The 52,907-nt window shown below is 64.3% G+C and carries 66 protein-coding genes, 7 tRNA genes and 1 riboswitch (2 of these 74 running past the window's edge); of the genes, 35 read left to right on the forward strand and 38 right to left on the reverse strand.

From position 1 onward, the window contains the following. On the reverse strand, positions 1–486 hold the 5' portion of the coding sequence (locus NNX37_RS10015) for a hemerythrin domain-containing protein (RefSeq protein WP_255792390.1). It extends 240 nt beyond the left edge of the window; the window shows 486 of its 726 coding nt (coding positions 1–486); it begins with the start codon at positions 484–486; its stop codon lies off the left edge, out of view. Between the two features lie 140 nt (positions 487–626). On the opposite strand from NNX37_RS10015, the gene NNX37_RS10020 reads away from it, so the two are divergent. Together NNX37_RS10020 and NNX37_RS10025 are read left to right on the forward strand one after the other, a co-directional pair. Further along, positions 627–1,052 (forward strand): hypothetical protein, encoded by a 426-nt coding sequence (locus NNX37_RS10020; RefSeq protein WP_255792391.1) that lies wholly within the window; start codon positions 627–629, stop codon positions 1,050–1,052. A gap of 115 nt (positions 1,053–1,167) precedes the next feature. Next, positions 1,168–1,746, forward strand: a complete 579-nt coding sequence (locus NNX37_RS10025) for a hypothetical protein (RefSeq protein WP_255792392.1) — start codon at positions 1,168–1,170, stop codon at positions 1,744–1,746. A 4-nt stretch (positions 1,747–1,750) separates the two neighbouring features. Here NNX37_RS10025 and NNX37_RS10030 read toward each other — a convergent pair whose 3' ends face one another. The 5 genes from NNX37_RS10030 to NNX37_RS10050 all read right to left on the reverse strand — a co-directional run bounded on the left by NNX37_RS10030 (position 1,751) and on the right by NNX37_RS10050 (position 4,156). Further along, on the reverse strand, positions 1,751–1,930 hold the full coding sequence (locus NNX37_RS10030) for a hypothetical protein (protein ID WP_255792393.1): 180 nt from the start codon (positions 1,928–1,930) through the stop codon (positions 1,751–1,753). 225 nt (positions 1,931–2,155) lie between these two features. Beyond that, complete coding sequence (locus NNX37_RS10035; protein WP_255792394.1) at positions 2,156–2,572, reverse strand: hypothetical protein; 417 nt, start codon at positions 2,570–2,572, stop codon at positions 2,156–2,158. Between the two features lie 110 nt (positions 2,573–2,682). Beyond that, complete coding sequence (locus tag NNX37_RS10040) at positions 2,683–2,910, reverse strand: helix-turn-helix domain-containing protein (RefSeq protein WP_255792397.1); 228 nt, start codon at positions 2,908–2,910, stop codon at positions 2,683–2,685. Further along, entirely contained in the window at positions 2,910–3,545 is a 636-nt protein-coding gene (locus NNX37_RS10045; protein WP_255792398.1) for a hypothetical protein, read from the reverse strand. The genes NNX37_RS10040 and NNX37_RS10045 overlap by 1 nt, the downstream gene beginning before the upstream one ends. Positions 3,546–3,700: 155 nt before the next feature. Beyond that, the gene (locus NNX37_RS10050; protein WP_255792400.1) at positions 3,701–4,156 is read right to left on the reverse strand and encodes a hypothetical protein; all 456 of its coding nucleotides are present in this window, start codon (positions 4,154–4,156) and stop codon (positions 3,701–3,703) included. Positions 4,157–4,272: 116 nt separating this feature from the next. Between NNX37_RS10050 and NNX37_RS10055 the strand changes: the two genes are divergently transcribed. Beyond that, entirely contained in the window at positions 4,273–5,097 is an 825-nt protein-coding gene (locus NNX37_RS10055; RefSeq protein ID WP_255792402.1) for a hypothetical protein, read from the forward strand. 82 nt (positions 5,098–5,179) lie between these two features. Here NNX37_RS10055 and NNX37_RS10060 read toward each other — a convergent pair whose 3' ends face one another. From NNX37_RS10060 to NNX37_RS10070, 3 genes are all read right to left on the reverse strand, one after another. Further along, the gene (locus NNX37_RS10060) at positions 5,180–5,485 is read right to left on the reverse strand and encodes an EthD family reductase (RefSeq protein WP_255792404.1); all 306 of its coding nucleotides are present in this window, start codon (positions 5,483–5,485) and stop codon (positions 5,180–5,182) included. A gap of 189 nt (positions 5,486–5,674) precedes the next feature. Continuing rightward, positions 5,675–6,829 (reverse strand): alpha-hydroxy acid oxidase, encoded by a 1,155-nt coding sequence (locus tag NNX37_RS10065; RefSeq protein WP_255792407.1) that lies wholly within the window; start codon positions 6,827–6,829, stop codon positions 5,675–5,677. A gap of 11 nt (positions 6,830–6,840) precedes the next feature. After that, the gene (locus NNX37_RS10070; RefSeq protein ID WP_255792410.1) at positions 6,841–7,854 is read right to left on the reverse strand and encodes an NAD-dependent epimerase/dehydratase family protein; all 1,014 of its coding nucleotides are present in this window, start codon (positions 7,852–7,854) and stop codon (positions 6,841–6,843) included. A 144-nt stretch (positions 7,855–7,998) separates the two neighbouring features. On the opposite strand from NNX37_RS10070, the gene NNX37_RS10075 reads away from it, so the two are divergent. Next, positions 7,999–8,847 carry a phosphotransferase family protein gene (locus tag NNX37_RS10075; protein WP_255792413.1) on the forward strand — a complete coding sequence of 283 codons (849 nt, stop codon included), beginning with the start codon at positions 7,999–8,001 and terminating at the stop codon, positions 8,845–8,847. A gap of 64 nt (positions 8,848–8,911) precedes the next feature. After that, positions 8,912–9,448, forward strand: coding sequence for a GNAT family N-acetyltransferase (locus tag NNX37_RS10080; RefSeq protein WP_255792415.1), 537 nt, complete (start codon positions 8,912–8,914; stop codon positions 9,446–9,448). On the opposite strand, the gene NNX37_RS10085 is transcribed toward NNX37_RS10080, so the two are convergent. Further along, positions 9,426–9,923 (reverse strand): GNAT family N-acetyltransferase, encoded by a 498-nt coding sequence (locus tag NNX37_RS10085; RefSeq protein ID WP_255792418.1) that lies wholly within the window; start codon positions 9,921–9,923, stop codon positions 9,426–9,428. The two genes, NNX37_RS10080 and NNX37_RS10085, sit on opposite strands and share 23 nt — an antisense overlap. Positions 9,924–9,967: 44 nt before the next feature. After that, on the reverse strand, positions 9,968–10,552 hold the full coding sequence (locus NNX37_RS10090) for a DUF1349 domain-containing protein (RefSeq protein WP_255792421.1): 585 nt from the start codon (positions 10,550–10,552) through the stop codon (positions 9,968–9,970). A 275-nt stretch (positions 10,553–10,827) separates the two neighbouring features. On the opposite strand from NNX37_RS10090, the gene NNX37_RS10095 reads away from it, so the two are divergent. The 3 genes from NNX37_RS10095 (at position 10,828) to NNX37_RS10105 (ending at position 11,952) form a co-directional block, all read left to right on the forward strand. Beyond that, positions 10,828–11,217 carry a hypothetical protein gene (locus NNX37_RS10095; RefSeq protein WP_255792424.1) on the forward strand — a complete coding sequence of 130 codons (390 nt, stop codon included), beginning with the start codon at positions 10,828–10,830 and terminating at the stop codon, positions 11,215–11,217. Positions 11,218–11,282: 65 nt separating this feature from the next. Then, complete coding sequence (locus NNX37_RS10100) at positions 11,283–11,750, forward strand: hypothetical protein (RefSeq protein ID WP_255792426.1); 468 nt, start codon at positions 11,283–11,285, stop codon at positions 11,748–11,750. Position 11,751: 1 nt separating this feature from the next. Continuing rightward, positions 11,752–11,952: a helix-turn-helix transcriptional regulator gene (locus tag NNX37_RS10105; RefSeq protein WP_255792428.1), complete on the forward strand. Its 201-nt coding sequence runs from the start codon at positions 11,752–11,754 to the stop codon at positions 11,950–11,952. A 783-nt stretch (positions 11,953–12,735) separates the two neighbouring features. On the opposite strand, the gene NNX37_RS16630 is transcribed toward NNX37_RS10105, so the two are convergent. The 4 genes from NNX37_RS16630 to NNX37_RS10120 all read right to left on the reverse strand — a co-directional run bounded on the left by NNX37_RS16630 (position 12,736) and on the right by NNX37_RS10120 (position 15,895). Further along, positions 12,736–13,281: a glycosyl-4,4'-diaponeurosporenoate acyltransferase CrtO family protein gene (locus NNX37_RS16630; protein WP_407079942.1), complete on the reverse strand. Its 546-nt coding sequence runs from the start codon at positions 13,279–13,281 to the stop codon at positions 12,736–12,738. Positions 13,282–13,466: 185 nt separating this feature from the next. After that, on the reverse strand, positions 13,467–14,216 hold the full coding sequence (locus tag NNX37_RS10110) for a phosphotransferase (protein ID WP_255792431.1): 750 nt from the start codon (positions 14,214–14,216) through the stop codon (positions 13,467–13,469). 159 nt (positions 14,217–14,375) lie between these two features. Beyond that, on the reverse strand, positions 14,376–14,951 hold the full coding sequence (locus tag NNX37_RS10115) for a GNAT family N-acetyltransferase (protein WP_255792433.1): 576 nt from the start codon (positions 14,949–14,951) through the stop codon (positions 14,376–14,378). Positions 14,952–15,283: 332 nt separating this feature from the next. Then, on the reverse strand, positions 15,284–15,895 hold the full coding sequence (locus NNX37_RS10120; protein ID WP_255792436.1) for a TetR family transcriptional regulator: 612 nt from the start codon (positions 15,893–15,895) through the stop codon (positions 15,284–15,286). 111 nt (positions 15,896–16,006) lie between these two features. Between NNX37_RS10120 and NNX37_RS10125 the strand changes: the two genes are divergently transcribed. Continuing rightward, complete coding sequence (locus tag NNX37_RS10125; RefSeq protein ID WP_255792439.1) at positions 16,007–16,972, forward strand: aldo/keto reductase; 966 nt, start codon at positions 16,007–16,009, stop codon at positions 16,970–16,972. Between the two features lie 319 nt (positions 16,973–17,291). Continuing rightward, a complete protein-coding gene (locus NNX37_RS10130) occupies positions 17,292–17,759 on the forward strand; it encodes a hypothetical protein (protein ID WP_255792442.1) in 468 nt (155 codons plus the stop codon). Positions 17,760–17,943: 184 nt separating this feature from the next. On the opposite strand, the gene NNX37_RS10135 is transcribed toward NNX37_RS10130, so the two are convergent. Then, the gene (locus tag NNX37_RS10135; protein WP_255792445.1) at positions 17,944–18,330 is read right to left on the reverse strand and encodes an SDR family NAD(P)-dependent oxidoreductase; all 387 of its coding nucleotides are present in this window, start codon (positions 18,328–18,330) and stop codon (positions 17,944–17,946) included. A 29-nt stretch (positions 18,331–18,359) separates the two neighbouring features. Between NNX37_RS10135 and NNX37_RS10140 the strand changes: the two genes are divergently transcribed. Then, a complete protein-coding gene (locus NNX37_RS10140) occupies positions 18,360–18,953 on the forward strand; it encodes a DUF3592 domain-containing protein (RefSeq protein ID WP_255792447.1) in 594 nt (197 codons plus the stop codon). 45 nt (positions 18,954–18,998) lie between these two features. Here NNX37_RS10140 and NNX37_RS10145 read toward each other — a convergent pair whose 3' ends face one another. Genes NNX37_RS10145 through arsB form a run of 3 tightly spaced genes read right to left on the reverse strand, consistent with a single transcriptional unit; the run spans position 18,999 to position 22,099 of the window. Further along, complete coding sequence (locus NNX37_RS10145; protein ID WP_255792450.1) at positions 18,999–20,504, reverse strand: FAD-dependent oxidoreductase; 1,506 nt, start codon at positions 20,502–20,504, stop codon at positions 18,999–19,001. Between the two features lie 30 nt (positions 20,505–20,534). Further along, positions 20,535–20,957, reverse strand: coding sequence for an arsenate reductase ArsC (locus NNX37_RS10150; protein WP_255792451.1), 423 nt, complete (start codon positions 20,955–20,957; stop codon positions 20,535–20,537). Further along, positions 20,954–22,099, reverse strand: coding sequence for an ACR3 family arsenite efflux transporter (gene arsB / locus NNX37_RS10155; RefSeq protein ID WP_407079943.1), 1,146 nt, complete (start codon positions 22,097–22,099; stop codon positions 20,954–20,956). Before arsB ends, NNX37_RS10150 begins: the two co-directional genes overlap by 4 nt. 94 nt (positions 22,100–22,193) lie before the next feature. Between arsB and NNX37_RS10160 the strand changes: the two genes are divergently transcribed. The 6 genes from NNX37_RS10160 (at position 22,194) to NNX37_RS10185 (ending at position 25,767) form a co-directional block, all read left to right on the forward strand. Continuing rightward, on the forward strand, positions 22,194–22,544 hold the full coding sequence (locus NNX37_RS10160; protein WP_255792453.1) for an ArsR/SmtB family transcription factor: 351 nt from the start codon (positions 22,194–22,196) through the stop codon (positions 22,542–22,544). Positions 22,545–22,579: 35 nt separating this feature from the next. Beyond that, the gene (locus NNX37_RS10165) at positions 22,580–22,969 is read left to right on the forward strand and encodes a MerR family transcriptional regulator (RefSeq protein ID WP_230024331.1); all 390 of its coding nucleotides are present in this window, start codon (positions 22,580–22,582) and stop codon (positions 22,967–22,969) included. Between the two features lie 66 nt (positions 22,970–23,035). Continuing rightward, positions 23,036–23,563 (forward strand): flavin reductase family protein, encoded by a 528-nt coding sequence (locus NNX37_RS10170; RefSeq protein ID WP_255792455.1) that lies wholly within the window; start codon positions 23,036–23,038, stop codon positions 23,561–23,563. Between the two features lie 60 nt (positions 23,564–23,623). Then, positions 23,624–24,946: an NtaA/DmoA family FMN-dependent monooxygenase gene (locus tag NNX37_RS10175; protein WP_255792457.1), complete on the forward strand. Its 1,323-nt coding sequence runs from the start codon at positions 23,624–23,626 to the stop codon at positions 24,944–24,946. Positions 24,947–25,128: 182 nt separating this feature from the next. After that, the gene (locus NNX37_RS10180; RefSeq protein ID WP_255792853.1) at positions 25,129–25,335 is read left to right on the forward strand and encodes a GNAT family N-acetyltransferase; all 207 of its coding nucleotides are present in this window, start codon (positions 25,129–25,131) and stop codon (positions 25,333–25,335) included. Positions 25,336–25,344: 9 nt separating this feature from the next. Then, the gene (locus NNX37_RS10185; protein ID WP_255792459.1) at positions 25,345–25,767 is read left to right on the forward strand and encodes a RidA family protein; all 423 of its coding nucleotides are present in this window, start codon (positions 25,345–25,347) and stop codon (positions 25,765–25,767) included. A 56-nt stretch (positions 25,768–25,823) separates the two neighbouring features. Here the strand turns inward: NNX37_RS10185 and NNX37_RS10190 are convergent, their stop codons facing one another. From NNX37_RS10190 to NNX37_RS10240, 11 genes are all read right to left on the reverse strand, one after another. Next, positions 25,824–26,639 (reverse strand): CPBP family intramembrane glutamic endopeptidase, encoded by an 816-nt coding sequence (locus NNX37_RS10190; RefSeq protein WP_255792460.1) that lies wholly within the window; start codon positions 26,637–26,639, stop codon positions 25,824–25,826. A gap of 35 nt (positions 26,640–26,674) precedes the next feature. Then, the gene (locus NNX37_RS10195) at positions 26,675–27,769 is read right to left on the reverse strand and encodes a DNA alkylation repair protein (RefSeq protein ID WP_255792461.1); all 1,095 of its coding nucleotides are present in this window, start codon (positions 27,767–27,769) and stop codon (positions 26,675–26,677) included. 129 nt (positions 27,770–27,898) lie between these two features. Next, a complete protein-coding gene (locus tag NNX37_RS10200) occupies positions 27,899–28,330 on the reverse strand; it encodes a DUF1801 domain-containing protein (RefSeq protein ID WP_255792462.1) in 432 nt (143 codons plus the stop codon). Between the two features lie 38 nt (positions 28,331–28,368). After that, on the reverse strand, positions 28,369–29,052 hold the full coding sequence (gene pnuC / locus NNX37_RS10205; protein WP_255792463.1) for a nicotinamide riboside transporter PnuC: 684 nt from the start codon (positions 29,050–29,052) through the stop codon (positions 28,369–28,371). 131 nt (positions 29,053–29,183) lie between these two features. Next, positions 29,184–29,329: riboswitch (FMN riboswitch) on the reverse strand. A gap of 13 nt (positions 29,330–29,342) precedes the next feature. Continuing rightward, complete coding sequence (gene rpe / locus NNX37_RS10210) at positions 29,343–30,005, reverse strand: ribulose-phosphate 3-epimerase (protein ID WP_255792465.1); 663 nt, start codon at positions 30,003–30,005, stop codon at positions 29,343–29,345. Positions 30,006–30,015: 10 nt separating this feature from the next. Beyond that, entirely contained in the window at positions 30,016–31,518 is a 1,503-nt protein-coding gene (locus tag NNX37_RS10215) for an RsmB/NOP family class I SAM-dependent RNA methyltransferase (RefSeq protein ID WP_255792467.1), read from the reverse strand. Next, positions 31,515–32,444 (reverse strand): methionyl-tRNA formyltransferase, encoded by a 930-nt coding sequence (fmt, locus tag NNX37_RS10220; protein ID WP_255792837.1) that lies wholly within the window; start codon positions 32,442–32,444, stop codon positions 31,515–31,517. The genes NNX37_RS10215 and fmt overlap by 4 nt, the downstream gene beginning before the upstream one ends. Positions 32,445–32,456: 12 nt before the next feature. Continuing rightward, positions 32,457–33,059 carry a peptide deformylase gene (gene def / locus NNX37_RS10225; RefSeq protein ID WP_255792469.1) on the reverse strand — a complete coding sequence of 201 codons (603 nt, stop codon included), beginning with the start codon at positions 33,057–33,059 and terminating at the stop codon, positions 32,457–32,459. Between the two features lie 74 nt (positions 33,060–33,133). Beyond that, positions 33,134–34,063 (reverse strand): PD-(D/E)XK nuclease family protein, encoded by a 930-nt coding sequence (locus NNX37_RS10230; RefSeq protein ID WP_255792471.1) that lies wholly within the window; start codon positions 34,061–34,063, stop codon positions 33,134–33,136. A 54-nt stretch (positions 34,064–34,117) separates the two neighbouring features. After that, complete coding sequence (locus tag NNX37_RS10235) at positions 34,118–34,783, reverse strand: MBL fold metallo-hydrolase (RefSeq protein WP_255792474.1); 666 nt, start codon at positions 34,781–34,783, stop codon at positions 34,118–34,120. Between the two features lie 127 nt (positions 34,784–34,910). After that, positions 34,911–34,982, reverse strand: a tRNA-Val gene (locus NNX37_RS10240). 211 nt (positions 34,983–35,193) lie between these two features. On the opposite strand from NNX37_RS10240, the gene NNX37_RS10245 reads away from it, so the two are divergent. The 8 genes from NNX37_RS10245 to NNX37_RS10280 all read left to right on the forward strand — a co-directional run bounded on the left by NNX37_RS10245 (position 35,194) and on the right by NNX37_RS10280 (position 37,427). Beyond that, positions 35,194–35,267: transfer RNA gene (locus NNX37_RS10245), tRNA-Gly, on the forward strand. 71 nt (positions 35,268–35,338) lie between these two features. Next, positions 35,339–35,412, forward strand: a tRNA-Cys gene (locus tag NNX37_RS10250). A 28-nt stretch (positions 35,413–35,440) separates the two neighbouring features. Then, positions 35,441–35,512, forward strand: a tRNA-Val gene (locus NNX37_RS10255). Between the two features lie 28 nt (positions 35,513–35,540). Next, positions 35,541–35,614 (forward strand) — tRNA-Gly (locus NNX37_RS10260). Between the two features lie 56 nt (positions 35,615–35,670). After that, positions 35,671–35,742: transfer RNA gene (locus NNX37_RS10265), tRNA-Val, on the forward strand. 25 nt (positions 35,743–35,767) lie between these two features. Continuing rightward, positions 35,768–35,841, forward strand: a tRNA-Gly gene (locus NNX37_RS10270). Positions 35,842–36,070: 229 nt separating this feature from the next. Beyond that, the gene (locus NNX37_RS10275; protein ID WP_255792477.1) at positions 36,071–36,355 is read left to right on the forward strand and encodes a hypothetical protein; all 285 of its coding nucleotides are present in this window, start codon (positions 36,071–36,073) and stop codon (positions 36,353–36,355) included. Positions 36,356–36,449: 94 nt separating this feature from the next. After that, positions 36,450–37,427, forward strand: coding sequence for a GNAT family N-acetyltransferase (locus tag NNX37_RS10280; protein ID WP_255792479.1), 978 nt, complete (start codon positions 36,450–36,452; stop codon positions 37,425–37,427). On the opposite strand, the gene NNX37_RS10285 is transcribed toward NNX37_RS10280, so the two are convergent. Further along, positions 37,417–37,914, reverse strand: coding sequence for an SRPBCC domain-containing protein (locus NNX37_RS10285; RefSeq protein ID WP_255792482.1), 498 nt, complete (start codon positions 37,912–37,914; stop codon positions 37,417–37,419). The genes NNX37_RS10280 and NNX37_RS10285 overlap by 11 nt on opposite strands. A gap of 37 nt (positions 37,915–37,951) precedes the next feature. Further along, positions 37,952–38,434 carry a hypothetical protein gene (locus NNX37_RS10290; RefSeq protein ID WP_255792485.1) on the reverse strand — a complete coding sequence of 161 codons (483 nt, stop codon included), beginning with the start codon at positions 38,432–38,434 and terminating at the stop codon, positions 37,952–37,954. 160 nt (positions 38,435–38,594) lie between these two features. On the opposite strand from NNX37_RS10290, the gene NNX37_RS10295 reads away from it, so the two are divergent. After that, positions 38,595–39,452 (forward strand): SDR family oxidoreductase, encoded by an 858-nt coding sequence (locus NNX37_RS10295; RefSeq protein WP_255792488.1) that lies wholly within the window; start codon positions 38,595–38,597, stop codon positions 39,450–39,452. An 8-nt stretch (positions 39,453–39,460) separates the two neighbouring features. Here the strand turns inward: NNX37_RS10295 and NNX37_RS10300 are convergent, their stop codons facing one another. Beyond that, entirely contained in the window at positions 39,461–39,652 is a 192-nt protein-coding gene (locus tag NNX37_RS10300; protein WP_255792490.1) for a hypothetical protein, read from the reverse strand. A 258-nt stretch (positions 39,653–39,910) separates the two neighbouring features. On the opposite strand from NNX37_RS10300, the gene NNX37_RS10305 reads away from it, so the two are divergent. Both NNX37_RS10305 and NNX37_RS10310 read left to right on the forward strand, forming a co-directional pair. Continuing rightward, complete coding sequence (locus NNX37_RS10305; RefSeq protein WP_255792492.1) at positions 39,911–41,440, forward strand: MFS transporter; 1,530 nt, start codon at positions 39,911–39,913, stop codon at positions 41,438–41,440. Further along, the gene (locus NNX37_RS10310) at positions 41,427–41,990 is read left to right on the forward strand and encodes a TetR/AcrR family transcriptional regulator (RefSeq protein WP_255792494.1); all 564 of its coding nucleotides are present in this window, start codon (positions 41,427–41,429) and stop codon (positions 41,988–41,990) included. Before NNX37_RS10305 ends, NNX37_RS10310 begins: the two co-directional genes overlap by 14 nt. Here the strand turns inward: NNX37_RS10310 and NNX37_RS10315 are convergent. After that, positions 41,987–42,739 carry a CPBP family glutamic-type intramembrane protease gene (locus NNX37_RS10315; RefSeq protein WP_255792495.1) on the reverse strand — a complete coding sequence of 251 codons (753 nt, stop codon included), beginning with the start codon at positions 42,737–42,739 and terminating at the stop codon, positions 41,987–41,989. The genes NNX37_RS10310 and NNX37_RS10315 overlap by 4 nt on opposite strands. Positions 42,740–43,267: 528 nt before the next feature. Here NNX37_RS10315 and NNX37_RS10320 point away from each other — a divergent pair. Both NNX37_RS10320 and NNX37_RS10325 read left to right on the forward strand, forming a co-directional pair. Continuing rightward, positions 43,268–44,533 carry a ScyD/ScyE family protein gene (locus NNX37_RS10320; protein ID WP_255792496.1) on the forward strand — a complete coding sequence of 422 codons (1,266 nt, stop codon included), beginning with the start codon at positions 43,268–43,270 and terminating at the stop codon, positions 44,531–44,533. Positions 44,534–44,639: 106 nt separating this feature from the next. Next, positions 44,640–44,894 (forward strand): antitoxin, encoded by a 255-nt coding sequence (locus NNX37_RS10325; RefSeq protein WP_255792498.1) that lies wholly within the window; start codon positions 44,640–44,642, stop codon positions 44,892–44,894. A 96-nt stretch (positions 44,895–44,990) separates the two neighbouring features. On the opposite strand, the gene zapE is transcribed toward NNX37_RS10325, so the two are convergent. After that, positions 44,991–46,028: a cell division protein ZapE gene (gene zapE, locus NNX37_RS10330; protein ID WP_255792499.1), complete on the reverse strand. Its 1,038-nt coding sequence runs from the start codon at positions 46,026–46,028 to the stop codon at positions 44,991–44,993. Positions 46,029–46,183: 155 nt separating this feature from the next. Here zapE and NNX37_RS10335 point away from each other — a divergent pair, with 155 nt between their 5' ends. Further along, positions 46,184–46,687 carry a hypothetical protein gene (locus NNX37_RS10335; protein WP_255792500.1) on the forward strand — a complete coding sequence of 168 codons (504 nt, stop codon included), beginning with the start codon at positions 46,184–46,186 and terminating at the stop codon, positions 46,685–46,687. Between the two features lie 93 nt (positions 46,688–46,780). Here NNX37_RS10335 and NNX37_RS10340 read toward each other — a convergent pair whose 3' ends face one another. Next, entirely contained in the window at positions 46,781–48,697 is a 1,917-nt protein-coding gene (locus NNX37_RS10340; RefSeq protein ID WP_255792502.1) for a DUF222 domain-containing protein, read from the reverse strand. A 371-nt stretch (positions 48,698–49,068) separates the two neighbouring features. Between NNX37_RS10340 and NNX37_RS10345 the strand changes: the two genes are divergently transcribed. The 4 genes from NNX37_RS10345 (at position 49,069) to NNX37_RS10360 (ending at position 51,579) form a co-directional block, all read left to right on the forward strand. Beyond that, on the forward strand, positions 49,069–49,968 hold the full coding sequence (locus NNX37_RS10345; protein WP_255792504.1) for a sulfurtransferase: 900 nt from the start codon (positions 49,069–49,071) through the stop codon (positions 49,966–49,968). Positions 49,969–49,998: 30 nt separating this feature from the next. Further along, positions 49,999–50,475: a SufE family protein gene (locus NNX37_RS10350; protein ID WP_255792506.1), complete on the forward strand. Its 477-nt coding sequence runs from the start codon at positions 49,999–50,001 to the stop codon at positions 50,473–50,475. Positions 50,476–50,529: 54 nt separating this feature from the next. After that, entirely contained in the window at positions 50,530–51,039 is a 510-nt protein-coding gene (gene ybaK / locus NNX37_RS10355) for a Cys-tRNA(Pro) deacylase (RefSeq protein WP_255792507.1), read from the forward strand. A 147-nt stretch (positions 51,040–51,186) separates the two neighbouring features. Further along, positions 51,187–51,579, forward strand: a complete 393-nt coding sequence (locus NNX37_RS10360) for a hypothetical protein (RefSeq protein WP_255792509.1) — start codon at positions 51,187–51,189, stop codon at positions 51,577–51,579. A 49-nt stretch (positions 51,580–51,628) separates the two neighbouring features. Here the strand turns inward: NNX37_RS10360 and NNX37_RS10365 are convergent, their stop codons facing one another. Then, positions 51,629–52,357: a class I SAM-dependent methyltransferase gene (locus NNX37_RS10365; protein WP_255792510.1), complete on the reverse strand. Its 729-nt coding sequence runs from the start codon at positions 52,355–52,357 to the stop codon at positions 51,629–51,631. Positions 52,358–52,507: 150 nt separating this feature from the next. Next, positions 52,508–52,907 carry the end of an alpha/beta hydrolase family protein gene (locus NNX37_RS10370; protein WP_255792511.1) on the reverse strand. The gene runs 863 nt beyond the window's last position, so the window shows 400 of its 1,263 coding nt (coding positions 864–1,263); its start codon lies off the right edge, out of view; its stop codon occupies positions 52,508–52,510.

The following is a 52,907-nucleotide window of genomic DNA, read 5'->3' on the forward strand; positions in this document are numbered from 1 at the left end:
CCTGTCCACCACGGGCATCACCTCAGTGACTTCGCGGCGCAGGTGCACTTTAAGCAGAGCAGAGAGGTCCTCATAGCGTTCAGCGAGTTCCTCGCCGGCCGCCTCGTCTGCCGTCTCCATCCAGCGTCTCCGGACAGGTTCGATTTGTTCAAGCCGCTGCCCCACCTGCCGATGCTGTTCCAGCATCTGCGCTACATGCAGGGCGCACCCCGGTGCCCGGCCCTCCAGCTGGGGATACATGAGCAGGTCCTCGCCCTCGTGGTGGATGTGCAGCACGCCGTCGAAGTTTCCGAGCACTTCCCCAACGTATGCGGCGCGATCCGTATCGCCGATAGGGGTGGAGCGCACCAGGCCGGGTGCCTCGTCGTAGGCCCAAAGGAAAAAACGGTGAACGCGCCGCATTCCGACCGTCCCGGTACAGAGGATGGGCCCCGGCGGCAAGGGAGCCGCGGTCTCGCCCGGTTGGGCTGTAAAGAAGTCAGTCATTTGGATTGCCCCTTACGGGATTCATGTAAGACCAAGGGCTCCCCCGCGAACATTTTAAGAGCCCTACCTCATACGGCACAATGGTTTAATCCAGCGGGGTTGCGGTGAGTTTCACCTTGCAGACTGAAGGAGACGCACTAATGAAGGCTTTGTTTACCGTTTCGGGAGTACAGCTTGCCCTCGGCCTGGCCGGCCTCCGGAAGGCACTGCGGGATCGGACCAGCTACGACGTCTGGAAACTCAAGGGCGACCCCAGACACGTCGCACGCGACCAGTGGGTCATGGGAACCAATCTTTCTGCCCCGGGCCTGATGCTGATCCTTCAAGGGCTGGCCACAGCAGGGCTACTGAGCCGCAGGTGGCGCCGCACCGCCGCCAAGACCCTCGCCATTCTGGGCGCGATAATGAGCGGCGGCTACCCCGCAGAGAAATCTATCCGTCAGGCCTGGCGCGGGAAGTCCCCGGACAAATCACTGCTGCCAATGACGGCGGCGGCGACGGCCCTCGCAGCACTGATGACCGTGCTCGGCCGGCAAGACATGAATCGGCTACCGAAGGCGGGTTGAAAGACAGGCGGCCCGGCCCAACGCCGTTGCGGCACGGCCCCCGGCTCGGCACATAAATCGGCAGGTCGGTAAAGTTCTGATGGCCAGATTTGTCCCGCACCGAGAGTAAGACCCCATGAGCACCCCCGCAGCATCCAGCAGTCCCGAACGTCCGGAACCGGAGCCGATCCCAAACCCCGAACGCACGCTCACCGTGTGGGAGGACGGGGTGCAGCTGGACTTCACCTTCGCCGACTGCATGAAGTACCACGGCCCGGGCTTCCCCGGCGGCGTGGCGCATGCCTTCGCGGCGCTCGGACGGGCGCTGCCGGAGCTTGCCGCCCGCACCCCCTGCGGCCGGGTGGAGCGCCGCGAGATCCGGATCCGCACCCCCTTCGGCGGTCCCGGCGCCCGGGATGCCTTCGAACTCGTGACCCGCGCGGTCACCGGTGACCGCTACGCCGTCCTGCCGGAACTCGCCCGGCCCGAGCGCGGCAACACCCTGGCCCGCTACGTCTTCGAGCTGACCGCCGGGGACGCAACCGTCACCTGTGTGATCCGGAACGAGGGCATCGTCGGGGACGAGTTCATCGAGCTCACCGCCAAGCCGGACAAGACCGCTGCCGAGCTGGCCCACCTGGAAGTCCTCAAGCGCGAAATGCGGGACCGCATCCTCGAGCGCGACCCGGCTCAGGTTTACGATCTGGAGAGCTGAGCCCCTACACCGCGTGCAGGTTACTCCGGCCGGTGGCCCGCCCGCGGTGGTCCAGGATCTGCCCGAACTGCTTGACGCTGCGCAGGGCCACCGCCCGGTCCGTCGACACCCCGGAGAGCTTCACCTCCGGATGCTGTTCCAGCCGCTGCACCTCGGCCAGGCCCTTGACGCGGACGTGCAGCACGACACCAAGACACGGGTACTGCTCGCCTGTGAGGGAGCCCCCTTGGCAAACCGGCTGCAGCTGGTCCTGGGAGCAGGATTCTCCCGCCTACCTGCCGGTGCGCCAGCACAATGAGCTGCTCGGTCTTTGGAACCACCCTAGTGTCGTTCGGAGGGATGGTCCTCCTCTGGAGTGGGATGTTCTTCGCAGAGGGAGGCACCCACTTTTGTGCCCGTTTCATCCGGGCTAATCCGAATATTGACCGACCGCCTGTACTGATCGGTAGCCGGTATGTCGTAGGGATTCAGCCTGGGCTTGCTCTGGTCCGTCAGGATCAAAGTTTTGACGGTCAACCGTGAAGCCGTAATGCCAGCGCAGCGATTCGGCGATCCGACCTTTGGCTGCGGACAGTTTCCGCGTGGCGGAGACCCCGACCTTGATGAGCACGACAAGAGAAACAACGAAAACGATAAGGAGAAAGACGATACCCAGCATCAGCCAGTCTTCGTAACCCTCAACCTTGGGATCGTCCATGGTTTCGCTGGCTAAGATCATTCCCACGATCGAAGCGATAGCCAGCACGACTGCCAGCCATGGCGCGGTCACTCTCGGAACAAGGGTTTCGCTTGGCTGTATACCGGGGATTTCTTTCGCTTTAGACACTTCGAGATCTAACGATAACGGGCGGGAGGACCAGATAACTTCAGCAGTAGCAGTGTAACGATTCCGCGGATTCATGCAGGAAGAGGAGTAGACGTAGACCAAAGCCTGATTTAGGCACCATGAACGGTCACCAAAAGCTCCCCCACCTCGCACTCCAGCGCATTGCAGATCGCAGTCAGCGTGGAGAACCGGATGGCCTTGGCCCGGTCATTCTTGAGCACCGACAGATTCACCAGGCTGACACCGACCTGCCGGCTCAGTTCCGTCAGTGTCATGCCCCGGGCTTCCAGGAGTTCATCAAGACGGCAGTGGATATCGGAAGAATCGTCCGCAGGCACTAAACCAGCCCCTCGGTATCCCGCTGAAGCCGGCGTCCGTATTGGAAGACTCCCGCAACCAGTATCAGGACGAGGCTAAGCACCAGCGGCCAGGGGCTCAGCGTGCCTTCAAAGAGGACCAGTTCGTCGCCCGTCTGCCGCTCCATAACAACCAGGTCCGCCACGCGGGGCACCGCGATTCCGTAGAGGCCCTGGCTGAACGTCCCGACCAGCAGCAAGACGATACCGCAGGCACCGATGATCCGTACGGACGCGGCAGTGAACAGGACCGCGCTGCGGAGCCGGTAGGCCAGCAGGAAGACCAACGCCTGGACGGCCAGCACTCCTGCCTGGTGCAGCGCAGCGGACCAGGCCAGGAGCGCTGCGGGGCCGGAGGGAAGAGCGGGAACCGTAGCCGTCAGTGTTGTGTAGTGGGCTGTCACCCCGGCCCTCAGCCCGTCCACACTCTGGTCCCGTGCGTCGACCGGAAGCTCCAGCGTCACCGGGCCCGTGAAGTACCCGACGATTTCGGAGATGGAAAAGACGGTGCTTACGACCGCGGCCAAAGCCGCGACGACCATGAACACGGTCGCATCCGTTCGTGAAACGATTCTCTTTTCGCCTGCCGGTGCACCGGTGTCTTTCGTAAGCTTCACGGTTCCCCATATCGACTTTCGTTAATAACGATTGTCGATAACATACTGCGCTGCGGTGCCGCCGTCAATGGCACCCCGACAACCGTCTCGCTCTGGCCGCCCTGCCCGGGATGTCCTAGGAATTCAGCCCTGGGCTTGCTGCGGCGGTCCCTGCGTTAGCGACGGTATCCGGCAGCTTGAACGGTCAGCAGCGCAAGGCCGCCGGCCAGGCCGAAGGGCAGCAGGTACACACCCATCAAGTGGAACTTCATCATCACCACTTCCTGCCGGCTCATGGTTCCCGTGGTGCTGTACATAGCCGTCATCGCTTCGAGGTTGCCGAAGAGCCAGAACAGTCCCAGGACAAGCATGATCGCCACAACTGCCCACGCGGCACACAGATAGGGATTGAACCGGCTCCCGGGAGCAGCAGCCGAGTCAAAGGGCCATTCAGCAGCGGTGTCGTCACCGCCCGCGTCACCGAACTCCGCTTCGGCATGGGTGGTAGGGCTGGACGCCTGCGGAGGTTCACCGCCGTCGGCTACCACTTCCACCCAGTCCCCGCTTTCCCCCGACACGGGCCGGGCGTAAAGCCGGTAATCCGATTTACTGATGCTTCGCCGAGTTCCCATGGCCCAAAGCCTACGGGGCCGCTTCGTCCTTTCCCTGCACCTAAGGCGCGACTATCCGTCCACTGGTCTCGCCCGCGCACGGGCCTCGGTGCCAGGGCAGGCTGTACGTTGACCACATGAAGTCTGCGAAGGAAATGTTCGGCAGCGGCAGTGGTCCGTTCATCAACCTGAACTGGGCCGGGAGGGTTGAAAAGCCCGAGGCCGTCGCCGCACGTCTGGCGGGCACGATGTCGCTGCTGTCCGCGTGGACCGGCCTGCAGTGGTACCACGACACCGGTGAGCGGAACAGTACCGCCGTCAGCTATGAGGTCATACCGGCCGAACAGCAAAGCCTTACCGGACTTATCAATCCGAGACCTGCCAGGGAACGCGATGCTGCACCCCAGTTGAGCAGCTATTTCATGTCCATGCGTTCCAGCCCGGATCCAAACGGCACCTATACGGTTCTCCTGAGCGGCTCGGCCGGATCCGATCAGGAACTGACCAACCAGGTCAAGTTGCAACTCGCAGATGATTTCCCGGTGGGCGTTCCCCCTGAGGCTGCCCGGTGGTTTCTGGATCTCGTCCGGCTCTGGGAGCCTGACCGAGCACGGCTTAGCAGTCAGTCCGTGGAGCAGGAAATCTGGTTAACCCGGGCAGCGTACCTGTCCTGGACCTCGGCCAAGGCCTACCCCGAGCCCCTCAGTGACAAGGAAGTCCGTATCCCGTTTGGTGACGGCGGTCTTGGGATTGCACGCACATGGACTGTGGAGGGCATTGCCGCACTAGACCGGGATCTTCGGCACGCAGGTGCACCGAAAGCAAGCAACCGGCCACCCACACAGGACCAGCCTCAGTTCCCGAGCGGTTACCCGAAAGAGCTGGACTCCCTGGCCCGGGAACTGGACTATAGCCGGCGCGATTCGGTAACCGGCCGGGAATCACCGAGCGGAACTGTTTAGAGCCGATGCCCGTGGTCCGGTGATGGAACACGGGCATCGACGCCAGGAGAATAAGGATTAAGGCGGGCAAACCGTGCACCGCTTAGCCCTCTTCCACCTCCGAGAACAGGGCGATGAAGGTGGTCCCGCTGGCCTTCAGCTGACCGAAGAGGTCCGCAGCGTGAGGTGTTGTCACGGCCGCCGAGGCCTCCTCATAGCTGTCGAAGTACAGGTCAAGCGTCCGGTGGGCAGGGGTGGGTGAGCCGTTTTCCTTCGGCCAGACCTTGCCGGCCTCGTAGCGACGCAGCTTCGGGAGCTGCTTGGCGCTGTCCGCGATGCCTTTGTAGGCAGTCTCAAACGCGTCGGGGTCGGCGGGGTTGTCAATGACGAACGTGATCTTGGTGGGCATGGTGTTCCTTCCTTCCGGGGGCGGGGATGGTTGAAGTTTCCGGGCAGGTTGCGCGGTTGTCTACCGTGCGCCCCTGTGCAGCTCCCGGGCGGTCATCAAGGCCGGCTCACCCGCTGTCTTGGCGCCAGCCGTGCTGCCGCTCCAGTCGGGTTCGACGCCGTCCGCCGTCGTCCGAGCCGGGAACACCGCTCAACATGTTGCTGGTGGAGTCGACAGCAGGTCCGCGGTAATGTCCTCGATGCTTTCCGCACCGATACCGGCCATAGTGGTGCGCAGTTCCTCGGTGAGTCCGCCCAGGACGGCTGCTGCACCGTCCTCTCCCCCGGTAGCCAGTCCCCACATCACGGGCCGTCCGATAAAAACGGCGCGTGCACCCATGGCCAGGGACGCCGCAATATGGTCCCCGGTGCGGATACCGCTGTCGACGTAGACCTCGCAGTCCCCGCCGACGGCCTGGACCACCTCGGGCAGCGCCTGGATGGACGTGACCGATCTGCCGAGCCGACGGCCGCCGTGCGTTGACACGAGCACGCCGGCGGCTCCCGCATCGACCGCCCTGCGGGCATCATCGCCGCGCAGGATCCCCTTGACCACCACCTCAAGACCCGAACGTTCGCGCAAGTCACTGATGACGTCCAGCGTCAGGTTCTCCGCTGCCTCCGTGGCGCCGCCGGGAAGTCCGGATAGATCCTCTTCCAGGAGGTTGGCCAGCCTCGTCTTGCCCGGTACCTCCGGCCACAGCAGCGGATCGATGAGTAGTCCGCCCGAGGACAGCCGTGTCGTGTCCACGGTGAGGAGAAGCGCCCTGGCGCCGGCGGCAGCAGCCCGTTCAACCAGGGCATCGGACAGGCCACGGTCTTTCATGACGTACACCTGGAACCACCACGGCACCCCTTCTGCCGCGATCTTCGCGAACGGTACCGATGTATTGGTGGAGACTCCCAGCAGCGATCCGGTGCGGCGCACTGCACGCGCAGTGGCGAGTTCCGCCAGGGGCGTCGCAGCGTTCTGCTGCGCCATCGGCGCCGCCAGGACGGGCGTCTGGAGCGGCACACCCAATACGGACGTCGCGGTTCCCCCTGCGGACGTCCGGGTGAACGCCCGCGGACGGAACCTGACGTCGCCCCACTGGGCGGCTGCATCCTGTACGGATTCGCCGCCGCCGGCAGTCCCGGCGAAGTAGCCGTACACGTACTCCGGAAGTGCGGCTTTTGCCGCCTGTTCCAAATCGTTTAACGCCTGCCCGGCATTCCACTGCATGGTGTTCCCCATCCTTCCGTTCCGCTCAACCTTCGTGATTGCGCTGCCGTTGCGCACCGGCTGCCGTGCGTCGTCGTCGTGCACGTCATGGATTCTCAGCGTGCGGCAAGGTAGGCGTCCTCGCGGGCGTAGTCGGTGTAATACGTGAAGAACGGATCCTCGCCGGCGGGCTGATGGGCCGGTGAAGACAGGAGCCAGTCGACGGCGGCCGGAACGGTCTCCGCATAGGTGCCCACAGGGCGATAACCCAGGGCCAGCGAGGCTTGGGTGTCGAGGACCAGCGGCGGCGTGAGATCCCAGGGATGCGCGCCGAGGCCGGGATCGTCAGTGGCCCCGAGGAGGATCTCCTCCCAGTCGTGGCCCAGGTACGCCGCGACGGTGCGGGCAATCTCCCGGGCGGTGGGGGCGTCGGGGTCCGCGCTGTTGAGGATCCGACGGCCCGGCCGGCCGGCAACCGTTTGGACCAGGGCGGCGGTGTTGACGGCAGCGGTGGTGTGATCGCCTCCGGCACCGCTGCCGGCGAGGAAGACCGCGGGCCGGCGGTCCAGGACGCGCTTGACGAACATCCATTCCCGGGGCCGTACCGCGCCGGCACCGTGGACCTTCGAGGCACGGATGACCGTCACCGGATGCCCGCTGTCCAGGAGCACCTGCTCGGCTGCAACCTTGTTGGCCCCGTAGCCCTCCCGGGAATCGTAGTTGCCGTGGGACGGCTTCATGATTTGCTGGCTTTCCTGCACGGGACGCTCGAAGCGAGGCGCGACGTCGGAATTGACGTGGTTGCCGTCGTCGTCGACGTAGACCGCTTTGCTGGACAGCATTACCGCCGAGCCGATGGACCCTAGATGGGGAAGGAGCAGCTCGGCGTCCGCCGCGGTGTAGCAGGCGGCGTCGACCAGCAGGTCCGCACCCTGGCCGATCGCGTGCGCCAGGTCGCGGGCACTGCGCCGGTCCGACGACACGAATGCCGCCCCGGCTTGCCGGAGTGCCGCCGGCATTTTCGAAGCGTTCCGGCCGGTCATCCGCACCTCCCACCCGGATCCCAGCAGGCGGTGCGCCATGGCTTGCCCGAGGACACCCGTCCCTCCGAGAATGACTGCCTGTTTCATTTGCCCCCAACGCGCTGCCGCCGAACGTAGATGTCCGTCCGAGAAGGATGAGCCTACCGCCGGGTCACGGCTGGCGTTCGCATCCACGGTCGTCCTGCAACCGGGAAGCAGGCTCGACGTCGACGGCCCTGTTAGGTTCGGACCATGGGGACAATCGAGAACCGCACTTTGCATGCACTCGTGGATGCCGCCGTCGAAGGGCTGCCCCCGGCGGCACAGGCGGCTCCCCGGTCGATTGTGGAAATTGGAACGGCGCATATTGTTGTCCTGCTGGACGGCAACGCCGCCGTGCGGATCGGACGGAATCCGGGCATGGCACCCGCCATGCGGAAGCGGCAGCAGCTGGTGGACAGCATTCCGGAATCGGTCGGCTTCCTCCTCCCCCGCTCCCTGGGACCCGTCGTGGAACTCGAGGGACTTTCGGCTGTCGCGACCCGGCTGATCCCGGGCGGGCCGTGTCCGGCAGGTGACGGCGGACCCGGCCAGCTACAAGACCTGCTGAGCTCCGTCTCCTCCATTCCCATGGAGCCGCTCGAGGGCTTGCTGGCCGAACCCCTGGCCTTCTGCGGAGGCTCGGACTGGTACCGGATCCAATGCGAAGAGGTTCTGCCGCGTCTCGATCAGGACGTTCAGGAGCGGGCGGCGGATGCGGTCGCCGCCTTGGCGGACCTCGAACCGGTCCGCGAGGTGTTCGCCCACGGCGACCTCGCAGGACACAACGTGTTCTGGGAAGGAAACCGCATAGTCGGCGTACTGGATTGGGATCTGGCGTCCCGGAGCGACCGCTCCACCGATCTTGCCTGCATCGGTGCCTGGAACGGGTGGGACAAACTGCCCCTGATCGCCGGCTCCCCGGACGTGCGCCGTGCTGCGGTCCGGCGGAACACCTTCCGGCTGCAGCAGGTCGCGTTCGCTTTGCTGAACGGCCGGCCAGCGGACGAGGTCGGGAAAGCGGTCGCCCGGGCCAACACCTGGCTCCGGGAACGGCTCTAACCGGTGGACTTCTTCAGAGACGAAGCGCTGGCGCAAACGTCGCCTTCATTGTTCACTGATATCCATGCCGACCGTCGAAATCCGCCGAGCCACCGAACACGACGCCGAGTCTCTCGCGCTGGTCCATGTCAAAGCCTGGCAGTGGGCCTACCGCGGCCTCATGCCGGATTCCCTTTTGGACGGGCTGGACGTTGAGCGACGGTCGGCAGGTTGGAAGCGGCTGATCCGTGACGGGCTGGCACCTACACCCCATCTGGCCGTTATCGACTCGAAGATAGCGGGGTTCTCCCACGCAGACACGAGTGGGGACGACGACGCCGATCCGCAGGTCGGAGAGGTCACCGCCCTCTATCTCCTGGCGGAATTTGTCGGCACGGGAGTCGGACGCCGCTTGTGGGAGGCAGCGGTCGACCAGTTGCACGGGAGCGGACATACCGCTTTCTCGGTGTGGGTGCTGGATTCAAACAAGCGGGGAAGAACCTTCTACGAACGAAGGGGAATGTCCCTGGACGAGGCAACCAAGGAACAGGTCTTCGCCGGGTCCACACTGTCGGAGGTGCGGTACCGCTCCAAGCTCGTTAGTCGTCGGGGCGGTCAATAGTCCAGTAGCTCACGCCGTCGTCGGGAAACGGCCGCTCCGCCATTCCGATCTTGCGCGCTACCCGTTTCGACTCCTCGTTGCCGGCATCAATCGTCGCGGCGACGAACTCCAGGCGAGAGACCTCGAAGACGTAGGCGAGCATCGCCCGGCCTATTTCGGTGGCATAGCCCTTGCCCCAAAACCTTTGATGGAAAACGTATATCAGTTCGTCAAAGTCCTGGCCGGGCGCCCGGATGACGCCGCAGTAGCCGACGAATTCGCCGCTGTCCCGTTCGAAGACGGCTGAGGTGCCATAGCCGCGCTTCACATATTTTTCTTTGCAGACCTGAATCCATCCTGCGACTTCCGACCGGTCCAGTGTCGTCCCGTCACCGACGAACCGCATGACCGCCGGATCCGCGCAGAGCGCTGCAAAGTCCTCCAGATCCTCATCCGCAAAGTGGCGGGCTTCAAGGCGGTCGGTTTCAAACATCATCCGGGAACGATAACCCACGGCGGCCGCATAACTCGTTGCCTGCCTCAGGGATGCAGCTTGATCCCGTCCGAGGGGGCAATGCTGAAGCCGGTGAAACGGACGGTCAATCCTCCGCGCTGGGGCGAACAGGCCATCACCCCTACCTGGCAAAGGCTTTCCATCGGAAGGTAACCCAGCCGCAGGCTTTTCCACTGTCCGGCCGTGGCGCCGGGTTCCAGGTATTGCACATGGACCGCGGTGCCCTGCCGGGACAGCCGCAGGGTTATCTCATCCTGGGCCGTTCCGAGAGGACACAAAGACCAATCCGAGGTGCCGTTCGTTATCACCGTACTGAGCTGGAGTGTGCCGTCGCTGTACTCGACTCCCGCCTTCAGCCACGCCCGCTCATCGATCCGGAGCATCAGTCCCGCCTGATCATAAAGTGCGGTGAAATCTCCGCTCAGCGTTACGGTAGCCGTGAAGTCACCGGCAACTTCAGCGGAGAGAAAGTGGCCCGTGTCGCGAATGAATCCGTAGTGGGTTTTCCGCCAGAAATCCGTACCGTCAGCGGTTTCCAGCGTCAGCGAGTCGCCGTCGTCTTTCCAGCTGGCTGGTTCGTTCAGCCATGTCATGTCCTCGAACATCTTCATCCATTTCCTGGTGCAGAAGCGTGCAGGGTGCGGCGAAGCATCGTCGGCGCGAGGAAAACGAGAACGACGCCGAGGGCAGCCAGAGCGATCATCGCACCGGGCCGCCCTGCCGCGTCCACCCAGAACCCAACATAGACGGGGCCGAGCAGGAACCCGATATAGGACACGGTTGCGAGCACGCAGTACCAAAATGCCAGGTGCGTACGTCATTATGGTCCTGCTCTCCAGCTGTTCCCAGGCGAATGATTCAGCTCCTGCATGCGAGGATGCAGGTCATGGACGCAAACCAGGAATTCGTCAGGTACGAGGCAACCGAACCGAATGCCCGGGGAGCCAGAATCGGGATATTCGGTTTAGCCAACGGTCTTGCGATGGAGGGCAGGCTGTCCCGTGAAGACTACGAGTGGTGGACCAGCGCGAACGTCTGGTACGACGATGCCTACCCGGATCCAAGCACAACCGATCCCGCTGTATACGACCGTGCAATTCACCCGCACGCGCAGGCATGGTTTCGGGTTTCCGCAGACCACCTGCTGGCCAGGATCCCCGGATACATCGGCCTGCTCACCCGCTACGGGGTCAACTGGCAGGAAAGGCGGTCAACCGATCCGGGCCGGGTTCTCTATGAAGACGAGGTCCAAGTAGTAGTGGATCCCTACCCTTGACAGCAGCAGAAATGTAAAGCTCACTGTACGTGTAAAGCAAGCTGTACACCGCGGGGAGGCCACCAATGTCTGTTGAGCAAACACGTACAAAGTGGGGATACGCCAAGTTCGGAACCGGCCGGGTACCGGCCCTGGCTATTGCCGTTCCGGGCGGGCTGGCACTCGGGGCGGCAGGAGGTTTGCTGGCTATCCTCGCGGGTGCCGCCGGTTCGCATCCCGTCCCGGGATTCTGGGTCTTTGCCGTCTGCCTCGCGATGCCGGCTGCGGTCCTGATGTATCTCGTCGTAGTGGACCGGGACACCCTCGACGGCGCCCTTGAACGCCCTGACGACTCCGTTGAATCCGGCTGGTATGACAAGGCGGCAGCGGGTTCCTTCACAGACCTGGTCCTGGTCCTGGGCATAGCAGCTACCGTTCTGGCCTTCATTCCCCGGGACTTTCCGGTTGATCTGAAGCTCGCCCTTCCAGCAGTGCTCGTTCTTTGCTTTGCCTCCTTCGGCATCCGGTACGTGGTGCTGCGGCGGCGAGGCTGACGTGAAGAATCGAGTCAGCGATTCCCGTCAGCACCTGGCTTGGTCCCAGCAGCGGCTCGCTGACGAGCTGGGTGTCTCCCGCCAGACCGTCATCTCCATTGAGCGCGGACGCTTCGACCCGTCACTTCCCCTGGCCTTCCGGATCGCTGCCGTCTTCAACAGCACCATTGAGGAGCTTTTCTTTCCCGATGGGCAGGAATGAGACGCGCTGGCGCATGTGGGCCTTTCTTAGGCGTCAGGGAAAGGTGAGACGGCAATCCCGAAAACCCTGTCATGGCTGTGCACTGCGGACCTATGTGGAGGAGGAACGAAAGTCCCGCTTGGACTGGTCAACGCCGTCAAACGTGCGTCGCGGGGCGGCGGTGAAAGCTGCTGCTCTAAAGTGCCGGCTGCCCGTTCCGACGTCGATACTCCAGAACGGAGCACGTTAGGAAAGCAGAAGCAGCTAGCACCAGGACAAGGATCGACACCGGCCGCCACCATTCCGGCAGCTTCTCAGCGAGCATTATCGTGCCCACCCCGAAAATAATCCAGACCCCAAACAGGTAGCGGCTCCATGCACTCATATCCACAGCCTAACCGCCGCAGATATTCTGAGATGAGCTGCCCGAAAGCCGGTCCTCCGTGGGATCGCGGCGAGGCCTCGGTGGTGAAGCGACCCGCTGCTTTCTGGCTACTTGCCAGGGGTCCTTGGTGGACGCCGTTTCCAATGCCCGCCTTCATGCTCGCCGGTCGTTCCTCCACCATACGTAGAGAAGCCACACCGCCAGGCCCCAAAGGAGTACCGCCAAGATGATGGTGGACGGCGGCGGCCCAAAACTGCATTCACCCGCCACGGCAACAAAGTCAGAACAGGTCCCCGACCGCGAAACCATCGTTACAACGCCTGCAATCGACGCCGCAATGGCAGCAAGTAACGACATGAAACGACGTTTCCCCCGCTTGATCACAATTTCCTCCCGACGAGGCCCGCAGCTCTGACCTTTCAGCGTCCGCTTCCATTGATATTGGTTCGATGGCGGGTGATTCTAAAGCGCGTAATGCGCTGGATCATGACGGGATACAAATGAAGGATCATCCCGAAAAGCATAATCTGTGCAGCACCGCGAGGGTGTGATGTAGCCGCGGCCATGATGGCTAGTACTGCGGTAGCGGAGAAGCCGAGAAGGTGACCGGTTTCGGACTGCTCGGTCCCTCTAAGGAAGCGGGCCGTGCCTGATGCTCCTTGCTCGGTTCGACGCATCTGTTCGATGATCCTGTTCCAGCCGACGAGGCCGAGTAAGCGTCGGAGTGCCTCCGCTCCCAGCAGGGTGTAAATCCGCGGCTCGAATGGTCTGACCCGGTAGCGGTAGCGGGCAACGTCCACCAGTGCTGGACCCGTCAGGAGCGCCATGAAGAGAAAGGCGCACTGGACAACGAGTGCGTAGACGAGGTGATCGGGTCCTATGGCGAACCAGCCAGCGACCGCTAGTCCGAGACCGAACACCAGACCCGCAGTCGTCGAGCCAGGTTGTCCACTAGGCGATGCCATCACATCACCCGGATACCGCGCGCGGCACGATTAGCGGCTGCGGTTGAACGGACGTTCATCTCGGTACGTACTGCTGCTCTTGTTCGTCGATCCCCCGTTGTCATGCCCCCGACTCTACCCAGAGCCTTCCTCCGGGCTGTCCCTAAGGGCGATCCTTCATCGGGTCTCTGTAGGCCAGCAGCAATCTAAGCCAGGGCCTGTTTCCAAGCATCTTTATTGCGTAGGACATAGTCAGCCGCCCCGCGCCAGTGATCGCCGTGTCCGCTGACATACATTTCTGCCCAAGGCTGGAATCCGATTTCATGTGAAGATTTCAACAGCTCGTGCATGGCCACCGTCCTCTTTCCTAGGGCCTCGGGCAACGCTTCCCGTAAGACCTCGTCAGCTTCATATCCGTCGATAACAGCACGCAGCCTCGCGGCTGCCTCTGGAACCGGTTGGCCTTCAAAGAGCATTCCAAAGGACTGCGCTGCATATGCAAGGTCCCAGAGGCGCGTACTCGGGCCCGCGGCGTCCCAATCGATGAACACCCACCGTTCACCCATGATGAGGTTCCACGGCGCCAGGTCGTTGTGGCACATCAGGTTCGCATTCTCGGCAGGCAGCAGAAGGTTCCACCCGGTCGTATCCGGGAGACCAAATCCTTCGCTCGCATCGTGAATCTGGTGAATCAAACGGCCGACCCGCCGGAGGTCATCCTGTCCTAGGGGCAACTGGTCCATCGCAGATACACCCCCGACGTACTCGATGACATGTCGCTCATCGTGATCCTTGCCCAGGGGTTTGGGCACGTCAACGCCAGCCATCTGGAGAGCTTTCAGGTACTTCTGAACAATGGCAGAGTTTTCCTGCCACGGTTTACGGACAGTATCGCCAATACGAACGACACTCTCTGAGGCGTTTCCGCCTTCAAGTTCTTCAGCTTCCTCATTCACCCGAAGAACGCTACTGCGTGCAAACAAGCTGGCCAAGCCATCTCCCGGGCGGAACCAATAGAGGTCCCGCTAAGGGATCCACAACCGTTCACCTTCAGGAGGTGGTAAATCCCCTTCACCAAATGTTCATCCGCCGCATGGTTTCGGATCTCAGCTCGTCTACACCGCCACGTTCACCGAAGCGTGAAGATGCATGTCGTGCCACCCATCCTCATGCCTGAGGCCACTGCGCTTGATTCCTTCGAAGGAAAAGCCCGTCTTTACAGCGATTCGACATGATGCCTCGTTTTCCGTGGAGTGGGAGAGCTGGAGCCGCTTGAGTCCCACGGTATTGAATGCCCATTGACGTAGCGCGATCACAGCTTGGGGGGCGGCTCCGCGGCGGCGAGCCTTGGGAAGAGTCCAGTAGCCGACTTCTCCGTCGCCTTCGAACAGGTTGATCCTGCTGATCGCTGCCCGACCAACAACGGATCCCTCATCATCACAGACGGCCCAGGAGGCACCGGACTCCTTTTCCCATTGCCCGCGCCACCGTCGAATCAAATTCTGGGCCTCATCGAGTCCCTCGATCCGGCGGCGATGCCACAATGCGATTGTTGGATCTTGGTGGGCAAATAAGACAACCGCGGCATCTCCCTCGGTCCAGGGCCGCAGGGCGAAAGTCTCCGCCGTGAGAACCGGTTGAGGGACTCCGCTAATGGCTCCGGGCGGCAGGAATGGGCTAATAAGTGCCATCGACACATAATGTCATGTGACGCCTTTCGCGAAAGCACATCTTCGCGAACCCAGATACATCCAGACCTACTACCTGGAGGGTCGAACGAGAAATTGGCAGACAGCGTCGATAGACCAGATTTTGATTCATCGTGACAGGCAGCGGATCCAGTGCGTCAACGCGCCCATAAACCGATCCCCCAGCGAGACAGATGTTCGGCGGGATAGGAAACCGTCGATCTTAATTCTCGTGCCAGCTAGAGCCTATCGGCCAGCAACCAGTAGACCTGTCTACGCCAGATCTTCGCGCTGGGTGCCAGGTAGTAAGCGCGGGGAGTCCTTCACGAGCAGGCTTAGTCGACCAGTGTTGTGGGTTTCAGGAGCCTGAACGCTTCATCGAGCAGTACCCGGGATGTCACCGCACCGTTGCGGTGTACCAACTCGGCAGAGGAGACGTCGAGGCAGGTCAGAGCGCACAGCGTGATTGCCCGGGCGTGATACTGCCGTTCCGCCTCGGGGCCGTTCAGGGCGGCGGCGACCAGCGGCACAAGAACGGTCATCCAGGCCAAGTGCTTCTCCGTGTTCCGGGCGCGCAGAGAAGGCGTACTGATCATCACTCGCGTTGCACGCAGGGCCCGTTCAGGGTCCGCTTCGATTGTCTCCACGACCGCCTCGAACCCCGCCCGCAGGGCCTGCCATACGGGCATCGATTCCAGGCTTTGGGCCAATCGCTGTCGAACGGGCTCGCCGTAGAGCATTGGGGCGCCCAGAACCACGTCTTCCTTGGAAGCGAAGTACCGGAAGAAGCTCCGGGGCGAAATGCAGGCAGCCGCTGCAATTTGGTCGACGGTGGTCTCGTCGAAACCCTGCTCGTCGAAGATTACGAGAGCAAGCTCCGCGATCTGCTTGCGTACGGCATCGCGCGTGCGCTGCCTCAACCCGACCCCGTCGCTACTTGCACTCATGCGTCGAGCATACATTGCCTCTGTTGACAGTCTCTGCCACGCAAGGCATAGACTGCTCGCACGTTCGGCCGGCATCTTGGGCGCCGCTCGATCCCCCCATGAGGAGACAGAATGCAGACACGCACTTTAGGCACGCAAGGCCTGACCACCTCCGCCATTGGCTACGGCTCGATGGGGATCTCGGATTTTTACGGTCCCGGCGACGAGCAGCAGGGTATCGACGCGATCCGGAAAGCACACGAGCTGGGCGTGACACTCTTTGACACAGCCGAGATGTATGGCTGGGGTGCGAACGAGGAAATCGTAGGGCGGGCCGTGAAGTCCTTCCGTGACGACGTCGTCATCGCCACGAAGTTCGGATTCAAGGCACCCGACCACGCCCTCGACAGTCGCCCGGAACACATCCGCGAGGTCGTCGAGAACAGCTTGCGTCGTCTCGGGGTAGACCACATCGATGTGCTTTACCAGCACAGGGTGGATCCCAACGTCCCCATCGAGGACGTCGCCGGGACCGTGAAGGAGTTTATCGACGCCGGCAAGGTGAAGTACTTCGGTCTCAGCGAAGCCGGCCCGGAGACCATGCGCCGCGCCCATGCCGTTCAACCCGTCTCGGTCCTTCAGACCGAGTACTCGCTCTTTGAGCGTGAAGTGGAGGTGCTGTTCCCCGTCCTGAACGAGCTCGGCATCGGCTTCATCCCCTACTCTCCCCTCGGGCGCGGGTTCCTCACCGGCAGCGCCAAGCCGGCCTCCGAGTACGACGAGACCGACATGCGCAGCTGGGACGCCCGCTGGCAGCCCGGCAACTTCGAAAAGAACGTCGAAGCCACCCGCCAGCTGACTGAACTCGCCACATCCAAGGAGGCCACCGTCGCGCAGCTCGCCCTCGCCTGGCTGCTCGCGCAGGGTCAACACATCGTCCCGATCCCCGGCACCCGCAGCGCCAAGCGCGTCGAGGAGAACGTCGGCGCCGTCGACCTCAGCCTCACCGAAGCCGATCTCGCCCGCATCAGCGAGATCCTTCCGAGCGGCGGATTCGGCGCCCGCTATCCGGAAGGCATGAGCCCGACCTGGCAGTAGTCAGCTAAGGGAACACCGAGGCACGGGACCCGTAAGGGCCCCGCGCCTTCTCTTGCGCCGACTAGGGGGTGCCCGAGAACATCTGTTCAAAACTGACGACATAGCAGCACAAGCACGGCGCCTGATTGGGGGTCCCCCAGCGCGACGCGCGGCCACCGCTTCCCCGCCGCGGACATCGCTATGTCGATGACGCCGGCACATGTGCGTATCGCGTTTGATCTCCAGTTCCATCTGCGTGGTCGGCGCACCGCAGTCGCTTGGCAGGGCAGGCAGTTAACCGCTAGGTTGACACCACCGTCTACGCCTCCCGGGGGAAACCATGAGAAAAGCTGCCGCCGTCCCTGTCCTCGCGCTGCTGCTCGTCAGCGGTTGCAGTGCAGCCACCACGGAGGCTGAAGCTAAGCCGCCGTCGCCTCCGGCCTCAGCGGCGCCCTCGACCGAACCAGTGGTTGAGGATACGGAAGAGCAGTCCTGCCTCAAACTCCTCGGGACAGACGGCCAAGGACCACTGAACCAGATGATCTCCATTGTGAGGATTGGCGGCGGGACAAGCAGCGTGGAGATGAGCGCGGAGGACGCACGCCCGCTCCACAGTGAAGTCCTCGCCATAGCCGGGGATGCATCTGCAGACATGGCCCCGTTGCTGAAAGAGCTGTCGTCACCCACTGAAAACGTCATTATGCAGGCCGAAAAGCCTTCCCGGGCGTGGATGTTCAACGCCGAGTCCTGGACCACGGCCGCCACGAAACTCCAGACCCGGTGCGAGCCCTATGAGGCCGCCAGCTAGGTCTCGCTTTCTTCTACTAGGCCACCGCCACCCAGCGCACCACGCTCCGTACAGGCGTTCGCTCGGCCGAGCGCGTCGTCAGTCCGGACGGACCGGCTCGACTTTGAAACCGGCGCAGACCACCGGCCGGGATGCCGGCTGAGAAAACGCGTTCACCAATAACTGTGCCGGCAGCGGCGGTTTCTTAGTGGACTGAGAATCCTCCATCGACGGCTACAAGCTGCCCGACGACGTAAGTCGATGCCGCGCTGGCCAGGAACACGGCGGCGCCGGCGAAGTCCTCCGGCACACCATTTCGTCCGACGAGTGTCCGCCCAGCCAGAGCTTGGACGGCAGCCGGGTCCTTGCTGAGCCGCTTGTTCAATGGGGTTTCCACAAAGCCTGGCACCAGTACGTTTGCGGTGACGCCGTATGGCGCCCACGCCTCGGATTGCGATCGGGCCAAAGCCTCGATTGCTGCTTTCGATACTCCGTAGGCGCCACTTGAGGCGGGTTCACGCCTGGAACAAGGATCATTCGGTGCATTATCCGGTGATATAGTCCATCCCTGATAAGGCCGCCCACGGCACATTCACGGCCCAAAACAGGGGGAGTTTTAACGTGGAACTGAGTTCTGACGGCGCGCGGAATATTGAGGTCCTGCACGCCAGCCAGTGTGAAAAGTGCAAGAGGGGCGAAGAATGCGACCGCTCCCCCAACAAGAAACAAATGAGTAGTTGGAGCGCTTTGCTTGTTGGCGTCTGCATCTTGCTGTTCGGCCTGGGCTTTGGGATCCCTGGAATCGTAATGGCATATTCAGACCATAAGCTCGTCTCAGACGGCGTCCCCTCGGTAGGAACAGTCGCCGACGTTCGGTTCGGCGATGGACGCAAAGCCAAACGCTACAAGGTCATGGAAGTTTCCTACGCTGTCGAAAGCGGCGTGGCCTATTCCGTTGATTACCGCGAGCGGTATTACCAGAAGCGCGAAGGCTCGGAATCGGCAGTGGCCCACAAGCTGCGCGGTACGGAAATGACCGTTTTCTACGACCCTGAGGAGCCCCGTAAGGCCGTTGTGGAGGGCGACGAAGACGGGTACTTCGGCCCTCTGCTCATTCTCCTATTCATGGGTGGAGTAGGAGGCTTCATGACGTGTGCAATGGCCGACGAAATGATCCGCAAGAAAAGGAAAAAGAATACGGCCGAAACGGTTTAGGCACGCGAACCGGGGCGCCTCGCACGGCAGGCGCCCCGGCCGCTCCTATTCCTGCTCTGCGGACCGCCCGTGGGCCAAGCCCGTCGGGATGCCCAGGAACGCAGGAGCGGGTGCCGAGCAGCAGGATTCGGCGGGCGCAGCGGGTGCAGCAGCTTCAGGCTCCGGTGTCCCGCAGCACGACTCCGCAGCAGGTGCCGCAGCCGGTTCCGCCGTCCCGCAGCAGGACACGTCACTCTGATCAGCTGCGTCGCCGGTGTCACAGCCGGCCACGGTGTCACAGCTTCCACCCAGATCCGTGGAACAGACCCCGGTTTCGGGCAGGACGAGTTCGACGTCGTCGGCCGCCTTCTGGTCGCCGGCCAGGGCCGCGGCGATGGAGCGGACCTGCTCATAGCCGGTGGCCATCAGGAACGTCGGGGCCCGGCCGTAGGATTTCATTCCGGTGATGTAGAAGTCCTTCTCCGGATGGGCCAGCAGCCGGGCGCCGTGCGGCGTCACGGTGCCGCAGCTGTGGAATTCCGGATCGATGAGCGGCCCGAGTGCCCGCGGAGCTTCCACTGCCGGGTCCAGATCAAGCCGGAGTTCGCGCAGCATCTCCAGGTTCGGCCGGAAGCCGGTGGCCGGCACCAGCAGGTCCACATCCAGCTGCGCCTCCCCGCGCGGCGTGCTTCCGACGACGGTCAGCGAGTCCCCGCTCCGCAACCCTGTGATGGTCAACGAGGTATGCAGTTCGATGCGGCCTTCCTCGACCAAGGCCCGCAGCCGGCTGCCCAGCGCGCCGCGGGCGGGCAGCCCGTCGAGGTCGCCGCCCCCGTACACACTCGCCGCCGAGGTCCGGCGGATGGCCCAGCTGATCCGGGTGCCCGGTTCCTGCTCGGCCAGCTCCCCCAGTGCCAGCAGCGTGTTTGCCGCCGAATGGCCGGCGCCGACCACCAGGATGTGCTTGCCGGCGAAACGGCCACGGTCGCGGCCGGTCACATCCGGCAGCGGAGCGGTGATGAAGCCGGCCGTGTAGGCCTCGGGCTCCCCCGGTGCTGCGAGTCCTGCCGAGCCCAGCGGGTTCGGCGAGTTCCAGGTGCCGGAGGCGTCGATGACGGCGCGGACCCGGTGATCCACGGTTGTGCCGTCGGCGTTCCGGACGCGCACCAGGAACGGAGTGGCATCCCGTCCGCCGGTGCGGGTCTTGTCCAGGCCTTCCCGACTGACCGCAACAACCTCGTTGTTGATGTGCAGCGCGTTCCGGATGGCGGGGACGGCGGCCAGCGGCTGCAGGTACTGCTCGAGGAGTTCGACGCCGGTGGGCAGTGTTTCGGCTTCCGGTTCCTGCCAGCCGGTGCCGGCGAGCAGGCGGCGGGCGGCGGCGTCGACGTCGTACTGCCACGGTGAGAACAGCCGGATGTGTCCCCAGGCGCGCACGGCCGCGGCAGGTGCGTCGCCGGCTTCGAAGATGACCGGCGTCAGCCCGCGTTCGATCAGGTGGGCGGCGGCAGCCAGGCCGACAGGGCCGGACCCGATGACGGCGATGGGAAGCTGGGACAGATCAGTGTTCATTGGCGCTTTTCCTCAAGGAGTACGAAGGGTCTACTTAGCCGGCAGCAGGTCGGCAATGAGTGCGGTGATCCGCGCCTTGATGTCGTCGCGGATGGGGCGGACGGCGTCCACGCCCTGGCCGGCCGGGTCGTCGAGCTTCCAGTCCTCGTAGCGCTTGCCGGGGAAGATGGGGCAGGCGTCACCGCAGCCCATGGTGATCACGACGTCGGACTCATTCACTGCCTCGGTGGTCAGCACCTTGGGCAGCTCGGCGGACATGTCGATGCCCTCCTCGGCCATCGCTTCGACGGCGGCGGGGTTGACCGACTCAGCGGGCGCGGATCCAGCGGAACGGACTTCGATCCGCCCCTCCCCCAGGTGTCGCAGGTACGCAGCGGCCATCTGGGACCGTCCGGCGTTGTGCACGCAGACGAACAGGACGGAGGGCTTGGCTGCGGTTTCGGTGGTGCTCATCGGTTCATCTTTTCTGTCGAGGCGTCTGTGGAGGTGGCAAGGGCGGAAGCGGCGGCGGGCCAGTATTTCTTCTGCGCCCAGAGGGCGACATAGACCAGCGCGACCAGGACCGGGACTTCGATCAGGGGCCCGACGACGCCGGCCAGCGCCTGTCCGGAGGTCACACCGTAGGTGCCGATCGCCACGGCGATGGCCAGTTCGAAGTTGTTTCCGGCGGCGGTGAACGCCAGCGTGGTGGTACGGGCATAGCCCAGGTCGAGGAGCTTACCCAGCAGCATGCCGGCGCCGAACACCACCAGGAAGTAGACCAGCAGCGGCAGGGCAATGCGGGCGACGTCGAGCGGGTTCGAGGTGATCTCATCCCCCTGCAGGGCGAACAACAGCACGATGGTGAACAGCAGGCCGTACAGTGCCCACGGGCCAAGCTTCGGCAGGAACGTGCCCTCGTACCACTCGCGGCCCTTCGCCTTTTCGCCGAGGGTGCGGGTGAGGAAGCCGGCCAGCAGCGGGATGCCCAGGAAGATCAGGACGCTGGCCGTGATGGACCAGAAGGAGAAGCCGGCGCTGGTGGTTTCCAGTCCGAGCCAGCCGGGCAGGACCTGCAGGTAGAACCAGCCCAGGGCACCGAAGGCGAGGACCTGGAAGACGGAGTTGATCGCGACCAGCACGGCGGCGGCTTCGCGGTCACCGCAGGCGAGGTCATTCCAGATCATCACCATCGCGATGCAGCGGGCCAGCCCGACGATGATCAGCCCGGTACGGTATTCGGGCAGGTCCGGCAGGAAAATCCAGGCCAGCGCGAACATAAACGCCGGGGCGGCCACCCAGTTCAGCACCAGCGAGGTGATCATCAGTTTCCGGTCGGCAATCACCCGCGAGGTTTGGTCGTAGCGGACCTTGGCCAGCACCGGGTACATCATCACCAGCAGCCCGACGGCGATGGGCAGCGAAACATTCGACACCTTCACCGAGTCCAGCGCGGGACCAATGCCCGGAACCAGGCGGCCCAGCAGCAGTCCGGCGGCCATCGCGGCGAGGATCCAGAGCGGCAGGAAGCGGTCCAGCATGGAGAGCCGGGCGGTGACCTGGCCGGTCTGGGGTGGTGCGGTGGACGTGCTCACAAAACTCCTTGGCAGGGACATCGACAGGGCTACCTACATTGAAGAACATCGATATCCTTCGATGTTGAGTATCCCGGGATATATCGATGCCTGTCAATCTGTGCATAATGGGCAGGTGACCACTGCACTGACAGTTCCCGCTCCGGCCGTCGAGGCCTGCTGTACCCCCCTGACTTCCGAAGCGTTGAGCGTCGAGGACGCCCAGCGGTTCGCCCAGCTGCTCAAGGCCGTGGCCGAGCCGACCCGGCTGCGCCTGGTCTCGCTGATCGCCGCTCAGGAGAACAAGGAAGCCTGCGTGTGCGACCTCACCGAGCCGATCGGGCTGGGTCAGCCAACGGTGTCCCATCATCTGAAGATCCTGGTCGACGCCGGCATCCTGCACCGCGAGAAGCGCGGCGTCTGGGCCTACTACTCCATCGTGCCGGGTGCACTGGAACGCGCTGCTGCTGTTTTGTCGCCCCGGTGAGCAGCACATCTGTTGAGTTGGAAGAATAGACGAACATGCGTATCGGAGAACTGGCGAAGAAGACGGGTGTGCCTGCCCGGATGCTGCGGTACTACGAGGAACAGGGCCTGATCAGCCCCCGGCGCCTCCAGAACGGATACCGCGTTTATGACGATTACCTCGTGGACAGAGTAAGGAAGATCCGCGGCCTGGTCGACTCGGGAATCCCGACCCGCATTGTTGCGGATATCCTGCCGTGCCTGGACAAGCCACAGAGCATTGTCGTGGACAATCCGGACCCCGAGCTGCGGGATCTCCTGTTACAGGAGCGGGACCGGATGAATGTGAAGATCGACTTTTTGGCTCAAAACCGGGACGCGCTCACCCGCTACATTGATGCCCTGGACCGCGCCGCGTCAGGAACCCGGGAGTCTGCCGCGAGCTAGGTCGTACATCGTCTAAATGCTGCCGATTTGACCTTGACACTAGTGGCAAGGTTGCACCATTAGTGCATGACTGAACCACGTGTTGATTCACCAACACCAGCCCGTCCTCCGAACCGGGCGAAGCCAACCCCGAACGCCCTGCGCCATGCCCTGTCGGGCTTCGCCACGGGGATCACCTTCGTCGCAGCAGAGGTGGAAGGCCGGACCGTGGGGATGCTCGCGAATTCATTCACCTCGGTCTCGCTGGATCCACCTCTGGTCTCGATCAGCTTCGCCCGCACCTCCACCACCTGGCCTTCCCTCCAGCAGGCAGATCATTGGGGCATCAGTGTCCTTGGCCAGGAGAGCCGGCACCTGATCCCGCTGCTCTCGCGTCCGGCGGCGCAGCGGTTTAACGACGTCGAGCATGAAATCGGCGGGAACGGCAGCGTACTCCTTCCGGGTGCGATCGCTTCGTTTGTCGTCGCCAGGGACACCGAAATCGATGCAGGAGACCACATCCTGACGCTCCTGCATGTTCTCGATACCCACCGGGATCCTCAGCAGACACCCCTTGTGTTCTACGCGAGCACGCTCCACCGATTAGCCGCCTGATCCGCAAACCGGCCCGACCACTTCTCCGATTACTTTCCCCTTCATTCCTAAAGGACGCTCATGAGCAAGCGCAAAATGATTCTCGGCATGCAACTCAACAACGGTTATGGTTCCCAGCCCTCCGCCTGGCGGATGCCCGGAGTTGATCCGTCCAACTACACGGACTACGACGCGATGGTCCGGTATGCGCAGGCCGCCGAACGAGGGAAAGTCGCTTTCCTGTTCCTCCCGGATACCCCTGCCCTGACCGGCGACGTGAACCACGACGCTCCGCAGATGTCCCTCGACCCGATGATGGCCCTGGCGGCCATCGCGCGGGGAACCGAACGCATCGGCCTCGTTGCCACCGGATCCACCACCTTCAACGAGCCCTACAACATTGCCCGGCAGTTCAAAGCGCTCGACGTCATGAGCCACGGCCGCGCCGGCTGGAATGCCGTAACCACGAGCGACCCGTCGGCTGCAGCCAATTTCGGGCAGGAAATAGCTCCTCGGCCGGAGCGCTATCAGCGTGCCCACGAGACGATCCAGATCGCCCAGTCACTATGGGGAAGCTGGCAGAAAGACGCCTGGACCAGAAACAAGGAGACCGGACGTTTCGCTGATTCCTCGAAAATCCGCCCCCTCGACCTCCGCGGCAGGTTCGTGTCCTCGCGTGGCCCCCTGCCGATTCCGCCGTCCGAGCAGGGACAGCCTGTCATCTTCTCTGCAGGAGGCGGCGAGTACGGCCTGGGACTGGCCGGGCGGTACGCCAGCGGAGTCATCGGTGCGGCCTTCTCCATCGAGGACGCACGCGCCCAACGGGAGGCAGCCCGCGATGCGGCCCGCCGGGCCGGCCGCAACCCGGACGAAATCAAATACTTCGCCGGCCTCATGCCTGCCATCGGCACCACCAAACGGGCCGCACTGGACCGGCGCCTTATGCTCGGCGAACGGATCTTCCCGCAACGGGTTCCCTACCTTGGCTCAATGCTGGGACTGAGCCTGGAACCGGGCCAGCTGGATCAGCCTCTCACCCCGCACCAGCTGGCAACGGCCCAGGCAAGCCCGTTCGACCCGCGGGCGCTCCGGGCCCTCGAGGTGGCCCGCGAAGGCTGGACCATTCGCGAGATCCTCGCCCACGGCGTCATCGACTACCACCCCACCCCGGTCGGCGAGGCGACCGTCACCGCGGACCACATGCAGGAATGGTTCGAGGCAGGAGCAGTGGACGGCTTCTGGGTATCCGTCGATATCTACGAGGACGGCATCGACACCTTTGTCGACGAGGTCGTGCCGATCCTTCAGGAACGCGGCCTCATGCCGGCCGACTACGAAGGCACTACCCTCCGCGACCACCTCGGGGTGCCGGAACAGTACGGGCTCGACAGCAGAGTCCAGTAACTTCGAGCGCCTGCACAGCCTCGTCATTTTTCGTAGGCTGTGCAGCTGAATCCTCCCGAAACAACCCGGCTCCGCTTCCGGGAAATGGAAGACAGCGACCTCGACAACATGGCCGCCATGCTCGGAGATCCCGCGGTGATGAAGTTCTATCCCGCCCCGAAAACGCGGTCCCAGGCCCAGCAATGGATCGACTGGAACGAGAAGACGAACTACGCCCCTGCCGCGACTACGCCCGCCGCCTCGGGGCGATCCGTCTGGTGGCGATCATCCATCCCGAAAACACGGCCTCGCGGCGGGTTGCGGAGAAAATCGGCATGTCCTTCGAGCTGACAGCAACAGACGGCGGGCAGGAACGGTCGGTCTTCGGCTTCGATATAGCTTCCGCTTAGACTTCGTCCATGTCAGTCTCCCCGCAGTTATCCCAAGTAACCTTCATCCGCTCCACCCAGCTGTCCGACGCCGCGGAGTACGCCTATGCGGCCACGGCACCCGCCGACGCGCGGCTGATTTTCCTCGCGGGATCCTGCCCGCTGGAAGAAGACGGCTCGACGGCGGCTATTGGCGATTACGCCGGGCAGGCTGCAAAGTGCATGGAGAACCTGAAGCTGGCGCTGGGCGCGGCGGGGGCGAGACTCGATCACGTACTCAGCACCCGGGTGCTTGTCGCATCCAGCTCACAGGCGGATCTGGTCACCGCCTGGGAAGTAGTCCGGGGTGCCTTCGGCAGCCACGACGCACCCAGCACCCTTCTGGGAGTCACGGTGCTGGGTTACGACCATCAACTCGTCGAGATAGAAGCGGTAGCTGCCGTCCGCGACTAGCCCTTCCACTGCCTTACTGCGCCGGGCCCGGAGAATAGCCCGACGACATTATCCGGTCAGTACTGCACAACGCCGGTGAGCACCAGGATCGGGAACACAACCGCCGGGGAACTCGTCATGAGGTTCACGAGCAGATGCGCGATGGTGACCGGCAACAGGCGCCCCTGGGCCCGGACGATGAGTGCCGACCCGAGTCCCCACACGGTGAAGGCAACCACGTACACGACCATCGCGTCAGTAGTCGGAGCGAAGAACGCATGCTGCGCTCCGAAGGCCAGGGAACAGACGAGCATCGCGGGCCACGGCGACCATGCCGCCGTCAGCCGGGACTGCGCGTAGCCGCGGTAAACGGCTTCCTCAGCCGGGGCATTCAGCGGAGCGAACGTGAATACCGCGAGGATGCCGAGGACCAGTGACCAGGCCGGTGAGGCGATCGTAGCGGCGTCGGGGTCGTAGAACACGGTGGCGAACGCAGCGAACATTCCGGATCCGTGCAGCACCCACATCGTGGCCATAACGGCGAGGACAAACGGTATATAGAGGACGGCGATCCACAGCAGGCCCCACCCGGCGTCCCGAAGCACCGACCGCCCCGGCGCAAAGAGTGACCGCAGGCTCGATCCCTCGCTTCGCAGCAGGTGCGAAACGAGCAGCAGCGAGGCTATGTTCACCGGGATCAGACTGAGGGAGGCCAGCATTGGATCGGGCGGGAAAGCCGCCGTATCGTCCAAGACGCGCATGATGAGCCAGGCCGCTACCGTTGCTGCCGCCACCATTCCAAGGCGGGTCAGCAGGATCCACGCTCCTCGCTGCCCAGCGGGTTGGACCTCGACGGTGGACGTCCCGGACTGCCTGACCGTGGCTGATTTCATGGGCACAGGCTAACAAGCCGTGGGCTTCGGGGACGCTAGAGGAGCAGATCAAACTCCAGCCGGCCGTGCCGGATCCCGTTGATCTGGACTTCCAGGGCATGCGTGCCCGCGTAATGCCGCCGCGTGGTCATCTGCCGGAACCCGTGCCGGCCGTTCAGCGGCCGGGACTCCCCCGGTTCCAGGGACACGGTCGTCAGCTTGAAAACCTTCTCCGCCGTCGCTCCGTTCGCCTTGACGTAGTGCACCGCATAATCAACCGACAGGCGGGCCGGAGTGTCCCCGGTGTTCGTCAGGACAAAGTCGAAGGCCAGCTCACCGGGCAGCTGCAGGATGGATGTTTCCGTACGCAGGCCGTTGACGCTCACCTGTGCCGGCGTGAAGCCCATCAGCTCAAGTGCGCCGGGATTTCCCTTTTTCACCAGGGTGCGCAGGCTGCGCCGGACCACCCAGGCAGCGCCGGGCGTGCCGGTCTGCTGCCAGCGCGCGGCCGCTTCAAGCACCAGCTCGGGCGCGTGCCGTGCGAGGTCGTTGGTGTGGTTGGCGACGGACCGGCGCACATACTCGGACTCGTCATTGTGCATCGCGTCCAGCAGCGGCAGCGTGGCTCCCGACGTAGCGAGCAGCAACGGTACGCGGACGGCCCACGGCAGGTAGGGGCGCGTTCCCTCGCTGGCCAGCCGGCGGACGTGTTCGTTGGGATGGTCGGTCCAGGTCCCGATGATGGCCAGTGCCCGTTCGTGATCGGCCCGCAGCAACCGGCGGATGGCGAACTCGCTGGTCAGCCGCGGAGTCAGTTCCGCGAGCAGAGCCAGAGCATCGTCGAAGGCCGGAGTGCCGCCGTCGGCCAGTGCCAAGGTGACGGCCGCCTCGGTGACCGGCCACAGCGCCCAGCCGGTGAACGTCGGATCCTCCAGCGCGGAGCGGAACGCAGCTGCAGCCGCCGGATAGGTGCCCAGCGCGCTGACGAGGGCGTGCGCGACGGCGTCGGTCCGGCCGCGCAGCGAGAGTGGTCCCAGTTCGGCCCGGGTGGCCAGCACTCCATCCCAGGAAATCCCGGGTGCCGCAGCCGCCAGCACATCATGCAGGACCTTGACCTCCTTCGGTCCCAGCAGATCATCCATCGCGCCCATGGTGCTCCCCCGTTCCGGCTTGCTTTGATGCCCGCATCGGGCCAAGCCAGCCTATCGGAACAGAGTGAGAGGTTTTTCAGGCTCAGGCGTCGTCGATGCTGGCCACCAGGCCGCGGCCGCCCTGCTCACTCATGAGTCGTCCTTCGAGTGGATCCAGCTGCCTGGGGTTTCCGCGGTAACGCGCCGGTAGGACTCGGCAATGATCCCTCCGAGGATGTCGAGGTCCACCTTAGCCAGATCCTTGATGTACAGGCAGCCCGCACCCGTCTTGTGGTCGCCGAGGAGGGACAGTTGCTCGGTGTACGTGTCCACCCCGTCAGGAAGATAAACCGTGGTGGCGTCCTTGCGCGGAGAAAATGCCGCCGCACCGGCGTCCCCCTCCCGGCCGCTGGCATATTTGTAGTGGTAGCTGCCGAAACCGACAATCGACGGCCCCCACATGGCCGGCTGCTCGCCGGTGATCCGCGCCATCAGCGCGACCAGGGTCTGGGCGTCGCGGCGGCGAACGGGCGACGCAACGCCGTCGATAAAACTGCTGACGCTGGTGCTGGTTGGTTCCATGGTGCGCCTCCTCGTTGCCGGGGCCGGCGTCCAGGGTTTTACCGGGTACGCGGATCCGGCATCATCACTTCCACCTGCGGCTTCTCATCCCGCTTGGCCTTCCACCAGACAAAGAAGCCGGCAAGGGTGAAGCCGCCGTAGAAGAGGTACATAAAGGCGGTGGCGTAGTAGCCGGTGCTGAAGAGCAGCGGCACGCCAACAATGTCCACGGCCACCCAGATGAGCCAGAACTCGACCCAGCCTTTGGCCATGCCGTAGGTGGCCAGCAGCGAGCCGACAAAGGTCCAGGCATCGGCCCACACCGGTTCGTAGGAACCCAGCCGGGCGAAAACGGGGGTCAGGGCAACGGTTCCCAGCAGCATGATGGTGACCAGCCCGATCCGCTGACGGCCGGTGGCCCACTGCGGGGTGACGGCGTCCTCGCCGTTGGTCTTGCTCTGCTGCCAACGACGCCAGCCGTAGATGGACACGGCGATAAACATGATCTGCCGTCCGGCCTGGCCCAGCAGGGTGGCGGTATCGGCCCCGCCGAACATGGAGCCGAGGAAGACAGTCAGCAGCAGCAGGTTACCTAGGATGCCGACCGGCCAGGCCCAGACTTTGCGGCGCATACCGCCGAAGGCGCTGAGCAGCCCGAAGATGTTGCCCACAAGTTCGCGCACCAGCAGTGAGCTTGAGCCCACCGGAATCTGTGCCTCAAAGAGCCATCGCAGAAAATCCATGTCGTCCTATCCCTAAGCGGGTGCTCCGGGGTACGACAGTGCGATGCGTCGCCGGATGCGTCCGGTTCGAGGGGTCTCCCTTGGAAAAGGGGACCTCGAAGGGTCAGCAAAGCCGGCGGAACAACATACTGCACGTGCTTCTCCCATCCAGACTTTAACTGTCGGTATCGGAATTTCACCGATTCAACCGAACCGCTTCCCCGAGGTTCTCGGATCAGCAGTGCGGGTCGCGGACTATAACCGCCGGTTCGGAATTACACCGACCCCGGAGCACGTTTGTTGCTCTATTCTTACACAGCCGCTTCGGCAGATGCGCGTAGTTTGCGGATAGCGTCATTTGGATCACCCGCGCCGTACACCGCCGAGCCGGCCACGAACACGTTTGCACCCGCCTCCGCTGCCCGTTCGATGGTCTCCTGCGAGATTCCGCCGTCCACCTGGATGGCCAGCGGCAGCCCGGAGCCGCGGACGGCCTCGGCAGCGCGGCGGATCTTGGGCAGCGTGACGTCCAGGAACTTCTGCCCGCCGAAGCCCGGCTCCACCGTCATGATCAGCAGCATGTCCAGCTCGGACAGCATGTCCAGGTACGGCTCCACCGGGGTGGCCGGGCGCAGCGCCATGCCCGCCTTGGCGCCGCGCTCCCGCAGGTCGCGGGCGAGCTTGATCGGCGCCGTCGATGCTTCCACATGGAACGTGACAGACGCGAGGCCGGCCTCGGCGTACAGCGGCGCCCAGCGGTCGACGTCGGCAATCATCAGGTGCGCGTCCAGCGGCAGCGCGGACACCTGCTGGATCCGTTCCACTACGGGCAGCCCGATGGTCAGGTTCGGCACAAAGTGATTGTCCATCACATCCACGTGCACGGCGTCCGCGGCGCTGATCCGCTGCAGCTCGGCTTCGAGGTTCACGAAGTCGGCCGAGAGGATGCTCGGGTTGATGCAGCACTTGCTCACGAAGGGTCTCCTAGATCTTTCGGCGGATCAGCGCCAGGAACATGGCGTCAGTGGCGTGGATGTGCGGCCACAGCTGGGCGGTGGATTCATGGCCCGCCTCCAGTGCGCCGGGCAGGCTGACGGCGTCGAGGGCAGCACCGGCGTCGAGCAGCTCCAGGTCGTTACGTTTGCGCATCACATCGGCGACGACGGCGGTGGTCTCGGCCGGGTGCGGTGAGCACGTCACGTAGGCCACCACTCCCCCGGGCTTAACCGCATCCACGGCGGTGGTGAGCAGTTCGCGCTGCAGGATGCCGAGCTCGCCGACGTCGGTGGGCTTGCGGCGCCAGCGGGACTCCGGACGGCGGCGCAGGGCCCCCAGGCCGGTGCACGGAGCGTCCACGAGAATCCGGTCGAAGGTTTCCGGGTAGTCCTCGGCGATGGTGCGGCCGTCTCCGGTGCGCACGTTCCAGGTCTCCCCCGGCACCGCGTCCAGCGCCTGGCGGACCAGCTGCGCCCGGTGCGGAGCGGGCTCATTGGCCAGCAGCACGGCTCCGGATTCGTGCGCGAGGGCGGCCAGCAGAGCGGCCTTGCCGCCGGGGCCGGCGCACATGTCCAGCCACTTTTCCACGCCGTCTTCATCCACGGAAGCACCGCCGAGGTCCAGTTCGGCCAGGGCGCGTGCCACCAGCTGCGAGCCGGCGTCCTGCACCCGGGTGGTGCCGGCGCGGACCGAGTCCAGCCGGCCGACGTCGCCGGCGGAGAACAGTGCGGAGTCCTTCACGAGCTCGCCGTCCACGGCTCCGGCGGCACGGGCCTCATCGAGGTTTCCGAGTCCGGGCAGGGCGACCAGGTTCACGACCGGGGCGTCGTTGTCGGCGCGCAGCAGGTCGGTGATTTCGTCGACGCTGCGTCCGTGCGCCACCAGGGACTGGCGCAGGGCACGGACAATCCATTCCGGGTGCGCGTGCTCGATGGCGGAGCGCTTCACGGCGTCGGTTTCACCCTCGGTGAGGATCTGCACCCACTCGTCCAGGCTGCGGGCGGAGACCTTGCGCAGCACCGCGTTGATCAGTGCCGACGGTCCGGCGCCGATGACGGCGCGGGCCAGGCCCACGGTCTGGTCAAGGGCGGCATGGGCCGGCACGCGCATGGCCAGCAGCTGGTGCGTGCCGATGCGGAGGGCGTCCAGGACGGCGGGGTCCAGCCGTTCCAGCGGGCGGTCCACGCACTTGGCGAGGATGGCGTCATAGGTTCCCTGGCCGCGCAGTGCCCCGTAGGCCAGCTCAGTGGCGAAGCCGGCGTCGCGCTTGTCCAGCCGGTGCTTGCGGATGCTCTTGGGCAGCACAAGGTTGGCGTAGGCGTCCTCGCCGGAGACGGCGCGGAGCACCTCGAAGGCAACCAGCCGGGCCGGATCAGCGGCACGGGTGCGCTGGCCGGGGGCGGAAGCGGTCCGGGTCTTGACGGCGGCGCGGCGGCGTTCGTGGCCCTTGTCGTTACGGTGTTTGTTGGGCTGGTCGGGCTGGGGGGTCATTCGAAGACCACGTCCTCACGGTTGGCGAGGCCACGGGCCCAGTCGGCCCCCGGCATCATTTTTTTGCCTGCGGGCTGGACACGCAGCAGTTCGAGTCCGTGTGAGCCGGTGCCCACGACGGCGGCGGCGTCCCCGCCGCCGGTGAAGCGGACCTGGCCGGGGCGCAGGTCGGTGACGTCGGAGCGCAGCTGTGCAGCTCCGATCTTGAACCGGGCGCCGTCCCAGGTCGTCCAGGCGCCGGGTTCGGGCGTGACGCCGTTGATGCGGCGGCGGATGGCCAGGGCGGGCTGCTGCCAGTCCACGCGGGCATCGTCAATGCTGAGCTTGGGTGCCAGGGTGATGTCGCCCTGCTGCGGCACGGGCACGGCCGCGCCCGCATCGATCGCGCTGAGGGTCTGTGCCAGCAGCACGGCGCCGGAATGCGAGAGGCGTTCCAGCAGGTCGCCGCTGGTGTCCTCGGGCCGCACCGTTTCGGTGAGCGTGCCGTACACCGGGCCGGTGTCCAGTCCGGCTTCGAGCAGGAAGGTCGAGGCCCCGGTGATGTCGTCCCCCGCGATGACGGCGTGCTGCACGGGAGCGGCACCGCGCCAGGCAGGCAGCAGGGAGAAGTGCAGGTTGATCCAGCCGTGCTTCGGCACCGTCAATGCACGGGCGGGCACCAGGGCACCGTACGCAACGATCGCGGCGACGTCGGGCTCCAGCGCGCCAATGGCGGCGATCGCTTCGTCGTCCACCTTCGCCGCGCGGATCACCGGCAGGCCCAGCTCCTGGGCGCGGGCGGCCACCGGCGACGGCGTCAGGACCTTCTTGCGGCCCAGCGGCGCGTCCGGACGGGTAAGGACGCCGACGACGTCGAACCCGGCGTCAATCAGTGCGTTCAGGGACGGCACGGCCACCGCGGGGGTGCCGGCGAACAGGACTCGCAGTGTCACGCTTACCTAAGCTCCGGCCTGGGTGCCGAAGGTGCCTTTGGCAGCGGCGGCCTGGCCGAAGGTGCCGAAGCTGGAACCCACGCTTTGGGCGCGCAGGGCCACGGTGCGGTCCGCGACGGCGTCGTATTCGCGCTGCCGGATGGCCCGCAGGGCTTCCTTACGGTGTTCGCCTTCGAGCCGGTCGATGTAGAGCGACCCGTTCAGGTGGTCCGTCTCGTGCTGGAAGCAGCGGGCGAGCATGCCCTCACCCTCGATGCTGATCGGGTTGCCGTGCAGGTCGACGCCGGTGACCCGGGCCCAGCGGAAGCGCGGGGCCGGGTAGCCGAGTCCGGGGATGGACAGGCAGCCCTCCAAGTGGTCCGGCTGGAGGTCTTCGCTGAGTTCCAGGACCGGATTCACGACGTGGCCCGACTGGCCGTCGACACTGTAGGTGAAGACCCGAAGACTGACGCCGACCTGCGGCGCAGCCAGTCCCGCCCCTTCCACGTCCTCCATGGTCTCCTCCATGTCCGCTACCAGCTTCGCCAGTTCGGGGCCGAAGTCGGTCACGTCTTCGGCGCGGGTCCGCAGGACCGGGTCGCCGAGCGTGCGGATAGTCAGGATGGCCATTGGAGTTTCGTTCCTTACTGTTGCTGCATGGGATCGGAATCCAGTCTAGTTGGCTCCGCTGCTGACCGGGACGATCAGGGCTGCGGAGCGCCTGCCGGCACTGAAGTCTGCGGATCTGCGGTCTCTGGAAGTGCAGCCTGCGGGGCAGGGGTTTCATGTGCGCCCACCGGGGGCGGCGGCACGGGAAGCAGGGCACGGCCGGCGGCAACGGCGTCGATGCTGGTCTGCCAGACCCGCCGCAGCGCACAGAACTTGAACCAGTGCTGGGGCAGCACGTCCGGGTTGGCCCGCATGGGACGCACCTCGGTCTGTCCAACGGCGACTCCGAGCAGCAGCGGGTCCTGGCCGTATGCCCACGGCTCCCAGGTGCCGGCAGCGGCGTCGACCAGGGATTCCTGTGCTTTCATGCCTGCAACCAGCTGCATAACTACTTTGTCATCCAGCTGTTTGACCTGGCCGTCGCGGTCAGTGTTCTTGGTTTTGTAGTCGATCAGGCAAAGCCGGCCGCCGATGCGCGCCACGAGGTCCAGGGTGCCTGCGTAGCCGAGTTCGGCATTCCACACGGTGATTTCCGGGGCGATGGGCTGGACGTCGTAGAGCTTCCACCATTCATCGAACCGGTCCGCGAACTGGTGCTCTCCGCGGGCGGCCAGGTCCTCGCGGGCGCGTTCAACTTCATGCGGCCGGTCCAGGGCACGGAGCGCCACCTGTTCGCAGTAGAAGTGGACGCGTGTACCCCGCTGGGCAGCGGCGTCGCGGTAGCGTTCGGAGGCCGAGGACGCTTCCTTCACTACGGAACGCAGCTGCGACGGGCTGCCGAGCGCGGCGGTGAGCTTGGGATCCTTCACGACGGCGGAGGCCGCCATATAGCTGTGCCAGCCGTCCAGCGAGGTGGAGCCCTGCGAAATCACCGTGGTGATGGACGGGACCGTGGGCGGCTCGGAAAGCGACCGCGAATACATGCGGCCGTATTCGGTGGCGTGGGCCAGTGCTGGTTCAGTCATACCTCCAGTCTGCCACCCGGCGGGGACAGTCGGCTTTCAGCGACCCGTCGGCGACTACCGGCTTCCGCCTGCACGGACCCGGTCCGTAACGGCGTCGACGCGGCTTCGAATCTCGTCCTTGTCCCCGACTAATCCGAAAGGAGGGCCGTCGTCGGTAGTGCCCCACGGCACGAGTACGTCAAAGTCCAGATCACGGACCAGAGCGAGGCTGTCGAGGTAATCACCTCGAAGGTGCTCGTCAAGAATCACGGCTTTCCACTCGCCGTGCTCAATCCAGATAAAGTCCCCGGTGAACAGGAACCGCCTGTCCCCGTTGTCCCATAAGTAGCTTGTTGTGCCCGCAGTGTGTCCCGGCGTCGGAATTACCTCCAGGTCTTCTCCGATCATCTGACGCCGGTCAAACACGGCGGACACTGGAAGTGAACCGGCCACCTCGGCACGGTCTCGTTCATGGACGTATACGGGGATGTTCAACTCCGGCATTCCGTACATCGCTTCGTGGGCATGGTTGATCAGCAGCCGGGCAGCTCCGCCCCGGTCCATGATGGCCTCCGCGGAGCTGTTTACGCCCGGCGAGTTGTAAACAATCAAGTTGCCGCCGGGGCGCTCGAGGACGAAGGATCGAAGCAGCACATTGTGCTGATAGGGCAGGCGCACGGCGGGCGTGGCAAGCAGCCCGTCCAGGGGCGCGTGCAACGGGCTGGTTTCCGAAAGGGTCACTATTGGCTCCGTAGCTGGGTCCGTAGTCTGGATGCAGGACCCATAACTACGCCTCACGAAGAGCCGGCGCCAGATAGACGCAAAAAAGCCGCCACCTTCCCGAAGGAAAGTGACGGCCTGTGAAGGGTGGGCGATACTGGGTTCGAACCAGTGACCTCTTCGGTGTGAACGAAGCGCGCTACCACTGCGCCAATCGCCCTTCTCTGCTAAATCGCGTCGATGCGCCCGGAAGCACTCCAACGTGTAAAGATGCTAGCCCACATCCGGCGCGAGTCCAAACCAGCGCTGATCCCGGGGCCGATTGGACGAACCCGCAAACGTCCTATAGAGTTTTTCTTCGTTGGAAAGCGGGGGTTCGCCGCGGAAAGCGCAAGCATTCCGGGGCACTTAGCACCTCGACTCATCAACATGCGGACGTAGCTCAGCTGGCTAGAGCACCACCTTGCCAAGGTGGATGTCGCGGGTTCGAATCCCGTCGTCCGCTCGCAAGTCACTGTACAAGCCGCTCCCGGTTGTTTACGGGTTCGGTTCTCCAAAGCTTTATGCGGCGGTTACGGTGGGGTGGCCGAGAGGCGAGGCAGCGGCCTGCAAAGCCGTATACGCGGGTTCGAATCCCGTCCCCACCTCCACAGTGGATTGTAAAGAACCCATTTATGGGCGCGATTGGCGCAGCGGTAGCGCGCTTCCCTGACACGGAAGAGGTCACTGGTTCGATCCCAGTATCGCGCACGAATAGTACTGTTTCAGTACTTTTCTTGCGGACGTAGCTCAGCTGGCTAGAGCACCACCTTGCCAAGGTGGATGTCGCGGGTTCGAATCCCGTCGTCCGCTCTCCCTTCTGCTTATGGTTTTCCAGGAGTAATCCTGAACGGGCCGAGCAGTTTAGGGCGCGATTGGCGCAGCGGTAGCGCGCTTCCCTGACACGGAAGAGGTCACTGGTTCGATCCCAGTATCGCGCACGGACAGTTTCGACTGTTTTTATTTGCGGACGTAGCTCAGCTGGCTAGAGCACCACCTTGCCAAGGTGGATGTCGCGGGTTCGAATCCCGTCGTCCGCTCTCCCCCGGCTTTGACCGCCGGAAAAGAAGGAACAGGTTTTTGCCTGTTCCTTCTTTTGTTTAAGCGTCTCCTCCACAAGGCCGACCCCCGGGCGCCAAATGTAAGTTTGCTTATTAGTTCTCCTACGCATAAAGTCTTTCGAGTAGAGAAAATGTCGACATGGTTTCAGTAGCGGGATCAAAGTTGCATGGCCGTCAGGCCGCTCACACCACTACTTAGGAGACCCACATGGCGAATACGCAGACTCACAACGATCACAACACCACCGTTCGCAACGCCAACGACATCAAGGTGTCCACTCGGACCCTCGAATTCGCCGTTTACGTCCTGGCGGTTATCGCCACGGTCATCACGGCTGCAGTTGTCGGCGACAACGCCAGCGAAAACGGCCTTGACGCGTTCAACGCCGCACAGGCAATGGAATACATCACCTTCCTCACGGTCGGTCTGATGGTTGCCCGCGGCCTGGCCAAGTCCGGCCACCGCGGACACAGCAACAACAACAACGCGTAACCAGCGTTGACCGGCCCTGTGCCGGTAAAACAATTCCGGCGCGGCACCCACGGGTGCTGCGCCGGAATTGTTTTAACTGCCTAGAGTGTCGTCCATGGACATCCGCCCGCTGGACCTCACTGATGATGCCGGCATGGCTGCTGCGTACCGCGTTGAGTGCGCAGCCAACCAAAATGTCCGGACCGGATGGACTCCCCTCGGCCGGGAAGCACGCATTCTCGGGTGGCGCACACCCAACGGCTGGCAGAATCGCCTCGTCGGTGCCTGGAACGGGGCCACGCTGCTTGGCTTTGCTGCCGGGATGAATTCAGTGGACACTCCGGACACCACATGGATATTCGTCTGGGTCGATCCTGCCCACCAGAATACGGGAGTTGGATCCGCACTGGCCCGTGCAGCGGAAGATGCGAGTCCGGCGTCGACCATGAGGTTCGTGGCAAGCGCCTGCCGCTCCACCACAGCCGAAATCGATGCGCTCGCCCGGAAGTTCGCCTCCCCGCTGGGCAATACCGCGGCGACCACCGAAACCGTCGTCGAACTTGACCTCCGCGACGCACAGTTGACCGGCTCGACGACGGCGCCGGGCTATGAGATCTCGACGTACGTCAACGGCGTCCCGGAACGGTTCCGGGAACTAGTGGGACAAATCAAAGGCCTGGTGGATGCCGAGGCCCCCAACGGTGAGCTCGGCTGGGGCGAGACCCCGGTCTCCCCCGCTGAATACGCTGAAGAAATCGATCTGTGGGTGGCCCAGGGACACAGGGTCATTGAATCCATTGCCGTGGACCGGAACGGAAACGTGGCGGCGTGGACCTGTTTGCTCGCCGCCGCCGATCCCGACCGCCCGGCGCAGATTGAGGGAACGCTCGTGGTTACCGGGCACCGCGGCCACGGTCTCGGGGCAGCTGTGAAGCTGGCGTCGCTGCACCGTGCTGTTGAAAGTGGAAATGTCTCAAGAGTCCGGACCAGCAGCGATGATCAGAATGTCTGGATGCGGTCCATCAACACCCGGCTTGGTTTTACGCCCGTCGAGACGGAGATCATCCTGCAGAAGAAAAACGTCAGGGCGTGATCCGCTTCTGCTCCATATGGGCCGCATACAGGGTCTCCAGAGTGGAATGCAGCGGCCAGAACTGTGCGTTGGGAAGTGCAGCACCGGCGACGGCGGCCTCCAGATACGTCAGGTGGGTGATCCAACCGGGGCCGTAGGAATCCACAAGAGTCCCGAGATCGTGATGCGCGAATTCCAGCAGTGTTCCGGCATCGGCGGTGCGCAGCCGGATGGCGATCCGGGAAACCGGTTCCTCCGGGAACTCCCAGGTCATGGCCAGCTTCTCCGGGCGGGCCATTTCCGTGACCACGCTGCGGGATAGGTAGCCTTCGCCGTGGTCGACGGCGACCGTTCCGCCGGTCCGCACGTCGCATTCGATCGGCCGGCCCAGCCATTGGGACAGCAACCCGGCATCGGTCAATCCGTTCCAGACGGCCTCAACCGGCGCGGTGAAGGACCAGACAATCCTCAGGGAACCATTGTCGACGGAGACGGAAGTCAGCGGCATGGCCACGATTGTGGCACACCTCGGCGCCGGCCGCGGATCAGGCCCTGAGCACCTCGGCCAGGTCCTCGGCGGCAGAAAGATCCTCCAGCACCACTTGGTAGCGGTGGCTGCCGCCGTCGGAGAACGTCACGGCACCGGCGCCGCCCAGATTAAGCCTCGTCAGGGAACCGTGTGCGTGCCGTGTCACCGGCCAGTTCACCAATCCGGTATTCAGGCCGTGATCTTTGGCCACCGTGATGTCCTGTATGTTTTGGCGCTGAATGGAGCGCTTCCACAGAGGTCCTCTCAGGGTGGCGGCCTGCTGGTCCACCGCGACCGTGATCCGTGCAAGGAAGCACCACCAACCGGCGGCGAGCAGGAGTCCTGCGGCGGCTAAATACAACGGCCAGACGGAATCGGCAGCTGCCCCGACGGCCAACGCGCCGCCAACAGCCGCCAGGAAGGCACCGCCTCCCCACCGAAGCCATCCGGGCGGGCGCTCTACGAACCTGACGCCCCCGGCCAATCTCTGCGAAGCCATGGTGCCCCCTTCTGCGTCTGCTCGGCTGGCTGCCGGCTGTCGATGTGCAAAACGGTACCGTCCACTTGCCTCGCTGGCGACCTAGGCAGCGGTGTCCTACTCTGTCACCGATTCCTGCCGCCGGGATGGCCTCCCGGATCCTCGTTGAAAGGAACCATCCATGAGCATTGCCATCTTCGGTGCAACCGGACAGCTCGGCGGCCTCACGATCGACTCCCTGATAGGACGCGGCACCGCCCCGGGGAACGTTCTTGCCCTCGGCCGCAACCGGGACCGCCTGTCCGAGCTTGCCGACCGCGGCCTGCGTACCGCACGGGTTGACCTTAACGACGCCGCCACCGCAGCCGGTGTGCTGGACGGCGTCGAAAAGGTCCTGCTTATTTCCATGAGCGAACCGGGACGGCGCGTGCCGCAGCACGCCACCGCGGTGGAAGCGGCGCAGGATGCCGGGGTTCGTCATCTGGTCTACACGTCGGTTCTTGACGCGCCGACGACGGTGCTCGCCCTCGCTCCGGATCATCGGGCCACGGAGGAGCTCATCACCGCCTCCGGCATTCCGTCGACCTTTCTGCGTCACGGCTGGTACACGGAAAACCACCGGCAGGAGTTCGACGCCGCACGCCGGACGGGCGTCGTTGCCAACAGTGTGGGTTCAGGCCGCATTGCCAGCGCTCCGCGCCGGGACTATGCCGAGGCGGCCGCCGTCGTGCTGAGCACTCCGGGCCATGAGGGCAAGGCCTATGAGTTGTCCGGGGACACGGCCTGGACCTACACGGAGTTCGCGGCTGCCGCGCAGGAGGTGCTTGGCACCCCCGTCCGCTACGAGGTCCTGACACCGGCGGAGGAACAGAAACAACTGATCGGCCTCGGACTCGATGAGGGGACCGCTGGATTCCTGGGCACGCTCAATGCCAACATGCGCGACGGCGCGCTGGCTCCGGCGCCGGGAGAGCTGTCCAAGCTGATCGGAAGGCCTACCGAGCCGCTGATCGAAACGATGCGTTCCTGGATCGGCTGAGCAGCGTCTTAGGCCGACGTGCGGCGGCGCCTGACATCCACGAATTCGAAGGCGAGAAAAGCGCCGATCCCCAACGGAACCCATTGTGCCGACGCAATACCCGGCGAAAACACGGGTGCCACCACGAGCGCCAGAATCAAGCAAAAAACCGCAACACCGAAAATCACGACTTCCGCGGACGACCACTTCGCCTTTTCCATCACTGCTCCCCCTGATATCGCATTGGAATATCCGCTAATGCACGGGCTTCCGGCCCCGCGCATTAGTGAAACTATTGCGTGGGCCGCGAATACCGTCAAGCCCTAGGCGGCGGTGTCCGGAGTGGTCTCGCGCAGATTCGATAATCTCTCGGCTTGGTATGTGTAATGCTTTCGCCGCGCTGAGTCCTTGCCGGAAGGCCGAATGGTTCGCCAGCCTAGCGATCGGCAACGAACCATATGGTTTGTTAGCCTAGGGACATGAGCACGTACCCCCACATCTCTCCGGCCAAGGCGGGGCGCAAGGAATGGCTCGCGCTCATCGTCCTGATCCTGGCCGTGACCCTGCTGGCCATTGATGGAACCGTCCTCTACATGGCTGTCCCCGCGCTGACTGCCGAGCTTGCGCCTACCGCGACACAGATCCTCTGGATCGGTGACATTTATTCGTTTGTCCTCGCCGGGCTGCTGGTAACCATGGGCAACCTCGCGGACCGGATCGGCCGTAAACGGCTCCTGATGATCGGGAGCATCGCCTTCGGCGGTGCCTCTCTGCTGGCGGCCTTCGCGCCTTCCGCGGAGATCCTGATTGCAGCCCGCGCTTTGCTGGGTATTGCCGGCGCGACCATCATGCCGTCAACCCTGTCGATCATCCGCAACCTGTTCCACGATCCGGTCCAGCGGACGCGGGCCATAGCTATTTGGTCTGCCGGAGCAATGGCAGGCGGCGCGGTCGGGCCGCTGGTAGGCGGCGCCCTGCTGGAATTCTTCTGGTGGGGTTCGGTCTTCCTGATCAACGTTCCGGTGATCGCCCTCATCGTGGTCCTTGGCATTTGGCTCCTACCCGAGTCGCGCAATCCCGACGCCGGAAGAATCGACCTCGTTTCCGCCGTGCTTTCGGTACTGGCCATTGTGCCGGTGGTCTACGCCGTCAAGCAGGTGGTCGGTCAAGGGATCGACTGGTCCGTCTTCCCGGGCCTCCTCCTTGGTCTGGCCGCCGGGTGGGTTTTCGTCCGGCGGCAGCAAAGGCTGGAAACACCCCTGGTCGACATCAGCCTGTTCCGCATTCCAGCCTTCGGCGGAGCGGTTGCCGCCAACGCGCTTTCGATCTTTGCCTTCTTCGGACTGCTGTTCTTCTTCTCCCAATACCTGCAATTGGTTCGCGGATACTCCCCCTTCAGGGCCGGCATGGCCGAAATGCCCGCGACGGTTGCGTCCCTGGCCGTTGTAGGTGTGGTCGGGTTCGCCTTGTCCAAGCTGGGTCTGGGGCGTGCGATTGCAGCCGGCCTGCTCATCGGTGCCCTCGGGCTGGCGATGCTCGGGCTGACCGAAGGGCTGCCCAGCTACCTGGGCATAGGAATTGCACTGGCGGTGATCGGCCTGGGGACGGGCCTGGCCATGACGCTGTCCACGGATGCCGTGGTGGCTGCGGCTCCGCCGGCACGTGCCGGTGCCGCATCCTCTATCGCCGAGACGGCCTATGAGCTCGGTGTTGCCCTGGGCATCGGTGTCCTCGGATCGGTCCAGACCGCCCTCTACCGGGCGCAGCTGGAGGTTCCCGCCGGCACGCCGCCCGAAGCGGCGGCAGCGTTGCAGGATTCCCTGGCCAGCGCCGCCGGTGAACTGGGCGGAACCGATGACGCATTGCTGGCCCTGGCGCAGCAGGCGTTCACGCACGGCATGCAGGTGACATCGTTTATTGCTGCCGCGCTGCTGGTGGTGGCCGCGGTTATCGCCTGGCAGCTCATCCCGTCGGACAAGAACACCGGAGGACCTCATGGAACCCGCTGAATCGATAGCAACACGCGACAAGGAGCGGACCCGGCGAGCGATTATCGACGCCGCGTCCCGAATGTTCTACACGCACGGCGCGAACGTCAGCCTGGCTGACATTGCGGCAGCAGCCGGAGTGTCCAAGGGTGCGCTGACCCACCACTTCACCACCAGAAGCGCCCTTGAGGAAGCAATCCTGGTAGACGTGTCACAGCGCTTCCGGGACGCGGTCCACGAGCGCTTGGATTTATCAGAGGACCGGCCGGGCAGGCTGCTCCGCGCGTACATCCGGACTTTGACCGACGACGACGCCGCAGCACGAGACGTCTTCTCGGCCGGTTCGCTCCTGCTCATTATCGGGAGTGACCAGACCGGCCAGGAGGTGCTTAAGGCAGATGCGGAGAAATGGCGGAAAGCTTTCGACGCCGACGGTATCGATTCCGTCCTGTCGTTGATTATCCGCTATGCGGCTGAAGGAATCGCTGCCTCTGTCGGAACCCCCTACCTGACTGCGGCTGAACTCAAAGCCGCCCGCGCCCGCCTTCTTGCGATGGCGGAACCTGCTTAGCGGGAGCCCGTTTCCCCCGACCCCGCTTGGCCGGCCCGGCGCTCCAGCCGCCGCCGTATGGCTACGAAGACAATGCCGGCAAGGACTATGTGCACCAGGACAAGAGCGATAGCGTCCGGTTCAACAAACGTGATGGTCCATCCTGAGTCGAGCCATCCCGTTCCGCCGAGAATCGTGCGGGTGACCGTCAGCTGCGTCCAGTGGAATGCAACCGCCACCAGCAACGCCCCGGACAGAGGGATGCGGCGGGCCGCTATGAGCGCCAGCCCGAACAGCACCAGCTGCACGATATAAACAACCGGGTCATTGCCTGCCGGGAACACCTCGATGTGCCCGCCGTCGCCCCCGAGCATCGTGCTGACAGCCCACCGCACCGGACCAACCACCACTCCAATGAACGGGAACAGGGCCGTGGTCACCAGCGTCGCGACCGCGGTCCCCCAGCCGTCCCGCAGGTTCGTCCAGACATACCCGCGCAGGGCCAGTTCCTCCGGAAGCGCCTCATAGAGGGCCAGCACCACGCCGTTCAAGAGGAGGAAGCCCAGGAAAGCGGCGACGTCGACCTCTTCCACACGTATCCACCCGGCCAGTCCGGCGGGTAGCCAGACCAGAAGTCCGGTCACGGCGCCGACGGCGACGCCCAGGGTCAGCGGGCGGACGGCTGACCGGCTGAGGCCGAGCCCGTCCAGACCGCGGTGGTCCAGCCTACGACGCAGCAGCACGATGCCCGGCACCACAATGGCGGTCATCAGGAGTGCCTGTAGCAGGACTACAGCCAGCCGCCCCCACCCAAAAGCCTGACCTAGGGCTTCCGAGATTCCGATCGCCACACCCAGGCCGAGTCCAAGGAACACCCAACCGAGGACCGCTGTCAGAGCTGCCCGTCCATGCGCTATTGGCCGGCGGGTGTGCTCCGGTAGCGGGGACGGGGCTCCGGGGGTCAAAGTGCGTGCAGGCATCGATCGGTCCTCGTGCGTGGGCGGTAGGGCATCGGTGATATGGCCCCAGTCCACCACTCGAAACCCCATGACCTCTGGAGCCACGCCCGGGCGGCGGACAGCACCTCGAGCCCGGCGTGCAGCCGGAATACTCACATAGGCGCCCGCGGACTACTTGGTTTTTCTGAGCGCCGAGCCGGCCCATGTGCAAAAGCTACGTGTTCGCGGAACTCAGCCGCCCCTAGGCTCGAACTGCCTCGGCCGGGGGCGTGGCGGGGAAACCACGGGAGGCCTGGAGGCAAGTCTCGCATTGCACCCACCAATGCTGAGGAGAACACCGTGAAGAAATCATCACCTGCCCTCGCCGTCCTTGCCGCAACTGCAGCTCTGGGGCTGGCGGCCTCACCTGCGTCCGCCGGCGGCCGGCACCACCCGCCGTCACCATCACCTGCTCCCGTTGCCGGGGAGGTAACCACCGTTGCCGACGGGCTGGTCAGTCCCCTCAGCTTCGCCGTCGGCCGAAGGGGCACCATCGATGTAGCCCAATCTTTCGCCGGGATCGTAAGCCGAGTCACCAACGGCGGCGGAATTGAAGTCCTTGCTGCGGCCCCGCAGGACCAGGAGTATGGCACCGCTTCCGTTTCCCGCACACGCGGCACCACTTACTTCTCGGTGAGTGCCGGGCAGGACTCGCGGGATCCGGCAACAAACATCGGGCTGCTGCAGTCCGTTGACCGGAACGGCAACGTTCGGACAGTCGCCGACATTGCCGGCTATGAATATGCTGCGAACCCGGACGGCATCAATACCTATGGCTTCGAGGAAGCGGTTCCCGCCGATTGTGCCGCTCAGCTGCCGGAAAGCATTCAGCCGGCGCCTTACACAGGCCTGCGGGACTCCAACCCGGTTGCTTCCCTGCCGGGACGGAACGGAATAGTCGTGGCCGACGCCGGGATGAATGCCCTGGTCCTGGCCGGCTACGACGGTAGTGTCTCCACGGTTGCCGTGCTGCCGCCGATTCCGTTTACGTTCCCTGCCGGCCTCGGGTTTCCCGAGTGCATCGTCGGACTCACCTACATGGCGGAACCCGTCCCAACCGACGTCGAACGCGGACCCGACGGCGCCCTGTACGTGACTTCGCTGCCGGGATGGTTTGACGCCGGCGCCCCCGGATCGGTTTACCGAATCAATCCGGTTACGGGCGCGCCGGAGCTGGTGGCCTCAGGATTCGTCGGGGCAACCGGACTGGCGGTGAACGACAACGGGGACATCTTCGTGGCAGAACTGTTCGGCAACCGGATTTCCGTGGTGCCCGCCGGGACAGGCACCCCCCAGCTGTTCCTGGAGGTCAACCAGCCGGCCGCCCTGGAACTGCGCGGGGACGGCTTGTACGCGTCCGTGGATGTGCTGGCCGGAGGTGCACCGCAGGAGCCGGGTGCGGAGGAACCGCCGGTCGCAGAGCCGCCGGCCGAACCCGCGCCGCCGGCCAGCAGCATCATCCGGGTCGAACTGGATGACAACTGCCGCGGCTACCACCATCACCACCGCGGCGGACATCACGGTCACGCCGGTGACGGTGTCCGTGACGGCGGCGAGCGGGACTAGCGAAGGCTATGCCGGTAGAGGAAAGTCCTTTCCTCTACCCCCTTGCGGACCTACCATGGACGGGAACGGGAAACGAGCGGGTTTCCCCTGTGAAAGGAGGTGATCCGTGTCTGTATTTGACGAGCTCAAGGGCAGGGCCGGTGAGCTGAAGGAAAAGGCCACCGGATTTGTCGGACAGAATGCCGACAAGATCAAGGGCGGCATCGATCAGGCGGGGAACTTCGTGGACCAGAAGACCGGCCGCAAGTACTCCAGCAAGATCGACGGTTTCCAGAGCAAGGCCTCCGAAGCGGTTGATAAGACCAACCGCAACCGGGAGCCGGGTGCCGGCAACGGCCCCGAGCAGACGCCTCCGGCCTAATCAGCCCCAGGAGCACGACAAAGAAGCGCCGGTCCCGCCGAGAGGCGGCACCGGCGCTTCCTTCGTTTAACCTCCGGCGCGGCCGGACTCAGAGACTCAGGACGCTTCGCCTGTCTGGCCTTCACGGGCCAGGGCGGTCAAACGGGAGACGGCGCGGAAATACTTCTTCATGTAGCCGCCGGCCATCATTTCCTTGGTGAACAGCTGATCGAACGGAACACCGCTGGCCAGGATCGGCACATCCTTGTCGTACAGCCGATCCGCCAGCACTACAAAGCGCAGCGCCACGGACTGTTCGGTAATGGTCTGCACGTTGTGCCAGGCCACGGCGTCGACCCCGTCGATCAGCTGGCGGTACCGGCTGGGGTGGACCTGGGAGAGGTGGTTGATCAGTTCGGAGAAGTCGTCAACGGCGACGGTCCGGCCGGAGAATTCCGCCTCCATCCGGCTTTCCAGTTCACCGTCCGAGACCGGCTGCGGGGATTCGGGCAGTCCGCGGTGGCGGTAGTCCTCGCCGTCGATGCGGACGACGTCGAACTGGTCCGCCAGGACCTGGATCTCGCGCTGGAAATCAACGGCGGCAAAGCGGCCTTCGCCCAGGGAACCCGGCAGGGTGTTGGAGGTCGCTGCGAGCTTCACGCCGGCGTCGGCCAGCTCACGCATGAGGCGGGACATCAGCACCGTGTCGCCCGGATCGTCGAGTTCGAATTCGTCGATGCAGACCAGGTTGTAGGTGCTCAGCGCCTCCACGGTCTTGCGGAAGGACAGCGCGCCCACCAAGTTGGTGTACTCCACGAACGTGCCGAAGGCCTTGGGGCCTTCCACTGCGTGCCAGAGGGAGGCCAGAAGGTGGGTCTTTCCGACGCCGAAACCACCGTCAAGGTAGAACCCGGCTTTGGTCTCGGGCTTTTTGCCGCCGAAGAACTTCCGCAGGGCACTGGGCTCCGGAGTGTCGACGTCGGCGGCGAAGGTGCGCATCGCGCCCACGGCTTTGGCCTGCGACGGCTGCGCCGGATCGGGCCGGTAGGAATCGAAGGACACGCTGCCGAACCGGGGCGAGGGGAAGAATCCCTGCAGCAGTTCATCCACCGATACCTGGGGAGTACGTTCTGTCAGGTGCTCGAGTTGTGCCACTGCGCGCTTTCCGTCCGTTTGATGCCTGCGTCCGGCAGGTGCCTGGACTGCTTTCCTGCGGCGTTTCGCCGCCCTCGCAACGATACGCCAATGCGTCTGGGAATTTGGAAACGCGGCCGATGGACGGAGCAGGGCCTGCAGCCCATAGTCGGAGCATGACAATGCGGAAGGATGTCGGATGGTTCCGACGGTATTCGGCGGGCGAGCTGGGGCTTATGGGGTTGGAGTTCGGTACCTCCGCTGCTGCCGCGGGTGGCGGCATGCTCCTGGCTCTGCGTCCTGACGGCGCGTTTCTGCATGCCGATCCGTCCGTGCTGCGGCGGACCCCGTTTCGGAACTGGCGGCTTCCCGGCCTGCTCCTGGCCGCGGGTTGCGGCGGGGGCTATCTGGCTGCGGGGCTGCTGCACCTGCGGCGGCACCGTTTGGCGCGGTTGGTTTCGTTTGCGGCCGGTGTTTCTCTCATCGGTCTCGAAGCGTGGGAAATCGTGGTTGTCGAGTATCAGCCACTGGAGGTGATGTTCGCGGCGGTCGGTGCCGCCGTTGTTGTGCTGGCGTTGCGTCTGCCGCCGGGGACTTTCGCTGCAGCCTTTCCTGCGGCGGCACCTGCGCCACACTTCTGGCGTGGTCAACCGCGACATCGCGCGGACGTCACCAACTGAACGGACGTCGCCAATTGAACTGAAATCGGTGCCGCCAACTGAACTGAATAAACAGTGCCGTGATTATTTAATCTGCTCGCTCAGTAGGTCTGCTCAGAACGGCGGTATCGAGTCCTCCAGATGTTCTTGCAGCGCTGATTTGGTTTGTCCCGGCTTTCTCTGCTTGGAATCCGGTCGCGGGTCAGGGTCCGGTGCTCGGCTTGGTGTTGTTTCCGGTGGTCCGAGTTCCAGGAAAGGTTCGGTCCGGTAAATGCGTCCGGTCGGCGAGGTCCACTCGATCACTCCGGGGGTCGGTTGGGAGGCTTTCCAAAGGCCCAGGGTCTTGAAGCGGTGATGCCTGCGGCAGAGGTGTTCCAGGTTCCCGTGGTCGGTGGGACCGCCGCGCGCCCAGTCGATGGTGTGGTCGATGTCCGCGTTCGCGGTACTGACCCGGCAGCCGGGAAATCGACAGGTTCCGTCGCGGGCCCGAAGCCAGCGGCGAAGCCCGGCCGGAACTTTCCGGCGCCGTCCCACCCCCAGGATTTCTCCCGTCTCCGGATCCTGCACCAAACCGGTCCAGCCGGCAGCGTTCCGGGCGAGCCGTCGGGCCGCTTCGGCGCTGATAGGTCCGTAACCGTGCAGTTCGGCCGGCTTGTCGTCGACTCCGAAAAGTGTTTCGGCGTTGATCAGGACCATGATCTCAGCCCGCGGCACGACGCTGCCGTCATCACATCCAGTCCCACCGGCGCCGGCCGCCCTGGTCCCGCCCGCACTCGCCTTCCCGGCTGCCCGGCCACCACTGTCAGTCGTGCCGCCCGCCTTGCCACCGCCGTCAGTCGTGCCGCCCGCCTTGCCACCGCCGTCAGTCGTCCCGCCCGAGCCTGAGCGGAGCCCGCCCATCAGCAACTGGGCCAGAATGTCGGCACGCAGCTGATCCGTGGACCGGGAATCCCCGGCCGCCTGCTCACCACGGGCTGCGGTACTGAGGGTCGTGTAGATCTGCTGCGCTTCCTCGGCCCGCAGATACGCGGACAGGCAGGACATGCCGTCTTCTTCCTGGTCCAGGGTGACCTTGCGCTGCTCGAACGCGGTCAGGTGTCGTTTGCTGATCGTGTCCGGAAACTTGGTTTCGCGCAGCCGGCGGGCCTTGCAGGCAAACTGGGCTCGGGTCTTCCCCTCAGCAGCCTTCAACAGGTCCGCCTCAAATTCCGGGAGCACCTCCGACGGAACCTTCTGGCACTGATCCAACACGACCTGCGCGTGCTGGTAGGACAGCCGTCCTTCTTCCAGAGCGGTCAGTGTGGCGGCATGGGTGCTGCAGAGCATGCCCGCTTCGAACAACAGCCGCTGCCCGGTGACCTGCGGGACGTTCAGGATGGCGGCGCATTCAGAAGCTGCGAGGCTGAACGCCATCCCGGGTTCGAGTCGCCCCGACGCGGCATGGAAATCGTCCCGGAAAATCTCCTTCATCCGGTTCATCAGGCGGGCCTCCTGCGCCTGTATCCAGGACATCGCATGCGCCATCCGGGACAGGGCTTCGCCGACCGTTGTTTCGTCAAAGGATTCAATGTTCTGAAGGGCGAGAGTCCCGGTAAAACCGTCCGGATATCCTTCGGCAGGACTATCGGCTTCGGAATCGGAGGCTGTGGGACCTCCGGGATCGGGTGCTGAACAATCGTCTCCGGAATCGGAGGCGGTGGGAGCTCCGGGATCAGTTGACTCGGATGGGTCTCCGGCACTAGGCCCGGCATCAGGAACGGGAATGTCGGCTGACCGGGTGCCGGCCTCGGCGTCCTTCTCGTGAGCGGTGGGAGCTCCGGGCCCAGATGGCTCGGCATCGAAAGGAGTGGCAGCGGAAGTGTCCGTACTCGCGTCAGCAGTCCCGGAAGACTGGGCAGCCAGTTCCGCCCGGTACACCGACAGGGTGCAAGGCTTACGGGACGCATCTGCTTCACCAGCCTTGCCATCGGGCTGCTGGTCTTCACTGCCTGGTTCTTCGGTTGTCCGTCCGGTGTTCCCGAGCTGATCCATACCTCAGGATTTCATCCGGCACTGACATTTCCGGTCCAAAAACAGCCCCAAAACAGCCCCTCCAAGAAACCGAAAATACCTGTCTTTCCAACCCCACTACCTACCTCAGGACGCTGATACTCCAGACTCTGCATCCAGGGCCAAACAGAGCCCCTCGCCGGATCGGTCCGTCCAACCCGAGCTGCACCCGCGATGATGATTTGCGGGGTCAGCCAGTTGGTTTGCGGAGTCGGTCAAACCGCAGGACACCGGCACCCGCAACACGCTCGCAGGCCCCGCCCACCTCTCCGATTCGGTCCGTTGGAAGTTTTCCGTCCCCGTCGTCGTTAGGCTAGATAGAAGCCCAATTGTCGAGGAAAGAAGTTTCGCGTATGTCGATCGCAGCTGACAGCAGCCCCAAGTTCACCGCTTATGCCCATCCGGAACGTCTGGTCTCCACACAGTGGCTGGCCGACAACCTGGACGCGGAGAACCTGGTGGTCCTCGAATCCAACGAGGACATCCTGCTGTACGAAACGGGACACATCCCCGGTGCCCGGAAGATCGACTGGCACACCGACCTCAACGATGCCGACACCCGCGACTTCGTAGACGGCAAGGCCTTCGCCCAGCTGATGGCCCGCAAGGGCATCGCCCGGGACTCCACCGTCGTCATCTACGGCGACAAGAGCAACTGGTGGGCCGCCTACGCCCTCTGGGTTTTCACCCTGTTCGGCCACGAGGACGTGCGCCTGCTCGACGGCGGCCGCGACAAGTGGATTGCCGAAGGCCGGCCGATGACCACGGACAAGGTTTCCGTGGACCCCACCGAGTACCCCGTCGTGGAGCGCAACGACGAGAAGATCCGCGCCTTCCTGCCCGACGTCGTCGGACACCTGGGCAAGGGACCGCTGATCGACGTCCGCTCCCCCGCCGAATACACCGGCGAACGCACCCACATGCCCGATTACATGGACGAGGGCGCCATGAAGGGCGGGCACATCCCCACCGCTAAGTCCGTCCCGTGGAGCAAGGCCGCCGCAGAAGACGGCACCTTCCGCAGCCGGGAGGAACTTGAGGCGCTGTACAAGGACGACGCCGGGCTGAAGGAGGGCGACGACGTCGTGGCCTACTGCCGCATCGGCGAACGTTCCAGCCACACCTGGTTTGTCCTCAAGCACCTGCTCGGCTTCGAATCCGTACGCAACTATGACGGCTCCTGGACCGAATGGGGCAACGCAGTCCGTGTGCCGATTGCCCGCGGTGAAGAACCCGGCAACGCCCCCAGCTGATCTTCCACCGCTTCAAAGAAAGAACCACGCATGACTGCCACCCCTGAAACCGCCGTCCCGGACTCCCTGGCCGAGATCATTGACGACTTCCAGGCCATGGAGGAATCCGACCGCCTGGAACTGCTGCTGGAATTCTCCCGCAGCCTGCCCGAGCTGCCAGCCGAAATAGCCGACCGCCCCGAACTGCTGGAACAGGTCGTGGAATGCCAGTCGCCGGTGTTCCTCAGCCTGGACGTGGACGACTCCCCCGAACACCTGGTGTCGCTGTTCTTCAAGGCACCGCCGGAGGCTCCCACCACCCGCGGGTTCGCCAGCGTCCTGTACGAAGGCCTGAACGGGCTGCCGGCCGCGGACATTCTGGCCGTTCCGGCCGATGTTCCTGACCGTCTTGGCCTCACGCGGGCCATCACCCCGCTGCGCATGCGGGGAATGTCCGCCATGCTGGGACGCATCAAGCGCCGGCTCGCCCAGCACGAAAAACTGGCACAGCAGCCGTCGCAGCCGTAACCGGCCGCGCCCAGGTGTAACTAGGGCGGCCGCAGGAGCACAGGAGGCGCAGCTATGTCAGGACACCGCGACAAGCATTCGGGCAAGGGCGCGACGCCGGCCACGCGGGTGCTGGACGAAGCGGGGGTTACGTACGCGGTGCGTCATTATGAGCACGACGCCGGCGCGCCGTCGTACGGGCTGGAAGCCGCGGAGAAGCTCGGCGTGCCGCCCGAAGCTGTCTACAAAACGCTGATGGTGGACCTCGGCGGGCACCTCGCCGTGGCTATGGTTCCGGTGGCCCTGAACCTGGACCTGAAGAAGTTCGCCACGCTGATGGGTGCGCGCAAGGCCGTGATGGCCGACCGCCGCGACGCAGAGCGGCGGACCGGCTATATGGTGGGCGGCATTTCGCCGCTGGGCCAGAAGCACTCCTCCCCCGCAGGAATCGATTCCCGAGTGGAACTGCTGGACACGGTGTATGTATCGGGCGGCCGGCGGGGCCTGCAGATCGGACTCTCACCCTTCGATCTCATCCGCCTGACCCACGCCGTTGCGGCGCCGATCGCTGCGGTGCCTTCGTGACGGAACCGGTTATGCTTCTCTTGCACTAAACAGGCCAGATGAGTATGGGGAACCGGCGAATTGGGTGAAAGAAGAGCGAGACGGCTGAAAGAGCTGACACAGGGTACTGCCTCAGCGGATCTGCCAAAAAGCCCGCCGAGATCGTTCTTGAGCAACCTGCTTTTCTGGGGAACCGTATCCATATTGGCGGTCGTCATCTTGTTGAGTTCGGTTGGAGCGTGGGCTCTGGGCGCCTACGACGACGGGCATCGGGATCGAATCGAATGCACTGTAACTGGTGCCGTAGCCGATGATGGCAATCCCATGGGCCGTCGTTCCTGGTCCACGCCGGCTGTCGAGATCAACACTTCCGATTGCGGGTCTCTGGTGTTCACCGGCGGAGCCGGCAAGGACGCAGACAATGCCATAGCGGAGGAACTGGCACAGGGAGGACGCTTCTCGTTTGAGATGGGGCGGGCGACCCGGTCGCTGAGCGGGTTCTTTGACGCCGCCGGCATTAGCTGGACACCAGAGGTTTTGTCCTACCAGAAGATCGACTGAATCAGCCGGCGGCTGCCTCCGTGCTTTCGTGAGTCAGTGCTTTCCTGAGTTAGTGCTTCCGAAGGTGGTGCAGCGCGAAGCCGTAGCTGAGCCGGACCCGCTGCGGATCGGAGCTTAGCCAGTCATCGGAAGTCCCGCTCGGGAACTCCATGCTGATGACATCAACCAGATCCTGCGGCTGATCGAAGGTCCAGCTGCTCATAACGAAAGATGTCGAGGCATCCTTCTCCGCCCACCAGCTCTTGATGTACCCGCCCTCGCCTTGGTGGGCCGACGCGTTAGCCGCTTCAAGCAATGCCGCAAACTCGCCGTCGTGCTGATCGTTGTCGATCACCACCAGCGAGCCGCCCGGACGCAGCACCCGCAGGACTTCCTCCAACCCTGCCGTGCAGTCGTTCTGCGGTGACGGAAAGAAGTACGCGAACCGGGCATGGACAACATCCACCGAAGCGTCGGGCACCGGGATGTGTTCGGCCGATCCGTGCAGGACCTCGGCTCCGCCGGGCCGCGCACGGGCAGCGGCGAGCAGCTCAGGATCAGGCTCGACGCCGACGACGGTATCTGCGCGTTCGGCGTAGCGGGGCAGCCAGAAACCGGTGCCGCAGCCGAGGTCGAGGAGAGTCCGTCCCGCCCATGGGGCCAGGAGCTCAAGTGCTGCCCAGATCACGCCTTCACGGTCCAGTGCCTGATTCTCGACTTCATACAGGTCAGGATGTGACCCCTGGTTCCAGGCACGGAAGAAGTCCTCCGGCGCTGCGGTCTCCTGCTGGTCCGGCATTTTGTCCCCCGTAAGCGTCTAGGTGCGCCTTTAACCTACTCTGGGCCGGGTGAGGTTCTGTGCAGGCTGAGCATGCCGGAATTTCCCCTGTGGTTTGTCCGGATCCCTGCGGTTTGTAGCAAACCCTCCGGGGAACCCGGAAGTAACCCGCTACTCCGCGTCGACCCGGTGCTCCGAGGGATGCCGGGTGCGGCCCAGGGCATCGTTCAGCCAGCTCAGCACCACACGCTCCCACCGCTCCGGATCCACGTTGTATTCCTTGGTGTGCCGGGCCCTGGTGAAGGGCTCGAACGTAATGACGTCCGGGTTCTTCTCCGCCAGTTCCGCGGACGGGCCGTACGGCACAAAGTCGTCATCCTTGCTGTGCAGGATGAGCGTGGGGGTCCGGATTTCCTCCGCCCGGGTCACCCAGTCCATGCTCTTGAGGTCCAGCGGCGCGGCCAGGCCGGTCAGCGCGCGGCCGGCAGCATTGGAAATCAGCCACTGGCCCAGCCGGCCGGCCTGCGCCGGAATCCGGTTCACCCGGGCATGGTGGGCCAGCACGTCCACC

Origin of the sequence: Arthrobacter zhaoxinii, from assembly GCF_024385505.1 — a bacterium.
Classification (GTDB): Bacteria; Actinomycetota; Actinomycetes; order Actinomycetales; family Micrococcaceae; genus Arthrobacter_B; species Arthrobacter_B zhaoxinii.

Coding starts and splice junctions, on each gene's coding strand:
- NNX37_RS10020 (WP_255792391.1), top strand. CDS start 627: ATGAAGGCTTTGTTTACCGTTTCGGGAGTACAGCTTGCCCTCGGCCTG.
- NNX37_RS10025 (WP_255792392.1), top strand. CDS start 1,168: ATGAGCACCCCCGCAGCATCCAGCAGTCCCGAACGTCCGGAACCGGAG.
- NNX37_RS10050 (WP_255792400.1), bottom strand. CDS start 4,156: ATGGGAACTCGGCGAAGCATCAGTAAATCGGATTACCGGCTTTACGCC.
- NNX37_RS10055 (WP_255792402.1), top strand. CDS start 4,273: ATGAAGTCTGCGAAGGAAATGTTCGGCAGCGGCAGTGGTCCGTTCATC.
- NNX37_RS10060 (WP_255792404.1), bottom strand. CDS start 5,485: ATGCCCACCAAGATCACGTTCGTCATTGACAACCCCGCCGACCCCGAC.
- NNX37_RS10070 (WP_255792410.1), bottom strand. CDS start 7,854: ATGAAACAGGCAGTCATTCTCGGAGGGACGGGTGTCCTCGGGCAAGCC.
- NNX37_RS10075 (WP_255792413.1), top strand. CDS start 7,999: ATGGGGACAATCGAGAACCGCACTTTGCATGCACTCGTGGATGCCGCC.
- NNX37_RS10080 (WP_255792415.1), top strand. CDS start 8,912: ATGCCGACCGTCGAAATCCGCCGAGCCACCGAACACGACGCCGAGTCT.
- NNX37_RS10085 (WP_255792418.1), bottom strand. CDS start 9,923: ATGATGTTTGAAACCGACCGCCTTGAAGCCCGCCACTTTGCGGATGAG.
- NNX37_RS10090 (WP_255792421.1), bottom strand. CDS start 10,552: ATGAAGATGTTCGAGGACATGACATGGCTGAACGAACCAGCCAGCTGG.
- NNX37_RS10095 (WP_255792424.1), top strand. CDS start 10,828: ATGGACGCAAACCAGGAATTCGTCAGGTACGAGGCAACCGAACCGAAT.
- NNX37_RS10100 (WP_255792426.1), top strand. CDS start 11,283: ATGTCTGTTGAGCAAACACGTACAAAGTGGGGATACGCCAAGTTCGGA.
- NNX37_RS16630 (WP_407079942.1), bottom strand. CDS start 13,281: ATGGCATCGCCTAGTGGACAACCTGGCTCGACGACTGCGGGTCTGGTG.
- NNX37_RS10115 (WP_255792433.1), bottom strand. CDS start 14,951: ATGGCACTTATTAGCCCATTCCTGCCGCCCGGAGCCATTAGCGGAGTC.
- NNX37_RS10120 (WP_255792436.1), bottom strand. CDS start 15,895: ATGAGTGCAAGTAGCGACGGGGTCGGGTTGAGGCAGCGCACGCGCGAT.
- NNX37_RS10125 (WP_255792439.1), top strand. CDS start 16,007: ATGCAGACACGCACTTTAGGCACGCAAGGCCTGACCACCTCCGCCATT.
- NNX37_RS10130 (WP_255792442.1), top strand. CDS start 17,292: ATGAGAAAAGCTGCCGCCGTCCCTGTCCTCGCGCTGCTGCTCGTCAGC.
- NNX37_RS10135 (WP_255792445.1), bottom strand. CDS start 18,330: ATGTGCCGTGGGCGGCCTTATCAGGGATGGACTATATCACCGGATAAT.
- NNX37_RS10145 (WP_255792450.1), bottom strand. CDS start 20,504: ATGAACACTGATCTGTCCCAGCTTCCCATCGCCGTCATCGGGTCCGGC.
- NNX37_RS10150 (WP_255792451.1), bottom strand. CDS start 20,957: ATGAGCACCACCGAAACCGCAGCCAAGCCCTCCGTCCTGTTCGTCTGC.
- arsB (WP_407079943.1), bottom strand. CDS start 22,099: ATGTCCCTGCCAAGGAGTTTTGTGAGCACGTCCACCGCACCACCCCAG.
- NNX37_RS10165 (WP_230024331.1), top strand. CDS start 22,580: ATGCGTATCGGAGAACTGGCGAAGAAGACGGGTGTGCCTGCCCGGATG.
- NNX37_RS10170 (WP_255792455.1), top strand. CDS start 23,036: ATGACTGAACCACGTGTTGATTCACCAACACCAGCCCGTCCTCCGAAC.
- NNX37_RS10175 (WP_255792457.1), top strand. CDS start 23,624: ATGAGCAAGCGCAAAATGATTCTCGGCATGCAACTCAACAACGGTTAT.
- NNX37_RS10180 (WP_255792853.1), top strand. CDS start 25,129: ATGGATCGACTGGAACGAGAAGACGAACTACGCCCCTGCCGCGACTAC.
- NNX37_RS10185 (WP_255792459.1), top strand. CDS start 25,345: ATGTCAGTCTCCCCGCAGTTATCCCAAGTAACCTTCATCCGCTCCACC.
- NNX37_RS10190 (WP_255792460.1), bottom strand. CDS start 26,639: ATGAAATCAGCCACGGTCAGGCAGTCCGGGACGTCCACCGTCGAGGTC.
- NNX37_RS10195 (WP_255792461.1), bottom strand. CDS start 27,769: ATGGGCGCGATGGATGATCTGCTGGGACCGAAGGAGGTCAAGGTCCTG.
- NNX37_RS10200 (WP_255792462.1), bottom strand. CDS start 28,330: ATGGAACCAACCAGCACCAGCGTCAGCAGTTTTATCGACGGCGTTGCG.
- pnuC (WP_255792463.1), bottom strand. CDS start 29,052: ATGGATTTTCTGCGATGGCTCTTTGAGGCACAGATTCCGGTGGGCTCA.
- NNX37_RS10215 (WP_255792467.1), bottom strand. CDS start 31,518: ATGACCCCCCAGCCCGACCAGCCCAACAAACACCGTAACGACAAGGGC.
- def (WP_255792469.1), bottom strand. CDS start 33,059: ATGGCCATCCTGACTATCCGCACGCTCGGCGACCCGGTCCTGCGGACC.
- NNX37_RS10230 (WP_255792471.1), bottom strand. CDS start 34,063: ATGACTGAACCAGCACTGGCCCACGCCACCGAATACGGCCGCATGTAT.
- NNX37_RS10275 (WP_255792477.1), top strand. CDS start 36,071: ATGGCGAATACGCAGACTCACAACGATCACAACACCACCGTTCGCAAC.
- NNX37_RS10280 (WP_255792479.1), top strand. CDS start 36,450: ATGGACATCCGCCCGCTGGACCTCACTGATGATGCCGGCATGGCTGCT.
- NNX37_RS10285 (WP_255792482.1), bottom strand. CDS start 37,914: ATGCCGCTGACTTCCGTCTCCGTCGACAATGGTTCCCTGAGGATTGTC.
- NNX37_RS10290 (WP_255792485.1), bottom strand. CDS start 38,434: ATGGCTTCGCAGAGATTGGCCGGGGGCGTCAGGTTCGTAGAGCGCCCG.
- NNX37_RS10295 (WP_255792488.1), top strand. CDS start 38,595: ATGAGCATTGCCATCTTCGGTGCAACCGGACAGCTCGGCGGCCTCACG.
- NNX37_RS10300 (WP_255792490.1), bottom strand. CDS start 39,652: ATGGAAAAGGCGAAGTGGTCGTCCGCGGAAGTCGTGATTTTCGGTGTT.
- NNX37_RS10305 (WP_255792492.1), top strand. CDS start 39,911: ATGAGCACGTACCCCCACATCTCTCCGGCCAAGGCGGGGCGCAAGGAA.
- NNX37_RS10310 (WP_255792494.1), top strand. CDS start 41,427: ATGGAACCCGCTGAATCGATAGCAACACGCGACAAGGAGCGGACCCGG.
- NNX37_RS10315 (WP_255792495.1), bottom strand. CDS start 42,739: ATGACCGCCATTGTGGTGCCGGGCATCGTGCTGCTGCGTCGTAGGCTG.
- NNX37_RS10335 (WP_255792500.1), top strand. CDS start 46,184: ATGACAATGCGGAAGGATGTCGGATGGTTCCGACGGTATTCGGCGGGC.
- NNX37_RS10340 (WP_255792502.1), bottom strand. CDS start 48,697: ATGGATCAGCTCGGGAACACCGGACGGACAACCGAAGAACCAGGCAGT.
- NNX37_RS10345 (WP_255792504.1), top strand. CDS start 49,069: ATGTCGATCGCAGCTGACAGCAGCCCCAAGTTCACCGCTTATGCCCAT.
- NNX37_RS10350 (WP_255792506.1), top strand. CDS start 49,999: ATGACTGCCACCCCTGAAACCGCCGTCCCGGACTCCCTGGCCGAGATC.
- ybaK (WP_255792507.1), top strand. CDS start 50,530: ATGTCAGGACACCGCGACAAGCATTCGGGCAAGGGCGCGACGCCGGCC.
- NNX37_RS10365 (WP_255792510.1), bottom strand. CDS start 52,357: ATGCCGGACCAGCAGGAGACCGCAGCGCCGGAGGACTTCTTCCGTGCC.